Source organism: Alteromonas confluentis (assembly GCF_001757105.1).
Lineage (GTDB): Bacteria > Pseudomonadota > Gammaproteobacteria > Enterobacterales > Alteromonadaceae > Alteromonas > Alteromonas confluentis.
Genome location: NZ_MDHN01000010.1, coordinates 115,343 through 170,712, shown reverse-complemented (window position 1 = coordinate 170,712; position 55,370 = coordinate 115,343). Strand labels below are relative to the sequence as shown.

At 50.3% G+C, this 55,370-nt stretch carries 66 protein-coding genes (2 of these 66 running past the window's edge); 13 read left to right on the top strand and 53 right to left on the bottom strand.

The genetic code is table 11. The annotated features are described in order from the left end of the window. The 47 genes from BFC18_RS05320 to BFC18_RS05095 form a co-directional block, all read right to left on the bottom strand. Positions 1–3,736, bottom strand: the 5' portion of a protein-coding gene (locus BFC18_RS05320) for a phage tail protein (RefSeq protein WP_070124163.1). It extends 1,907 nt beyond the left edge of the window; the window shows 3,736 of its 5,643 coding nt (coding positions 1–3,736); its start codon is at positions 3,734–3,736; the stop codon falls past the left edge of the window. Further along, positions 3,727–4,140: a DUF6950 family protein gene (locus BFC18_RS05315; RefSeq protein WP_070124162.1), complete on the bottom strand. Its 414-nt coding sequence runs from the start codon at positions 4,138–4,140 to the stop codon at positions 3,727–3,729. Before BFC18_RS05315 ends, BFC18_RS05320 begins: the two co-directional genes overlap by 10 nt. Next, complete coding sequence (locus BFC18_RS05310; RefSeq protein WP_070124161.1) at positions 4,130–4,771, bottom strand: hypothetical protein; 642 nt, start codon at positions 4,769–4,771, stop codon at positions 4,130–4,132. The genes BFC18_RS05315 and BFC18_RS05310 overlap by 11 nt, the downstream gene beginning before the upstream one ends. Next, positions 4,768–5,385, bottom strand: coding sequence for a hypothetical protein (locus BFC18_RS05305; RefSeq protein ID WP_070124160.1), 618 nt, complete (start codon positions 5,383–5,385; stop codon positions 4,768–4,770). The genes BFC18_RS05310 and BFC18_RS05305 overlap by 4 nt, the downstream gene beginning before the upstream one ends. Beyond that, positions 5,382–7,886, bottom strand: a complete 2,505-nt coding sequence (locus tag BFC18_RS05300; protein WP_070124159.1) for a tape measure protein — start codon at positions 7,884–7,886, stop codon at positions 5,382–5,384. The genes BFC18_RS05305 and BFC18_RS05300 overlap by 4 nt, the downstream gene beginning before the upstream one ends. After that, entirely contained in the window at positions 7,862–8,173 is a 312-nt protein-coding gene (locus BFC18_RS05295; RefSeq protein WP_070124158.1) for a hypothetical protein, read from the bottom strand. The genes BFC18_RS05300 and BFC18_RS05295 overlap by 25 nt, the downstream gene beginning before the upstream one ends. Before the next feature lie 8 nt (positions 8,174–8,181). Continuing rightward, positions 8,182–8,571, bottom strand: a complete 390-nt coding sequence (locus tag BFC18_RS05290; protein ID WP_070124157.1) for a hypothetical protein — start codon at positions 8,569–8,571, stop codon at positions 8,182–8,184. A 137-nt stretch (positions 8,572–8,708) separates the two neighbouring features. Beyond that, positions 8,709–9,656 (bottom strand): hypothetical protein, encoded by a 948-nt coding sequence (locus tag BFC18_RS05285; protein WP_070124156.1) that lies wholly within the window; start codon positions 9,654–9,656, stop codon positions 8,709–8,711. Continuing rightward, on the bottom strand, positions 9,653–9,859 hold the full coding sequence (locus tag BFC18_RS05280) for a hypothetical protein (RefSeq protein WP_070124155.1): 207 nt from the start codon (positions 9,857–9,859) through the stop codon (positions 9,653–9,655). Before BFC18_RS05280 ends, BFC18_RS05285 begins: the two co-directional genes overlap by 4 nt. After that, a complete protein-coding gene (locus BFC18_RS05275) occupies positions 9,856–10,281 on the bottom strand; it encodes a phage tail terminator protein (RefSeq protein ID WP_070124154.1) in 426 nt (141 codons plus the stop codon). Before BFC18_RS05275 ends, BFC18_RS05280 begins: the two co-directional genes overlap by 4 nt. Then, positions 10,281–10,700, bottom strand: a complete 420-nt coding sequence (locus BFC18_RS05270; protein WP_070124153.1) for a gp436 family protein — start codon at positions 10,698–10,700, stop codon at positions 10,281–10,283. The genes BFC18_RS05275 and BFC18_RS05270 overlap by 1 nt, the downstream gene beginning before the upstream one ends. Positions 10,701–10,703: 3 nt before the next feature. Next, positions 10,704–11,012, bottom strand: a complete 309-nt coding sequence (locus BFC18_RS05265; RefSeq protein WP_070124152.1) for an HI1506-related protein — start codon at positions 11,010–11,012, stop codon at positions 10,704–10,706. A 75-nt stretch (positions 11,013–11,087) separates the two neighbouring features. Continuing rightward, entirely contained in the window at positions 11,088–12,017 is a 930-nt protein-coding gene (locus BFC18_RS05260) for a Mu-like prophage major head subunit gpT family protein (protein ID WP_070124151.1), read from the bottom strand. A gap of 36 nt (positions 12,018–12,053) precedes the next feature. Further along, positions 12,054–13,235 carry a phage protease gene (locus tag BFC18_RS05255; RefSeq protein ID WP_083272928.1) on the bottom strand — a complete coding sequence of 394 codons (1,182 nt, stop codon included), beginning with the start codon at positions 13,233–13,235 and terminating at the stop codon, positions 12,054–12,056. Positions 13,236–13,416: 181 nt separating this feature from the next. Further along, the gene (locus BFC18_RS05250; RefSeq protein ID WP_070124150.1) at positions 13,417–13,857 is read right to left on the bottom strand and encodes a phage virion morphogenesis protein; all 441 of its coding nucleotides are present in this window, start codon (positions 13,855–13,857) and stop codon (positions 13,417–13,419) included. Positions 13,858–13,860: 3 nt separating this feature from the next. Continuing rightward, positions 13,861–14,067, bottom strand: a complete 207-nt coding sequence (locus BFC18_RS05245) for a hypothetical protein (protein ID WP_070124149.1) — start codon at positions 14,065–14,067, stop codon at positions 13,861–13,863. Then, positions 14,054–15,481, bottom strand: coding sequence for a phage minor head protein (locus BFC18_RS05240; RefSeq protein WP_070124148.1), 1,428 nt, complete (start codon positions 15,479–15,481; stop codon positions 14,054–14,056). The genes BFC18_RS05245 and BFC18_RS05240 overlap by 14 nt, the downstream gene beginning before the upstream one ends. Further along, complete coding sequence (locus tag BFC18_RS05235) at positions 15,481–17,085, bottom strand: DUF935 domain-containing protein (RefSeq protein WP_070124147.1); 1,605 nt, start codon at positions 17,083–17,085, stop codon at positions 15,481–15,483. The genes BFC18_RS05240 and BFC18_RS05235 overlap by 1 nt, the downstream gene beginning before the upstream one ends. Then, complete coding sequence (locus BFC18_RS05230; RefSeq protein WP_070124146.1) at positions 17,086–18,738, bottom strand: hypothetical protein; 1,653 nt, start codon at positions 18,736–18,738, stop codon at positions 17,086–17,088. Continuing rightward, positions 18,738–19,310, bottom strand: a complete 573-nt coding sequence (locus BFC18_RS05225) for a DUF3486 family protein (RefSeq protein ID WP_070124145.1) — start codon at positions 19,308–19,310, stop codon at positions 18,738–18,740. Before BFC18_RS05225 ends, BFC18_RS05230 begins: the two co-directional genes overlap by 1 nt. After that, a complete protein-coding gene (locus tag BFC18_RS05220) occupies positions 19,300–19,545 on the bottom strand; it encodes a hypothetical protein (RefSeq protein WP_070124144.1) in 246 nt (81 codons plus the stop codon). The genes BFC18_RS05225 and BFC18_RS05220 overlap by 11 nt, the downstream gene beginning before the upstream one ends. Next, positions 19,542–19,676, bottom strand: coding sequence for a hypothetical protein (locus BFC18_RS22000; RefSeq protein ID WP_281182370.1), 135 nt, complete (start codon positions 19,674–19,676; stop codon positions 19,542–19,544). The genes BFC18_RS05220 and BFC18_RS22000 overlap by 4 nt, the downstream gene beginning before the upstream one ends. Positions 19,677–19,793: 117 nt before the next feature. Then, positions 19,794–20,087, bottom strand: coding sequence for a VpaChn25_0724 family phage protein (locus BFC18_RS05215; protein WP_070124143.1), 294 nt, complete (start codon positions 20,085–20,087; stop codon positions 19,794–19,796). Continuing rightward, positions 20,087–20,461 carry a DUF2730 family protein gene (locus tag BFC18_RS05210; protein WP_070124142.1) on the bottom strand — a complete coding sequence of 125 codons (375 nt, stop codon included), beginning with the start codon at positions 20,459–20,461 and terminating at the stop codon, positions 20,087–20,089. The genes BFC18_RS05215 and BFC18_RS05210 overlap by 1 nt, the downstream gene beginning before the upstream one ends. Next, positions 20,461–20,685: a TraR/DksA C4-type zinc finger protein gene (locus BFC18_RS05205; RefSeq protein ID WP_070124141.1), complete on the bottom strand. Its 225-nt coding sequence runs from the start codon at positions 20,683–20,685 to the stop codon at positions 20,461–20,463. Before BFC18_RS05205 ends, BFC18_RS05210 begins: the two co-directional genes overlap by 1 nt. Beyond that, complete coding sequence (locus tag BFC18_RS05200) at positions 20,686–21,195, bottom strand: hypothetical protein (RefSeq protein WP_070124140.1); 510 nt, start codon at positions 21,193–21,195, stop codon at positions 20,686–20,688. Continuing rightward, positions 21,196–21,462 carry a hypothetical protein gene (locus BFC18_RS05195; RefSeq protein WP_070124139.1) on the bottom strand — a complete coding sequence of 89 codons (267 nt, stop codon included), beginning with the start codon at positions 21,460–21,462 and terminating at the stop codon, positions 21,196–21,198. Further along, the gene (locus BFC18_RS05190) at positions 21,459–21,992 is read right to left on the bottom strand and encodes a hypothetical protein (RefSeq protein WP_070124138.1); all 534 of its coding nucleotides are present in this window, start codon (positions 21,990–21,992) and stop codon (positions 21,459–21,461) included. Before BFC18_RS05190 ends, BFC18_RS05195 begins: the two co-directional genes overlap by 4 nt. A 55-nt stretch (positions 21,993–22,047) precedes the next feature. Further along, positions 22,048–22,557: a hypothetical protein gene (locus BFC18_RS05185; RefSeq protein WP_070124137.1), complete on the bottom strand. Its 510-nt coding sequence runs from the start codon at positions 22,555–22,557 to the stop codon at positions 22,048–22,050. A gap of 89 nt (positions 22,558–22,646) precedes the next feature. Then, positions 22,647–22,844 carry a hypothetical protein gene (locus tag BFC18_RS05180; protein WP_070124136.1) on the bottom strand — a complete coding sequence of 66 codons (198 nt, stop codon included), beginning with the start codon at positions 22,842–22,844 and terminating at the stop codon, positions 22,647–22,649. After that, positions 22,841–23,545 carry a Rha family transcriptional regulator gene (locus BFC18_RS05175; RefSeq protein ID WP_070124135.1) on the bottom strand — a complete coding sequence of 235 codons (705 nt, stop codon included), beginning with the start codon at positions 23,543–23,545 and terminating at the stop codon, positions 22,841–22,843. The genes BFC18_RS05180 and BFC18_RS05175 overlap by 4 nt, the downstream gene beginning before the upstream one ends. A 331-nt stretch (positions 23,546–23,876) precedes the next feature. Next, a complete protein-coding gene (locus BFC18_RS05170; RefSeq protein ID WP_070124134.1) occupies positions 23,877–24,767 on the bottom strand; it encodes an AAA family ATPase in 891 nt (296 codons plus the stop codon). A gap of 11 nt (positions 24,768–24,778) precedes the next feature. Then, complete coding sequence (locus tag BFC18_RS05165) at positions 24,779–24,967, bottom strand: hypothetical protein (protein ID WP_070124133.1); 189 nt, start codon at positions 24,965–24,967, stop codon at positions 24,779–24,781. 4 nt (positions 24,968–24,971) lie between these two features. Further along, positions 24,972–25,184: a hypothetical protein gene (locus BFC18_RS05160; protein ID WP_070124132.1), complete on the bottom strand. Its 213-nt coding sequence runs from the start codon at positions 25,182–25,184 to the stop codon at positions 24,972–24,974. A 3-nt stretch (positions 25,185–25,187) separates the two neighbouring features. Continuing rightward, positions 25,188–25,439: a hypothetical protein gene (locus tag BFC18_RS05155; RefSeq protein WP_070124131.1), complete on the bottom strand. Its 252-nt coding sequence runs from the start codon at positions 25,437–25,439 to the stop codon at positions 25,188–25,190. Continuing rightward, on the bottom strand, positions 25,436–25,675 hold the full coding sequence (locus tag BFC18_RS05150) for a hypothetical protein (RefSeq protein ID WP_070124130.1): 240 nt from the start codon (positions 25,673–25,675) through the stop codon (positions 25,436–25,438). Before BFC18_RS05150 ends, BFC18_RS05155 begins: the two co-directional genes overlap by 4 nt. 15 nt (positions 25,676–25,690) lie before the next feature. Further along, positions 25,691–26,125: a Mor transcription activator family protein gene (locus tag BFC18_RS05145; protein ID WP_070124129.1), complete on the bottom strand. Its 435-nt coding sequence runs from the start codon at positions 26,123–26,125 to the stop codon at positions 25,691–25,693. Beyond that, on the bottom strand, positions 26,118–26,810 hold the full coding sequence (locus BFC18_RS05140; RefSeq protein ID WP_139138956.1) for a replication protein P: 693 nt from the start codon (positions 26,808–26,810) through the stop codon (positions 26,118–26,120). The genes BFC18_RS05145 and BFC18_RS05140 overlap by 8 nt, the downstream gene beginning before the upstream one ends. Next, positions 26,719–27,186, bottom strand: a complete 468-nt coding sequence (locus BFC18_RS05135) for a hypothetical protein (protein ID WP_070124127.1) — start codon at positions 27,184–27,186, stop codon at positions 26,719–26,721. Before BFC18_RS05135 ends, BFC18_RS05140 begins: the two co-directional genes overlap by 92 nt. Further along, positions 27,183–27,734, bottom strand: a complete 552-nt coding sequence (locus BFC18_RS05130; RefSeq protein ID WP_070124126.1) for a gp16 family protein — start codon at positions 27,732–27,734, stop codon at positions 27,183–27,185. Before BFC18_RS05130 ends, BFC18_RS05135 begins: the two co-directional genes overlap by 4 nt. An 80-nt stretch (positions 27,735–27,814) precedes the next feature. Beyond that, complete coding sequence (locus BFC18_RS05125) at positions 27,815–28,513, bottom strand: DUF3164 family protein (RefSeq protein WP_070124125.1); 699 nt, start codon at positions 28,511–28,513, stop codon at positions 27,815–27,817. Beyond that, positions 28,510–28,782, bottom strand: a complete 273-nt coding sequence (locus BFC18_RS05120; RefSeq protein WP_070124124.1) for a hypothetical protein — start codon at positions 28,780–28,782, stop codon at positions 28,510–28,512. The genes BFC18_RS05125 and BFC18_RS05120 overlap by 4 nt, the downstream gene beginning before the upstream one ends. Position 28,783: 1 nt before the next feature. Continuing rightward, positions 28,784–29,089 (bottom strand): hypothetical protein, encoded by a 306-nt coding sequence (locus BFC18_RS05115; protein WP_070124123.1) that lies wholly within the window; start codon positions 29,087–29,089, stop codon positions 28,784–28,786. Further along, complete coding sequence (locus tag BFC18_RS05110; RefSeq protein ID WP_070124122.1) at positions 29,089–29,640, bottom strand: helix-turn-helix domain-containing protein; 552 nt, start codon at positions 29,638–29,640, stop codon at positions 29,089–29,091. Before BFC18_RS05110 ends, BFC18_RS05115 begins: the two co-directional genes overlap by 1 nt. A 14-nt stretch (positions 29,641–29,654) precedes the next feature. Further along, positions 29,655–30,365 carry an AAA family ATPase gene (locus BFC18_RS05105; RefSeq protein ID WP_070124121.1) on the bottom strand — a complete coding sequence of 237 codons (711 nt, stop codon included), beginning with the start codon at positions 30,363–30,365 and terminating at the stop codon, positions 29,655–29,657. Beyond that, complete coding sequence (locus BFC18_RS05100) at positions 30,362–32,533, bottom strand: Mu transposase C-terminal domain-containing protein (protein ID WP_070124120.1); 2,172 nt, start codon at positions 32,531–32,533, stop codon at positions 30,362–30,364. The genes BFC18_RS05105 and BFC18_RS05100 overlap by 4 nt, the downstream gene beginning before the upstream one ends. Positions 32,534–32,537: 4 nt before the next feature. After that, on the bottom strand, positions 32,538–32,870 hold the full coding sequence (locus BFC18_RS05095; protein WP_070124119.1) for a helix-turn-helix domain-containing protein: 333 nt from the start codon (positions 32,868–32,870) through the stop codon (positions 32,538–32,540). A 137-nt stretch (positions 32,871–33,007) separates the two neighbouring features. On the opposite strand from BFC18_RS05095, the gene BFC18_RS05090 reads away from it, so the two are divergent. Continuing rightward, a complete protein-coding gene (locus BFC18_RS05090) occupies positions 33,008–33,568 on the top strand; it encodes a S24 family peptidase (RefSeq protein ID WP_070124118.1) in 561 nt (186 codons plus the stop codon). Between the two features lie 432 nt (positions 33,569–34,000). Next, positions 34,001–34,159, top strand: coding sequence for a YqaE/Pmp3 family membrane protein (locus tag BFC18_RS05085; protein ID WP_070124117.1), 159 nt, complete (start codon positions 34,001–34,003; stop codon positions 34,157–34,159). Positions 34,160–34,169: 10 nt separating this feature from the next. Here BFC18_RS05085 and BFC18_RS05080 read toward each other — a convergent pair whose 3' ends face one another. Further along, positions 34,170–35,477 (bottom strand): DUF2254 domain-containing protein, encoded by a 1,308-nt coding sequence (locus BFC18_RS05080; protein WP_070124116.1) that lies wholly within the window; start codon positions 35,475–35,477, stop codon positions 34,170–34,172. 4 nt (positions 35,478–35,481) lie between these two features. Next, positions 35,482–37,104 (bottom strand): diacylglycerol kinase family protein, encoded by a 1,623-nt coding sequence (locus tag BFC18_RS05075; RefSeq protein WP_070124115.1) that lies wholly within the window; start codon positions 37,102–37,104, stop codon positions 35,482–35,484. 134 nt (positions 37,105–37,238) lie between these two features. Between BFC18_RS05075 and BFC18_RS05070 the strand changes: the two genes are divergently transcribed. After that, positions 37,239–37,775, top strand: coding sequence for a DUF2878 domain-containing protein (locus tag BFC18_RS05070; RefSeq protein ID WP_070124114.1), 537 nt, complete (start codon positions 37,239–37,241; stop codon positions 37,773–37,775). Between the two features lie 4 nt (positions 37,776–37,779). Here BFC18_RS05070 and BFC18_RS05065 read toward each other — a convergent pair whose 3' ends face one another. Further along, entirely contained in the window at positions 37,780–38,328 is a 549-nt protein-coding gene (locus BFC18_RS05065; protein ID WP_070124113.1) for a hypothetical protein, read from the bottom strand. Between the two features lie 449 nt (positions 38,329–38,777). Between BFC18_RS05065 and BFC18_RS05060 the strand changes: the two genes are divergently transcribed. The 4 genes from BFC18_RS05060 to BFC18_RS05045 all read left to right on the top strand — a co-directional run bounded on the left by BFC18_RS05060 (position 38,778) and on the right by BFC18_RS05045 (position 43,635). After that, positions 38,778–39,776: a DNA topoisomerase IB gene (locus BFC18_RS05060; protein ID WP_070124112.1), complete on the top strand. Its 999-nt coding sequence runs from the start codon at positions 38,778–38,780 to the stop codon at positions 39,774–39,776. A gap of 511 nt (positions 39,777–40,287) precedes the next feature. Then, positions 40,288–41,397, top strand: coding sequence for a glutamate 5-kinase (gene proB, locus BFC18_RS05055; protein ID WP_070124111.1), 1,110 nt, complete (start codon positions 40,288–40,290; stop codon positions 41,395–41,397). Next, complete coding sequence (locus BFC18_RS05050) at positions 41,394–42,641, top strand: glutamate-5-semialdehyde dehydrogenase (protein WP_070124110.1); 1,248 nt, start codon at positions 41,394–41,396, stop codon at positions 42,639–42,641. The genes proB and BFC18_RS05050 overlap by 4 nt, the downstream gene beginning before the upstream one ends. A gap of 103 nt (positions 42,642–42,744) precedes the next feature. After that, positions 42,745–43,635, top strand: coding sequence for a mechanosensitive ion channel family protein (locus BFC18_RS05045; RefSeq protein ID WP_070124109.1), 891 nt, complete (start codon positions 42,745–42,747; stop codon positions 43,633–43,635). A 15-nt stretch (positions 43,636–43,650) separates the two neighbouring features. Here BFC18_RS05045 and BFC18_RS05040 read toward each other — a convergent pair whose 3' ends face one another. Further along, on the bottom strand, positions 43,651–44,196 hold the full coding sequence (locus BFC18_RS05040; RefSeq protein WP_070124108.1) for an HNH endonuclease: 546 nt from the start codon (positions 44,194–44,196) through the stop codon (positions 43,651–43,653). A gap of 251 nt (positions 44,197–44,447) precedes the next feature. On the opposite strand from BFC18_RS05040, the gene pnp reads away from it, so the two are divergent. Beyond that, positions 44,448–46,568, top strand: a complete 2,121-nt coding sequence (pnp, locus tag BFC18_RS05035) for a polyribonucleotide nucleotidyltransferase (RefSeq protein WP_070124107.1) — start codon at positions 44,448–44,450, stop codon at positions 46,566–46,568. A 75-nt stretch (positions 46,569–46,643) separates the two neighbouring features. Further along, positions 46,644–46,934: a DUF1244 domain-containing protein gene (locus BFC18_RS05030; protein WP_070124106.1), complete on the top strand. Its 291-nt coding sequence runs from the start codon at positions 46,644–46,646 to the stop codon at positions 46,932–46,934. A gap of 53 nt (positions 46,935–46,987) precedes the next feature. On the opposite strand, the gene cdd is transcribed toward BFC18_RS05030, so the two are convergent. Then, entirely contained in the window at positions 46,988–47,431 is a 444-nt protein-coding gene (gene cdd, locus BFC18_RS05025) for a cytidine deaminase (RefSeq protein WP_483757029.1), read from the bottom strand. Between the two features lie 106 nt (positions 47,432–47,537). Between cdd and nlpI the strand changes: the two genes are divergently transcribed. Then, entirely contained in the window at positions 47,538–48,428 is an 891-nt protein-coding gene (gene nlpI, locus BFC18_RS05020; RefSeq protein WP_070124104.1) for a lipoprotein NlpI, read from the top strand. 12 nt (positions 48,429–48,440) lie between these two features. Continuing rightward, positions 48,441–49,928, top strand: coding sequence for a tetratricopeptide repeat protein (locus tag BFC18_RS05015; RefSeq protein WP_070124103.1), 1,488 nt, complete (start codon positions 48,441–48,443; stop codon positions 49,926–49,928). A 16-nt stretch (positions 49,929–49,944) separates the two neighbouring features. Here BFC18_RS05015 and cysZ read toward each other — a convergent pair whose 3' ends face one another. Continuing rightward, complete coding sequence (gene cysZ, locus BFC18_RS05010) at positions 49,945–50,688, bottom strand: sulfate transporter CysZ (RefSeq protein ID WP_070124102.1); 744 nt, start codon at positions 50,686–50,688, stop codon at positions 49,945–49,947. A 274-nt stretch (positions 50,689–50,962) separates the two neighbouring features. On the opposite strand from cysZ, the gene smc reads away from it, so the two are divergent. Both smc and zipA read left to right on the top strand, forming a co-directional pair. Continuing rightward, positions 50,963–54,433 carry a chromosome segregation protein SMC gene (smc, locus tag BFC18_RS05005; protein WP_070124101.1) on the top strand — a complete coding sequence of 1,157 codons (3,471 nt, stop codon included), beginning with the start codon at positions 50,963–50,965 and terminating at the stop codon, positions 54,431–54,433. Positions 54,434–54,453: 20 nt separating this feature from the next. Further along, positions 54,454–55,370: the 5' portion of a cell division protein ZipA gene (gene zipA / locus BFC18_RS05000; RefSeq protein ID WP_070124100.1), read on the top strand. It continues 280 nt past the right edge of the window; the window shows 917 of its 1,197 coding nt (coding positions 1–917); its start codon is at positions 54,454–54,456; its stop codon lies off the right edge, out of view.

The following is a 55,370-nucleotide window of genomic DNA, read 5'->3' as shown; positions in this document are numbered from 1 at the left end:
CTGTTTGAACATGCTCACTGCTTAGCCACAGTCGCAAGCGATAAACGGTGTCTGAATTCACGGCGACGGCTTTATATGCAAAAGCTACATTGGTATACGATTGCGAGCCACAGCGCAGTGCTTTCTTGCCCGCGTAGTAACGAATTTTGTCGTAATCAAATCCGCCCTCGCAAGGCTTCCATCCTTGCGCCCTACCGTGTCTATCTGCAATTGCGCCTTTCGGGTTGCCAATCAAATTTGTTGGTGCGGGTGTTGCGTCATCGTCGTCTACCGGCGGGAGCACAGAACCAAAATACCCAACCACGATATGGTCTATTTCATACGATTTCCCATTTGCATTTTCATTAGCGAGATCGATGCGAATGCCAGTTATTACGCTATTCATCCAATCATCACGCGCAGTAGTGGTGTTGGCATCACGAATATCAAAAATCAAATAAGTCCATTCATCCTGTTGGTATCGAATCGATTTTGTGCAGCGATAGTTATCGTGATGGCCATGCGATGAATTCGTCCAGTAAAGCTGCGCAGTGGTATTGTGAGTTGCACTGCTCGTGCGTAATCGCACTTTAATGCCGTAATTGTCAGCGCCAACGATGGCGAGATCGTTTATCGCTATATAAGGATCATTGTTCGTAGCCGTAGCATGTAGCGAACCCCGTACAACGCTCGCATTGTTTAAGTTTGTCAGGTTCCAGTCGAGATAGTTATCATCCTCAGTAAAACCCCACACTTGGCCCGCGACACCCACGATGTCCGAAGGTGTTAAGCCGTCAGCGCCAGCTGCACCGTCGTCGCCCTTATCACCACGCTCGAAATCTTCACTAAAGGCAGACCAAGCAGAACGGCGTGACCAGGTACCATCACCGTCATCTTTATAGCGAACGGTGGACACCCAGCGTTTTTGCCCAGCGGGCGGTGTGCTTCTAGTGTCCGTGGTGCCCGAGGGGAAAGTCTCGCTACTACCATCGAAACTACCACCGGTTGGCGTAGCGGGTTTGCTGGCCGCGTTCTTAAAGACGAAGGACACATAATCGCCGTTTACGCCGTCGAAGTAGTCGACGCCTTTTTGCGGTGAGAAACCATCATCGCCATCGCGTACAGTAATGGTCTCGCCAAGGGCGTTTGTGATGGTATAGGTGCCGTCACCGTTATCCGTGAACGTCGGAATATCACCCGCTGCACCATCTAAAATAGTGATTGAATCCTCACCGCTAGTAATTGTGTAAGAACCATTGCCGTTATCGGTGACAGTTGGTGCTGGTCCGGGGTCGCCTTTCTCGAAATCCGGGGCGGCTTCGGACCAAGCAGTGCGCTTCATCCAGGTGCCATCACCATTATCACTATAACGAACAGTCGATACCCATCGGCGATAGCCTTCAGCTGGCGCTGTACGGGTGTCTGTCCAACCGTTGGGGAAGTTTTCTGTGCTGCCGTCGAATGAACCACCTGATGGGGTTGCTGGTTTATTAATACTGTTGCGATAGATGTACGATACAAAGTCACCGTTCAAGCCATCGAAGTAATCAACACCTTTGGTCGGTGAATAGCCGGGCTCACCATCCGAAACTGTTACTGTCTGGCCGTTCGCCCCCTCGATTGTGTAGGTACCATCGCCGTTATCGGTTACGGTTGGGATATCACCGTCGTTACCATCACGGATGATAATCGACATGGTATCTGTGCTGATGGTATACGTGCCGTTCCCGTTGTTTGTCATCTGAATGAGACCAATCAACGGACCTACAACAAAACTTGTCCAGTTCGCATCGGCTCGTTCACCGTCAATCAACCGGTACCAGATCGTCACACTGCCATTTTGAGGCGTATCGTGAATGGTTAAAGCAACATCGCGGCCGCCGTCATACGAACTGGCGAACACACCATCGTAGGCGTAGCGCCAATCGTACGTCGCTGCATCGTGAGGCAAGGGCGGGCCAGTGACAATCAACTTGCCGGTTAGCACTTGCGTGGTCACCCCCTCTGGCGTGGGGGTGCTCGATATTGTGATGTCTAGTGGCGATGAAAAAGCCTGCTTGCCGTAACGATTTATTGCACCGACTTCGAGCGTGTAATCACCCAGCGGGATGTTCGACAGGCTCTGCTCCAGTTCCACCGGTGCAAAAGTGCGGCTGAATCCTTCTTCGTTACTGACTTTAACAATAAAGTTGATTACCGAGTTGGGACTGGGGTGCGTCCAGGTGAGGCGGCCTTGTCGCCACGAATCGGCCGGGGTTTGCGTGAATACCACGTTTTCTGGCGCAATGGGCGCGGTGGCATCTGGCAATGACGTGTTTGGGGTTAACTCGCCTTCGGCCGGTTCAAATGAATCTGGGTATAGTGCCGGACCGTCTTCAACAAGCGTGAGCAGGGTGCGGCGCTTTGCCGTGTCGTAATCGGTGCTGGCGATCAGAAATTCTTTATTGATGCCGCTTTGTGGGTCGACAAACCGGATGTCGTTGCCGGCAGCAATATCCAGGCGCAGGCCATCTAACGGATACGAAGTAACGAAACCGGCGCGGTTTCGCTCCAGCTGCAGTTTTGCCAGGCGCTGTATTTGATGCGACTTGGTGACAAGGTTCGCACGAATAGTGCTTTCAAGGTGTGCTTTGTCGGCGGCGCGATAAGCTTCGCTGGTTACAACGGGTGCACTGGTTACTTGCCATTTCAGCTCGGGCTCGACGTACTCTGGTCTAATAAAGTTTGTCAGTTCGCTGTATTTACGGTGTGGCGTATAGCGGGGCAGTTCCCGCAAATCGTTAACGTGTATCGTGGTTGTGGCAGGCCCGGCATACATGGCAGGCTTAATAAATACGCGGCCGCCCACTCGATATAGCTTCGCACCCATGGTGAGCATAATTTGGTTCAGCAACTCATTGGGGCGCATTCCATTATTCAACACGCCATTACAGCCAAATCGCTGGCCTTGCTGTTCATTGCCGTCTTTATCACGGTATGTGGCCAACTCGTCAGTGTAGTTTGCGCACACGGCAACAAAATCCCAGGGTATTCGACGCTGTGGTACGGCCTTACCGCCATAGGTCATTAACGCATGATACGCACACAATTCCGGGTTATCTGACCATTCCCACGTTGCACTGTCGTTAACCCGGTGGGCACCGCTGCCGCCTGCCGTGTCGTCTTTACGAGGGTCGTAAACGCGATGGCCACGCACAACAAACTTCATTTCATTGATGGTGCCCGCAACCAGGTTCGGGTCGTTTTCAATTTCAACGACCACATAAGTTTGGTTGGTACCGATATGATCGTCTGTCCAGCCAGGTATGTGCGTTTTTGCCGTATTGTCTACGGATGTTTGGTCGCCTAGGTACGTTCTCACACGGGCCTTGCTGCCAAACTCACTGAGCTTCTTACCTTCAATTTCGTACACCTCTACGCTTTCGCATGGGTGCCCGACCAGGTGCAGCACCATCACGTGCCACTCGGTACCGGCAATCGTGGGCTTGGCATAACCGACAATTTGCCCACCGACTAACGCCTCACCGTAGACGATTTTGCGAGACTGGTTTCCCTGGGTTGTCAATGCCTGGTCTGCGGCAGGGTTAGTATCGAGCGTTCCCAATTCCGGCGTCATAGCATCGGTAAGTAACTGCGTACCGATAGCGGTACCTACACCGATTGCCACGGCACTGGCGAACACGGTTGCACCGGCGATTGTAATACCTGCTGCGGCACTCGCCATGCCTGCAGCAACACCAACGGCAACTACTGGCATGACACACTCCAACAACAAATGGCCCGACGCATGGGCAGAGGTTGCAAACCGTTTTCAGCGGCGCACCAAATCTGACCGCCAAAGCAAACACCCAGTGCATCCCCAATATCGGTATGCACTAACACCACGTCGCCGCGCCCAGTATTTAACCGGGGTTTAAACGGGCCAAAAATATGGTTTAACGTGTCTTTAATGGTGCCTTGGCCATAGCGCCGTAACGCCATGGCCGCGCCGCGTTTCGAGGCATAATGGCCGCGAAATGATTCTGCAAAGTCGTGGCCTGTCATGGCGCGCAATGCGTCAGCAACAGCCAGGCAGCAATCAAATTTTCCCCATTCAAAGGGCGTGGATGTATTCGCTGAAATGTATTCAGCCAGCGCGACAAAGTCTTTTTTAACGTTCACTGTTAAACCCTTTATTTGTTCGTGTGCCACCGCGTGGGCCTGAGTAGTTAGATTTGGTGGGTAGGGCAGAAAGGGGCGAACCGGCAATGATTTCTACCAGGTCAAAAAAGCGGTCACCGGGATACATGGCCTGCTGCGCGTTATCTGTGGTTTTAGCGGCTTCTGTTGGCTGTGCCCAGCGCTCCATCCAGTCGCTCACGGCCAGCTTTGCTACTGCAGGAATCGATTTGGCTTCATCGCCACGTACCGCTTCGTAATCGACAACGTAGCCATCGATAACGTAGTCGGTACCGTCAATAATGCGCCGGTTCTCGTCGTACGCTACCAGGTGCATGTAAAAGTCATGACCGATAGGGCGAAAATTCAGTAACTCAGTAAAAAGGGAAAGATCCAGCAGCTTAAGCGAAAAATTTGCCCGGCTGCGGGTGTTTTTATCGTTTTCCGATACCTTGCCGACACCGGCAAATTCACCGACGCCCAGGTACGTTTGTCCGTTGTATTCACGCTCGCCATGGCCGGTATGTAGACGAATCCACCCGTTCTCGTATTCGATTTCGGCAAACGCCAACAGGCGGGACGGAGAGGCTTTCGCAGCCTCTGCCATTTGCGGTGTGATTAGGCGCTCTATCATGTGAACGACTCCATAAAATCTAGGGTGACATCGCGATAGATGCGCTTGTTACCGGCCAGCGCTTCAACCTGTTTGGGGTTTGTCCAGCGGCATGTTGACGAAAGGCCGTTCACATCGGAGATAAGCGTTGTACCGTTGGCGGGAATGTTTCGCAGCTCGTTGTTGAGATAGATGCGCGCTTTGCCACTGGCGTTGCTGGTGACATCATCGCGTACTTCTAACAGTTGACCGCCAATCATGAAACGATCGAGTGCGGCGGCGACCATTTGCGATGGACCAAAATTACGCACATCGACATACAGACCATATTGCCCACCACCGTCGACAACGGGCGAACCTGCCCAAGTACCTTTCTGCGCGGTGAATTTGGGGTCTTTCATGCGGACTTTGTTCACCGGGCCGCGCAGACGGGCCAGCAGCTTGTACAGTTCGTCGCGTTCCTCTGCGAACAACACCGGCCAGTGACGGCGAACCATCCAGCGTTCACCGGCATTGTCTACCACGAATTCGTGGCCGGAATAGTCGTTAGTATCGAGCTGGCTATTAAAGCGCAGCACAAAAAGGCCGGTACCGGTTGGTACAGCGTCGGGGAAATCGTAAGTGGTTACGGTCATGCTACGTTACTCAGTGTCTGGCGAAGTTCACCCTGACCGGCGAAATCTTCGCGAATACGTTCGTACAGTTCGGCCATACCGGCCTGCACTGAATCTGCAATTTTTGTTTCCATGCCTGGGGTGGCGTTCGGGGCGTGAATAGTCACTTTCGGGGAGAACGTAAACGCGCGATTGTTACCCCCCATGCGACCGCCGACGTTATCGTTCGCGGCCACCATGTTTTCGAAGCTGCGACGCTGGCGGGGATTCAATACCATTTCATCGTTTCGTAGCCACCAGGTACCCTCACGCACGTTTTTATCGAGACCGCCGTGGGCTTGCCCCTGCAGCGTTGCGCCTTTGATGTTAGCGAGCAAGCTGGCACCGCTTGCAGCGGCCTGCGCAATAGCAACCGGGGCCATATACCAAGGCTGTGCGGCAGAGGCGTTACTGATGGCGGTAGCTAAATTTAGAATGCCCTGACTGATGGCGAAGCCTTTGGAAATCGCAAACAGCGTTTTGTATGCCTTCGACTGTTCACCGCCAAAGGTTTTGGCCATGCTGGCTAGCCCGCCGAATGTTTGTTGGGCACCGCTCATGATCATATTGGCGCGCTGAACTTCTAATGCTTGAAGCTCCGAAAGGTGCTTTTCACGGGCAGCGAGCATTAAATCGAGGCTTTGTTGCTGGGTGATTTGTTTCGCCTGTGCAGCCTCGGCAATGATCTGCATTTCATTCTGCGCGTTCATGCGCAGCAGTTCTTCTTGGGTAGCAAAGCGGGCGCGAAGTTGGTCGAACATGGTTTCGCCATTCGCGTTCACGCCATTCTCACTGGCGCGCTGCTGTTCCAGTTCGCGCACCTGCTCTTCATGCTTGCGTTTTGCAGCAAGCATCAAATCAAGCCCCTGCTGCTGGGTAACCTGGTTGGTTGCCATCTTCTGGGCGATGGTGGCCATTTCAGCCTGTGCATGCTGAATAAGCAGCTGCTCTTCCGACAGGTACGCTTGCTTCAGCGCATCATAATTGGCTTGTTGCTGCTCGGGCGTGATGGCCGGTGTATTACCGCCTGAGTTGGTAAAGTCGTTATCGTTGGCAGCGGGCGGATTTTGGCGCGCGGTGGCCAGGGCTTTCGCTGCAGCGAGCTGAGCGTTCATAGACGAGATGGAAGCGTCACGTTCAGCGCGGATGTTGTTCAATGCTTCTTCGCGGGCGTTCCAGGAGCCCTGGATACGGCTGTCGAAAAAGGCGTTGGATTCCGCTTTTTGTTGTGTATAGAACGTTTTTATCTGCGCCAGCTCACCGGAGAGGTCATAGGTGTCGCCATCAAACGGGTTGAGCTTATCGGCTAAGTCACGAGCATACGCCCCTGCCACGGCGACTAATTCTTTCAGTCCGTTCTGAACCGATGCACCGAACTGCAGAATATACAAGCGGCCCACTTGTTCCAGCGTCGACAGTTCTACTGCGATGGTTTTCACCATGGCAAGCACGTTCTGCGGGAAGGTGAGGAAGGCATTACCCATTGTCGAGAGAATAAAGGAAATGGCATCTGACGCCATTTGTACTTCTTCCGGGAACTGGGCGAAGAGATTGGTTACGAGGTCGATACTGTCAGAAATCAAGTCCCCCCAACCCGACCAGGCACCGGCATAGGCGGAAAGCGCGGCCATTAGTTCGCCACTGGATATGCGGGCGGTAATGGCATCTAAACCGTTGGATACCGTTCTGAGGCTGGTTTTCATGATGTCAGAAACCCCAGTCTCGGCAATCGAGAACATCAGGTTATCCCAACTATCGCCCAGATTGGATATGGCACCATCCAGGGTAGCAGCACGGCGCTCTATACCACCGGCAAAATCAATATTGCCGAGTCGCAAAAGGTAATTTTCGATAGCAGAAGCTTCGTTAGCTACTGTCGTTCTTACCCCTTTAAAGGTGAATGTAACTGTATCGCCCTGATTCTTCGCCCGAATACCAAACTCTTTTAATCGCTCAAATTCTGCCACACTCGCATCAGCAACGGCCTCAATAAACTGGTCAAGGCTTTTACCCATGGCGGAAGCCGTATTGCCGTAACTCATGATGGCCGCTTTGCTCGGGTCTAGACCTAAGTTTTTAAGCTTGATGAATGCCGTGGTGAGTTGTTCTACGGAGAATGGCGTTTCTGCAGCGGTTTGCTGGATGGATTTAAATACGCTGACGGCTGCAGTGGCAGAGCCGGTAGCGGTAACAAGGGCAGATTGAAGGATTTCAAAGCGACGGGTAGTGTCAGCTAGATTTCTGACAAGTTCAGTTCCAGCGTAAGCAACCAGCAAGGCGGCACCGGCTGCTTTAACGTGGCGAAGCATGCCGCCACTGGCTACGCCAAGGCGGTCTACTTCCTGGCTGGTTACTTTGGCTTGCTGCCCAGCTCTGTCTGTTGCCGTTCTGAAACGGTCCAACTCATTACGGGCACGTTTGGTTTCGCCTACGAGGCCGCTGGCGTCGCCTTTTAATTTTATACCCGTAACGATGTCGGACATGAAGAGTTCGCCTTTTTGGTCAGTTCATCTGCAAAGATGTGACTGACAAAGCGAAGGTCTTCAAATTGCTCTGGTGTGTACTGTCTACCGGTTAGGGTGGCTTCCGCCTGCAGTTGCACCAAATCAAGACCCAAACAAAAACCGTTATGCCATCGGTAGAGATCGTCTGTGGCAACAAACCACTGGATCACGTTCCAGAGCGGTGGCCAAACTTCGAAGGTATCGTCGGGGTCGAGGTGTGCGGTGTGCTGGGCGATAGTTTTACTGTCTGCGCCCAGCTCCTTCATTTGCTCGACTAGTTCGTCGATTTCCGATTGCGGGGCTTGCGGCCCTTGCGCCCAGAAGCGGGCTGCCCCTGCAAGTTTTTTGCTTTAATACCAGTCACTGCCTCATGGTACGCGCTGAGGAATCCAAGCCGGATGTAGCCCCGGCTTTTGAACAGCTTGAGCTTGTTTTCTTTGGTGCAGGGCAGTGGCTGGTCGTTGTGGTCGGTAACGTCTTTCCAGTCTTTGACGACGCGCACGAGGAATACGATATCGTCGTCTACCAGTTCGTTGTATTCGTCCTGGTCGAGCAAATCGTATTGCGCCTCTAACTGGTGCGTTTCAGTATTGCCGCCGTCGACTGGCACTTCAATGGCCGTGGGCCACCATACATAATCGTTTTCAGCGAGTTTAAACGACATATAAACCTCGTTTGTTCAGGATTAAAAAAAGCTGGCCATCCATTGCCAGCAAAGCACACACACTTGAGTTGGGTCCGTCCCTGGGCGCTGCCGGGTGCAATCCATTGCACCCGTTCTTACTTTGGTTCTATGCCGCTTTAGCGGGTTTTCAGCACTGCATCGTGGCCTTTAATCACACGGGCGGTGATTTCCCAGCACTTTTTGCCTTTCTCTGCTGTCGGCTTCACGGTAAGGAACTGTGCGCCAGTGCTGGATTCTTCCCACACTTCACCGGCAGCAATACCGTGAGTGAATCCAAATGGTACTTCTACGTTCGACAGCAAAATGGCGAACGGGTCGAAGGTTCCCAGTTCTGGCGCTTCGATAACCCACTTGGCCTCTTCTGACCAGTTATCAATAAAGATGCGTTTCTGCTCGGTACCTTCGTCGTACTCGATGGTGGCATTGTCAGCCACTTCATATTGGTACAGGTTGAGTGCCTGACCATCGATGTTGAAACTGGTGTTCAGTTCGCCCATGGGCAGCGGCTTCTGGAAATTGCCGAAATCGGGGGTGGGTGGTGTACCGGCTAGGGTGCCACCATACACGCCAGTCACTTCCGCTGAACACATCAGGCGATCGCCGGTGGTACCAGAGCGGGTAAGTGTGGCTTTACAGGCAAAGGCTTTGTGATACATGCCTTCCCAGTAGAAATACACGCAGCCGTCGATTTCCTGTGACGCGGTGGTAATACGGTTATGGCTAACTTCACCCGCCACATCGGTGTTGATATCGCGGCCCGCCAGCTGCAGCATCTTCGCGAAGGCGGTAGGCGCGGCGGCATCGCCTGACCCGGTGAGTTCAAACGGGGCGGTGATTTTAATCATTTCGTTGATGTGAATAACCGGCTCACCACCGTCTGCACCGTTGTCCAGTTCGCGGTTAATTTGTTCGGTCACCAATGGCTCTACGCTTAAGCCGCTGGTCTGAATGGCTACAGGTGACGCACCGTTGGCGATATAGTCAGTGCTGGGGGTGTCTTCAGGGCGGCGAGTGGCCACCATAATGAATTTTTTCTTCTCTTTATAACCTGGGGTGATGCTCATGATTTGGCCTCTTTGGTTTTCTCTGCAGGGCGGTCATCTACCGGGCGGTCTTCCACTTTTACCCATTTCAAAAGTGGGTGATGACTGATTTGGGCCAGCTTGCCGGTTGAGAGCTGGGCATCCCTAAACCGGTTTTCACCCGGTTCAAATTGCATGGCCGCACTGGTAACAGGCAAAGCCGAAGTGTTAGTAACAATAATCATGAAGCGGTTCCTTCATACCAAGTTGTGGTTGTAAAACGGTCGAGCCACCACATGCCGTTGGCAGCAAAACCCACTAAATCTGAATTACTCAGGTTGACCGGTTCGTGTTCGGGTGAGGGGGACCAGCCAAACAATTCGGCTCTCAGGCTCGTCCGTAATTGCTCCAGCGCAGCCAGGCCCTTTTCACCGGTGTTGTCGTTCAGGCTCTGAATGCCAATTACCACACCAAATGTGATAATGGTTTCCTGCAGCGGCTTACCCACAGACGCATCGCGGCCAGAGGGCGCGGGGCGTTCATTCACCGGCACCACATAGGCGCAGTTGCGCTGATTGATGGGCTGCTTAATGGCGTTTTGCACATTTACCGCTGTACCCACTGATATGAACAGGGGCTGGATGCGGGCTTTTACCAGGTTCAGCATCAGATGAACCCTTTGCTGTTATCGCGAGAAAACACACTGCCCGATGAACGCATTTCAATGTGCTCACTGGTTGCAGATGCCTGGTCGTCTGCAGAGAGACCCAGGCGCACATCACCTTTACCTACCGCTTTCACAAAATCCATGGCGGCTTTGAATTGCTTTTCCACCACATCGGGGATCACATTGTCGTACAGGTTATAACGGGCAATGTCCGCGGAAATTTTGATTAACACGGCTGGCGGGTTGGCCAGTGGCAAGGGATAGCGCCCCCCAATGTAGCCATCGATAGTATTGCTGGCGTCTTCGATGGCCGCACTGACAACATCCGGCTGGACAATCTGACCGGCATCTTTATCTGTCAGCTGCGCCAGTTCCGATGCGCCGAACCGTTCAATGAGGTCGTCAGTGCTGCAATACATTATTTATGCCTTCGCCGTCGTGTTGGCAGATTTGGTTTTCGTAACAGGCGGCGTTTTTTCTTTTTCTTCCGTTTGGGACTGGGCGGCAAGAAACGTGTCGAACGGTGTGCGATCAACGCCTTCGGGGATGGCATCGGCTGACACTTCTTTAACGGACAGTTTCGGCTCGGCGTCGATAGCAGCACGTTGCTCATCAGTGAGGCTATCGATATGGAGGGCGGTGCCTTTATTGGTAAAACCGAGGCCTGCGCGTCGAAACGAGGCAAGTGAGGCGGTGACCAACAGCACCACTGCAGTAGTTAATTGAGTCATAATTGCTTCCTTTTAGCTGATGGCTACCGGCCTTTTTCGGGCCGGTAGTTGTCAAAGTTGTAAACGTTGTAGGGCCTACACCAGATAATCTGGTGAAACGACGGTAAAGCGGTTACGTAACTCGTTGCTAACCGTGGTGCCGCCATCGTCGATGAACTCACGATTATTGATTTGCTCCGCTGCTTTCTGCAGTGATGCAGGCACTACCAGCGTTAAACCGCGCTTACCTAGACCTAACGGACGGCCACCGTCTGCTTTAAAGCTGCGCATTTGGTTAATGGCTTCCCAAATGGTGGTGTAGTTCAGTTCCTTCTTCACGCCAATGGCCATTTGCCAGAAGCCGTAACCCACGTTGCAGCGGCAGTCTACGCCGTAGCGGAATGTTTTATTGAGGAACACTTGCTCGTCGGTTGGGGAATCCATGGCAACGAACTGCATGCCTTTGCGTTCCTGGAAGATGAGCGGCTTTAAGCTGCGAGAGGTATCCAGCAGGTACCAGGCATCGCCGGTGTACGCGCCATCAATGATCGCATTAGAGAAAGAATCTTCGGAGCCGGAGCCATCCACTTCGGTGTTTACCGGATGGTCTGTATCGAAGAAGTACTGGCCGTCATAACAGGGCGTGGTAAAGCCTGCCCCCAGCATTGGGAACACCAGTTCGTCAGGAAAGACCGATGCGGCATAGCCCATTTCGTTCATCATCGGACCGTATACGCCCAGGTTGTCATCTTCGATGTCGTTACGGTCGACGGCGACAGAACTTTCAAAATCGTTGTTGGTGATGGCGTAAGCATGCTCTTTAATTGACTTAAGCACACGATCGCCAATCCACTCTCGGAAACCCGGCCACTGACCCAGCCAGCCATAGGTGTTCGATTTGGTGGTAGATGGAATGGTGGTGGCAACCGTGTTAAACATCGGTTCGCCTTTTACCTTGCCGTCTTCAAAATTCTTTTTAAAACCCGTGCGCAATGCGGTGAGGGTTGCTGCATTTACAATAGCCATTGGGGCGTTTCTCCTGGCAGTTAGTTTTTAACGGGTTTATTCCGCTGCGTGTAGTTCAGCGAATTCGGTGTGGGAAATACCGAGCTGGTCGGCAATCGACTTCTGGTCGGCGGTGAGCGCTGCCGTTTCCACCTTGTCTTTTGCCGGGTTGTCCTGCTTCGGGGTTTGTTTACCGGTGAGGGCAGCAAGCACCGGGCGACCATCCAGCAAAGAATTCAGCGCGGCCATGTCGGCATTACCCAGTTCTTTTAAGTAAGACAGTTCAGCGGTGGCAATGAACTTGCCCGCTTTCTGGGCCTGTTCGATAACCTGGTCAACCGTTACCGCATCGTGATTGGCTTTCAGTGCGGCCAGTTCTGCAACTACCGCGTTATAGGTGGCAACCGGAATACCTGGCTGGCGTGCAGACAATGTCGCAATGGTGGTCTGGGCGGTTTCAAACCCTTCTGACTGCGCAGCTAATGCCGCGATGCCGGTGGCAGCTTCCGGGGTACTTAAGGCTGCATGCAGGGCAGCGGCGTCCATTTCCTGGGTGGTGTCGACAGTGACACCCAGCAGGGAAAACAGTAAGGCGTGGGCTTCGTTCATGGCTTTTGGCTCCGGTTGGTGTTGAACGTGTAGCGCAGCTGCCTCGGCCATGCCCTTAATAGCGGGGTCGTTGGTTAAGGCAGCACTGTGTAAATCTAAAACCGCACCGGTGATTTTGTCGTACATGACAACCGGCGAGTAATACAGGTATTCGTTGGCTTTAACATGGGTGCGGGCGGTATCGGTGAACGACAGCTGGGCGAACAAGCCCTGGCCCGAACGCCACTCGAACTTTTCACCCCAGGCAGAGGCCGGGGCTTTACCGCCATTCTCTTTGGCAAACAGGGTCTGGTGGTCGTAATCGAACAGCAGCCGCTGACCGGTGGCAGCACGGTCGTTGAGTTTCTGGGCGAGGGCCGCACCGGTAACATCGTTAATGCGCCATTTATTGCCCGGCACTTCGAATGGGCGGCCATCATAGGCGGCAAAGTCACCACCCGGCAGAATTTGCTGCCAGGGTTCATCGATATTGATTTCGAATGAGCAGGCAGCAATACCCAGGGGCTGTTCGGCATCGCCGGAAAGTACAGCAACGGCGAAACCTGCCGAATTCAAAGCAGCAGAAAGTGAAGCGGCTACATGGCGGTCACCTTGTTGGTTGGGGTGCGGTATTACGTGTACGTTTTTCATAGGCCCTCAGTATGGGCCGGTGGGGTAACGCTGTGGGATTAGTCTGAATTAGGGAGAGTCAGACATTCAGATATTCTTAGAGCCTGTTTAAATTCGCTCAGAAGCGTTTAAATGAATCGAAGGCGAACAGGTGTGGCCTTGGGTGGGTAAAATCGCTTACAGGAGCATACAGGGCGTTTTTCTAACTCTGCAAGTGGTCTTTCAAAATCGCGACAATTTCATCTTCGTCATTCCAGGGCGATGTGGCGATGCCAAGGTAAGGCCGCGCCGGTATGCCGTCTTCTTCACGACCAAACTGGTGAGTTGCGCCGTAAATCAGGTTGGTCCCAAATAGCAGCTCTGCGCCGGTCACCTGATAACTGAGGGTATCACGCAGGGTTCCTTCTTCCTGCAAAATGCGGTCGTCGGCCTTGTTGGCCAGCGTGCTGGGGGCTAATGGTTCCCAGGGCGTGCCATCTGGGGCCACTTCCAGTGAGAAGCGTTCGGCGTGGCTCTCCAGCAGGTATTCACCGATTTCGGCAAACGCGGGTTCCAGGTTCTGACCGGCAGTGATGATGCGCTGCAGATAACGCTCGGCACGGGCCAGGCTTTGAGCTTCTACTTCAATGAATACTCCGGCCATGGGTTAGTCCTGCGATGCGATAACAGCAGACATCAAATCGCCTAACGCTTCCTGTTCGTCGGGTGATGCGTCTGGCACCATCGCTTCAAGCTGCGCCAGCTTTTCTTCGGCAGGCGCACTGCTTGCGAACAGCTGCTGCGCTTCGGCAATCACTGTTGAGGGTTTCGAATTCGCAGCGCGGATTGATGCCAGTATTTTATTGGTTTTCATTCAGCAGTTTCTCCATGAGTTCATCAAAGTAGGTGGCGATTTCCGGGTAGTGCTGCTGCAGTACTTCGCGGTTTAATGCCCAGGCGGCAAAGTGTTCGGCGTGCCACTCCATCCAGTTCGTCAGGCTGTAGCGGGTGATGCCGGTGCTTTCGCCGGGTTGGTCGTAGCCACGGCGCATGGCGGCATAGTGTACCTGGTGACCCAGTTCGTGTACCCACGTTACAAAGGTGCCACCGTGATCCCCACTGTCGGTGTGGTGGCGCACAATGTGCGACAGCGACCACTGTTTGCTGCCTTCCTTCGCTGCCAGTATAGCGGCTTCCACGGCAGATGTGAGATCGGAAATGTCTGTCACCTTATTGAGTGATACGCCGGTTTTGGCTTTTACCACCACATGGTTCCACTGCTTGGATGTGTAGCCGTTAGAATTGCGGGCGGTACTGGACGGCACGGGCCAGTAGCGATAGGCGCGTTCTTCATCCACGCCCAGGTAGTCCGCAATGGGCTGGCGCAGCGGGGCAAGCTTACGGGTACCGCGCACCATGTCGGAGGGGCGCAGGAATAGCGTTTTAATATCGTACTTCTGAATGAAGGTGGCAAGCTGGTTCATTTGCGGCTGCACGGTGGCTACCTCGTTGAAAATGGTATTCAGGCCATGCACGTTCACCTGCTTGTTGGTTGAAAACGCTGTCGGTACCTGACGTTCTGGCAGGCGCTCACGCAGCGGGGGCTTCTCGGCCTGTTGCTGTTTGAGCAGCGTTTCCTGACTAACTTGTCCCGGTGAATAGTCGAAGCCCGGATCAATGCCCTGGGGCACATAGTGCACTTCGCCGGTGGCTTTGTCGGTCCATTCCACCGTATCGATTACCGGCTCGTCACTCACCGAATGGCCACGGCGTTTCAGGCTGCGCTCGGTTTCACCGTACACTTTGCACTTACAGCCCCAGCCATTCTGGGGAAACCATTTCTGCCAGAACGGGCTGTCCTTGGGCAACACCAGACCGTGTTTGCTGGCATGGTGGGGGCGCGGGTACCGGCTATCGCCGTGGGCATAGCGCCAGTACGGGAAGTTCTGCAGCTGGGCGTGACGGCCTGCGTTGTACGCCTGACGCATGTTGGTGCTGTAAATGATGTTGGCGCGCCAGGCGGCATTACCGGTGTGGTCCCAACCGTGCTTTTTAACCAGCTGTTTAAACTGCTTTTGAAAGGCGGTTAACGCGGTACCTTCGGCAATGGCATCATCGACCATTTTGCGCAGGTCGGCGAGCAGCTCGGTTTTGGTTGCGCCTGCCACCATGAAAGCGCTGTTATGCTGACTGCGCCACACATCTGCCCAGCGCTCACTGGGCATGTTGGTTTTCTCACGAAAGAACGTGATAGCTTCCTGAAAGGGCAGTGAACCGTATTGGGCCATTAATTCCCCTCATTCACATCGTAACGGCCAGACATTTCGGCGCTGGCCATGGCGAGCGCCAGCACTTCCTGATAGTCGGTGGTGTCCATGGTGTTCTCCAGTTCCAGCAGTTGCTCCAGCAGCTGCTCCATGGATTCGGCTTGTGCCACCATTTCTTCAATGGGCTGCATGATGGCCGCAAACGGTTCTGCCGCCGCTTTCTGCAGTTTGTCGGTAAAGATGTCTGCGCCGTCCGGGCCGGACTTGGCAGCACGCAGGGCCGCAAGGGCAAGCTTTAGCGGTGCTGCTGGATTAGGCTGTTCGGGCTGGGGTGTGATGTCCGTGATAGGCGCGGGCGCTGCTTTGGCCAGCACGGGTTCATCGCCATCCGGTTCCGGGATACGCAGCTTGTCCTGCGCCCAGCTAACAGGAATGCGCATGCCCACTTCAACCAGCTTCGGCAGGCTTTCAGAATAGAGCTTGAGGTCTTCCGGTTCCTGGGTGTCGAACACCAGGCGCGGTTTGCGCCGTGGGTCGCCGCTGTAGCTATTGCCATTCAGCATGTACATGGGCCAAATGAGGTCGCGGTTTAATGTAGTGGCTAACTGGCGTAAGTCATGATCACGAATGTCCATACGCACTTCGTTGTGCACATTCCCCAGGGCCTGACTACCGGTGCTGTCTACCTGCGCGGTGAGGGTTTGGCCTACCAGCACTTTGGACTGGGTGCGTTCGCACCAGGTCATCATGGTCATGAACGGATCGCTACCGCCACCCTTGGCCGCTTCGTGAAATTCGATTTCCATGCCCTTGGGGATAACACCACCGGCATTGTGACCAATGCCCATTACTGCCGCCAGTAACCGGGCTTTCTCCTCTTCGGTGGAGCCACTGGGGTATTTACCCAGCTTCACCGGAATACCGTAGATTTCAAGGAATTCAGCTAAATCGCGAGCGGAATAGTTCTTGAACACGAATGGCCAGGCAAGCTGACGGACCAGACCCTGCCGGGCCGGATAGCCGGATTTTGCAGCGTGACGGTGCTGCAGCCAGTTTAACGGGCGCAGCGGTTCGCCAAAGCCGGTCTGGTCTCTGAGGCGAATTTCGTTCTGGTTGTCCTGGGCAAGCTGGAACCAGGTGGCGGGAATATGCTCGAAGTTCTGCGGCACCCGGAAGCGGCGATACATGCCCCAGTCGAACTCGATATTGGAAAAGCCTTTCAAGATACCGTCTGACATGCCGAAAATGATGTTGTGCCAGTCGTCCACATCTTTCAGCATTTGTTCTATTTCAGCGGCGTCGGCCTGTTCACTGGCGCTGGCGTTGGCCGGTGGCTCAATGCTCCAGTCAATATCCGTAAGGGCCATCTTGCGTTTAAATAGTTCAGCCTGGATGTGGCCGTCTTTCTCTTCAATGTCTTCGGCCAGATAGCTTTGCTCCAGCAGATTGCCTTGCTCGGCGTTCTGCAGAATAAGCGCCAGTGATGCCGGGGTGAGACCACTAGATGGGTGTTCGGCAAACTCCCTGCGTAACTGGACTACGCGGGGGCTGTCGTCGGTTTGCTTGGCTTGCAGTTCTTTATCACGCACCCGGTAGCGGATGCCGTTTACTTCATAGGTTTCCATTTAAAAACACCCCTGTGGTTTAACGCCGTAATCGGCGGCATTGCGCATGCTGCTATGGGCGCGATCGGATTTGCCGGGCAGCGCGATGTAGTCAATTTCCCCGCCTTCCATTTTGCTGGCCATCACCAACATACAGCAGGCAATGGCGCTATCCCCGTGACGCTCTTTCTTGTCGTCGGTTTTGGCATCGGGTATGCGCGGCACGCCCCGGTTATTGATTTGTATTGAACGCAGGTCATCGAGAATGTCGGCGTCTTTTGGAATGACGATATCGAAGTCTTCATAGTACGACTTCATGACCGGCATGCTTTCGCGGTACCAGGTTTCGCTGATTTTTACCGACTCAACCAGACTGGAGCCGTATTTGTCGACGGCCTGTTCAGCTAAATATTCACCGTTGCCGGTGGCATCGAGCTGAGCACCGATAAAGCGGGGCGAACGGTCGATAAGGAAGAACAGGATTTGCTCTTGCTGCTTGTAGGGAATGTTGCGCAGCTCTACGACCAGCGGCACATGCAGGCTGAGGTCTTGCTGAATCGCCCCAATCCATAAACAGGTTAAGTCACCTTTACGGGCGAAATCTTCGCCCAGGCAGTGGCGATGGTCGGGGCTGAGTTTCATCAACTCCGGCAGCAGTACTTCATTACACCAGTCTTTAATGTCGGCGGCGCGCAGGTCTGGGCGCATGGCATTCCACTCTGGCGTTTGCTTGTACCGGATCACAATGGGCTGGCCGTTATCGCCGGGTTTCTGCATGGCCTTGTCAATCAGGGCGCGGCTGATGTAAGCGCCACCGCCGTGTTTAGGCACACAAAAGTATTCTTCCAGAGCATCTTCCTGGCTGGCGGTATCGCTAAGCAGGTCGTTCTTCCACTGTTCCTCGGCTTCCTGGCTCCATGGCGTGCCCAGGCGCTGACAGATACGCTGATACAGCCCTTCGGCGCAGGCATCGTCGAGGGTAATGCGGTGTACGCTGTAGCGTTTACGCCCGGCGCGGCTGTCTTCAATAAGTTGGTTAAACTGATTTTCAGAGCCGTTATGGGTGCTGATAAGGCGCACTTTTGCGCCCCACATGGTGAGTGCCAGGGCGGCTTTAAGCACCTCAGCCAGCAGCAGGTGAAAGGCGGCTTCGTCGATGGTGACGTTACCCTGCATACCACGCAGGTTGCTGGGTTTGGAGCTAAGCGCCTGAATTTTGAAACCGCTGGCAAAGTGAATAACGAACGTCAGGATCTCTTTGCCATCCTGGCCGTCATCGAAAAACATTTCTTCTTCGATGTCGCCTGCCGCTTTATTGAATGCCTTTGCCCACATGGCTGCAGCATCAATAAACTCGCGGGCCATTTCCTTGTTACTGCCCACATAGAAATGATTGGTACCGAGGGCGGCTTTGCTCTTACTGGCGGTTAATACGGCATCGGCAGCCTCTGCCCAGGTGATACCGGTACGACGTGACTTCTCGGCGATTTTCAGCGGTGAGTCATCGGCTATCCAACGTTTCTGGTACCCGAGCAACAGTTCGTTCTCATCAAAGGGAATGAACGTGGGCAGACCAAAGCGGGTCTCCAGCCAGTCGCATTGCTCAATGGCCTTCTGATACTGAGAAGGGCTGGGCTGAATTTCTTTAGGCGTGGTCTTTGGTGGCAGTTTCATCAGGCAATACCTAATATCTCTTTGCGGATAAGGGCTGCGCCCTCACTGGTGAGGCCAGCGGCTTTGGCGGCAGACTCGGCCCGTTCTGCCGCTTCTTCGGCCATGGCTTTACGGATTTCGCGTTCACGCTTGGTGGATTCACTGGCGGCTTTCTCCAGCTTTTCCACGCCTACGGCCAGTTCCTTAATGAACTTGGGCGGTACGGTTTCACCGGATTCAGACAGTTTCAGCACCTGGTCGAAGGCCAGCGTGCGCACCATCTCAATGAGCACTTTGGAGACTTCGCCGGTAGGTTTGCCGCCCAGCTGGTCGACCCACTGTTTAGACACTTCGCGGGCTTCCTGAATGCGACTGCCCACGGTGGCCATGCGCGTGGCGTAGCGATTCAGGCCAGAACGGCTGAGCTGTTCGTCATCGGGCAGTCCGGCATCCTGGATAAGGCCGTTTACCTTCTCCAGTACTTCGGTTTGCGTGACTGACTTGTCGCGCAGCAGCTCGATCAGAACGGCTTTGATGCTCTCCGGCAGCTGGTCGATTTTGCTGGGTTTGCCACGGGTGCGTTTATCTGTCATCGGTGGCCTCGTTGGGGGTTTCTTTCTCGCACTTTTCAAATTGCGAATCGCAGATATCCAAGAGCAAATCACGCAATTCAGCTTTGCTTTTGACAAGGTAGTCAATCTGCCCTTCATAGCTTTCCAACGTTTCGAGCATGACGCGTATGTTCGCTAAGCGGCATTCGTAAAGAACGATAATTACCGCGCTGACAATCAGGGTGATAAACAACGTCATCATTAATGCGAAACTCATGAGTTAGCCCCTTTTTTTGTTTTCAGGTACTGACCCAACTTGTAAAAACTCAGGCCGATGATCAGACCTGCAATGTTGCCGATGGCACCGGCGATAGTCATGCCGATGACGAACTGAACAAACTCATTCATGGTGCTTTCTTCCTCGCTTGCGGGGTTTTAACAGAAAGTAAAGCGCCCCGAACTGCAGGACGAATACCGATAATACGATGTATAGGCGCAGCCACTGCTGCGCGGTATCGAGGCACACTAGCGTGGCCCTGGGCGTTTCACGCCGGGCTGAGTGGCACGGCCTTGTTCGACATCCATACCGCGCTGAGTAAGGTAAGCAAGTGTGTAGCTCTCGTGATTGTCGAGTTTGAGCAGCCCTTGCTCTTCTAACCAATGCAGGTGACTGCCTATTTTATCCATGGTCATGTTGTTGCCGAACTGGGCGCACACAGACTGAATGATGCTGTTATTGGTTCCGTAGTCATTCATCGCAGCCAGGCAATGCAGGATGCTCAGGCGTTCGTGCTCGTTCATTATAGTGGTGATAGCCATTACTTTTTCTCTCCGCGCAGCTCGTTTTCCAGCAGCATGTTGTACTGGTTTAAAATCTGTTTAAACATGGGTTCAACGCTTTCTAAACGGCCTTCAAGCCGGGCCATGGTTTCCCGCAGTGCCTGCGAATCCTGCGAGGTGGGCAGGTTCTGCACGTGATGGTCAATCTTGTTCACCATCTCGCTCAGGCGATAGTGATCAGCTTTATGTTTTTTAAAATCCTGTTTGTGCTGCTCTAAATTCTGCGCATGGGCATCCAACTCTTTTTTGGTGGCGAAGTACTTCGACAGCCACCACAGCAGGGCAAAGCCAGTGATGGCAATCAGCAGCGAGTAGAAGCGCCAGAACTTGTTTACATGGTCGATGAGGTCCATCAGCGGTTCCTTTTGTCGTGGTCTTGTTGGCAATCCACACAACGAATTGCAAAAGGTGCTGCCTCGCGGCGTGCGGTTATGTCGGCATCACAGGTTAAACACAGCGGTTCGCCGCTTGGGCCGGTTTTACGGGCTGGGGCGGGAGACAAATCGAACCGGCGGTTTTCCATCGCCATGTCGTGAAACTGGGCTGAAACAATCTGAGCCTGATCAGCGATATCCATTCAGCTGGCTCCCTGCTTTGAAAACTTGTCGAAGGTACGGAAGCCGAACCAGGCGAGGGTTGGCGCTGCCAGCATCATGGCAATTTCCATGGATGCCCCGAAGGATGTCAGACCGGTCGCGTGGGCCAGCTCCATGCCAATGACATACACGGCAGTAAACCAGCTGTGGCGGTTGGCGATTTCAGGGCGCACGCCTTTCACATCTTTACTGGCCCGGATGGTTTCCTGCTGTTGGGTGTGCATGGCCACATCGTAATTCAGCGTGTTCTTTTCCCGTTCTGCAGCAATGCGGCCAAGTTCAACAGAGAGTTTGCTGATGTCTTCTGAGGGCTGTTGATTAACCACGCTTTCAAGTTGCTTCACCTGGCTGGCTGTAGGGTTCGGCCCAATGGCCTGCACCACGTCGGCTACGGTTTGGGCCACGCGCTCGGTGGTGCCGCCTTTGCTTTCGCCGAACATGCGAATAAGCGACGGGCCTGCGCTGATGAGGGCGGCGAGTAATGGGGCCATTTATCTACTTCCTAATCGTTGTTTAATTGCGGTGAGAGGATGGTCCTGCGACACAGGGGCTGGCTTTCTTCCCAGCTGGGTATCGAGGTATTCACGCATTTCAGCGAGTGAAATACTGTTCCAGCCCTGACGCCAGAAACTGTGCGCGGTGGCGTTGTAGCTGGACTCAGGCAGTATTACCGCCGTGTGGTTTCTGGCGGCTTCCAGGGTGGCTTTGAACCGCGCCTTTCTGCCGCTTTCGAACCACTCCTGATTGCGTTTGCTCATCGTGGCCATCGGTGAATACTCATCTTTAACGGAGACGCCGGGCCATAGAGCCAGCGGCGGGCTGAGTGGATGTAATGCTCCTGGGTGCCGCTACCGGCCACGGTGTTGTAAAAGGTTTTCCAGTAGCGGGCGCGTTCCCAGGCAGAGACAGGGATTGGCTCAGGGCGCAGCTTGTAAAACAGGCGGGTAAAGACCAGGGCTTTTAACGGGTCTTCGCGCAGGTCTTCTGGCTGTAGGCTGTACACATCGAATTCAAAGGCCTGACGGACAAGCTCTGCATCGTTGCCACGGGTACGCTGGCGCACGTCCTTAACGGCAATTGGGTCGCCCTGCGTCAGGCCGCTACCCGCGCCGTTGGGTGTGGGGTCGGCAAAGGTGCCCAGCTGCGTTTCAGCCGCAGCCGTTTCCAGCAGCAGGTGAACAGCCGTTCTGTTTGCGCCGTGCCCGAGCAAATCGCAGACGTTTACCGCAAGCTGAAAGGCTTGCTGAAAACTGGTCAGGCCGTAGTGGAGTGAATTTTCTTGGTTCATACCGCCATCTTAGCGATGGCGGTGCGGGGAGGGTGGTTAGCTTGGACTTAGGGGATTAGCCGACTTTGGCGAGGAAACGCTTTAACGCATAATAAGACTTGCTATCGGTGTCGCCGTCAATGATGGCGTCTTCCAATGTGCCATCCGGCGTTTCAACGCGCATCCATACTTTCTTCGCTTTGGTAATACGCTGCAGATTTTCCATGCTAATGATAAACGCCTTGGAACTGTTTTTGATAAACCCGTCCTGGCTGATATCAGAACTGGTCGTGATCTGATTCTCTTTGAGCGTGATAATGTCGCCGTCTATATTCAGCTTGGCACCGAATATAGCAGAAAGCTGATTAAAAAGCTGAACGGTAATTAGAGCGGAATCTGGATACTTACTTGACCATTGCAACCCAAACCCAGTACAGCTAATGCTTTTACATGCATTGGCGTGTGGGGCGATATTGACTATGCGTGCATCGTCGAAGCCGGAATGGTGTTCTGTTGGCACTAAGCCTGTTTTGGTGGAACACCCGGTTAAGGCTAAGAGACCAGCGACAAGTAATAGTTTTCTCATTTTAATATCCTTATAAACGTGTAGCTAAGAAATGAAACCCCAGTAAAACCGGGGTTGTTGTCAATGTTGTTGTGTTTACCCTGTTTTTATCAGGATACCGAACTTAACCTGCTTTGGTTACCCAATTGAGTGCTGAGTTTTCTTTGTTGGTCACTCAAATACCCCATCAATATAGCAAGTTTTTTCGTTTGGCAAACCCCTTCAGGGATTTCACCCACCAATTCCGCCAACACTTCCTGGCAGGTAACCAGCGTGTCAAGTTCATCCAATATGTGAATATTTTTCATTTGCGATACTCCTTGCAAAAATAGGCGTAGGCTGTGCCCATGGCTACACAGTCCCAGTGAATGCCCTCATATTCAACCAGCCAGTTGCGGGCTGTCTTATCATCCTTCCTGACTCCGGCTGCATCAAGTACTTTTGTCTTAGTTGAGCCGGGGTTCTCATGCAAAAATTGTATAACAGCATGAATAAATGTGTGTTTTTTGTGCTCAGTATACGGATTATTTTTTAGTGATGCAGGTACAGGACGTTGTTTTTGTGTGAGTTCCTGCTGTAAATACGTCGCTTTTTCGCGATAAAGCTGTAGCAGTTCTTGTTGCAGTTCGGCGTTGGCCTGCTGCAGTTCGGTTGACATGTCGGCAGGGGGAAGCTGCTGTAGCTGCTCGGCCATGGCATTGAATGCGTTGATGTACGCCTCTTTAATGACTGCTGCCTGCTTACCGGTGAAGCCCATAACCAGAAACACAAAGCCGTCTTTGGTGATGTTATACATTTCACGCATTTCGCCTTTGGCATCTTTATATTTAACGGGCGCAAAATTGCGCTCGTTGAAATAATCGGAGCAATCTATGTTTCTAATGGCTCTTAAAATGTCTTTGTGTTGCTTTCCGAATACTTCGGCTATGCGGGTTGACGGGGTGTAAAGCTGGTTGCCTTTTACATCGATATAGTGGCGCAAGTCCACGTCGGGGAGTTGATTGACCATAATGGCCTCCTTATGGTTTTTAGTTAACGCCTACCAGTTAGTAGCTGGTAGCCGGGTGTCAACTAGAGCACCATAAGTTGCTCCGGGCCTATTCCCCTTGCGGGTGTTTTATTAACGCCTCTCCACCCGGCCATTGAAAAATGGACGGATCACACCTGTATTACAGGCGTAAAAAAGCCGCAAGGCTATCGGGTGCGGAAGGCCGCTTATGGTGTTCTAGTGCGGCCACCTTAATCCCGAGCGTGCGGTGTGTCAATAATTCCTTATGCATATTAGTGATTGAGTGGGCAGCGCAGAAACCCGCGCTACAACGTTTACAACTTTGACAACTTTAGATTGACTGGTAGATGATGCGGGTGTGTTTCTTGTGGCTTGTCCAATACACACCGTCGTATTTTTCTAACCGAGCGCGGGCGGTTTTATCGTCTTTCGCGAAGCCTGCTTTATTGAGCAAATCAGTTTTGTTCATCTGCCCGTGCTGCATCAGGGCATCTTTAATACTGCTCACGAACGATACATCGGCTTCTGTTGCCATGGCTTCCACCAGATTCACCGGTGTGAGCGCGAGGGTTTGTGGGCAGATGTCGAATGCCTGGTCGCTAATGGCTGCACGTTCTTTCTTCACTTCCAGATGTACACCCACTTGCTGAGACAGTTCCCGTTTCTGCAGGCGGTACATGTTATCTACACTGTTGCGAATATTATTGCTGCCCTGGTAGTTGCGACCATCCTTGTTCGAGTGGTGCAAAATCAGGATGGTGCCGCCCGCTTCACGGATGTCTTTCAGGTGTGACAGGGTAACCGCCACGCGGGGGTCGTTGTTCACGTCTGTGAAGTCCCGCAGGCTGTCGATAACAAAAAAGATGTTGTCATAGCGGTTGGCTACAGCATCTTCGGCCAGCTGGCGCAGCAGTTCGCCAGGCGGCAGGGGGCTTTTACTGCGCTGCACATAATGCAGATTGGTGCACGATTGAATGAGCATTTCATTTACATTGCGTTCTTTCAGTACGCCCAGTGGGTTGTCGAAATCGAGATAGAACACATGGAACATGGTGCGGGCACAGTAGCGGGCAAGGGCCAGCGCCAGCCAGCTTTTGCCGTTCCCGCCGTCTGCGTACACCATGGTAATCATCCGCTTGGCAATAAAGCCATCAATGATAAATTCCACTTTTTCATTGAAGTCTTTTTCAGACAGGCTGGCGTTGGTCAATAGTTCAAACATTCATTTATTCCTTAAGTAAAATCGCTGACATCAATGCCCAGTTCACGGGCCAGCAAGATATCTTCCCTTTTGCGGCGGTTAGCGCGGGCGGCTTTTTGTTCTTCGGTCATGCGTCGATTATTGAGATCGCGGATGGCATCACTTTTCTTCTCTTTCCTTGCTGTAGGCGGACGGAACGGGTGATAGTCGAGTTCAAGCATGTGTTTAATCCTCTAAAAATTCGTGTAGCCCCATTCGGCGGGCGCGGACGGTTGCTTTCTTCAAAGCGCGGATTTCAATTTCTCTTATTGCCTGGTCACTGCAGTTACAAACATCGGCAATTTCCTGGCGGGTGAGGGTGACGTCCGGTTGGGCATGAAGGCAGAGTGCCGTCAGGCCGATTTCGATTTCCGGGTTGATTTTCGCCGGGTTCGCCATGGGTTAGTTCTCATCAATTAATTCATCGGAAGTCACAACCAGTTGCACCTGGCAATCTTTGCCGTTTATTCGCAACGTACCTATCCACGCTTTCATGGTGACAGTGAATGGACAGTTCATATCTTCAGCAAGGGAATTAACCAGTGATTCAAACACCGGTGACTCGTTCGCACAGTCACTTAACAGCAGCTCTTCTGAGTCATAATCCGGGTGCTTGTGTTTATAAATGGAAGCTGATGGTTTGTTTGAAGTCATTTTGAAGCCCTCTTTGGCGTGCCGTTGTACTTGAATTCGTTTTCAACGCGTTCGGCTTCCTGGATGAGGAACTTGCCGATTTCCTTCACTTGCTTGGGTGTTGCCACAAAACTCTCGTCCCAACTCATGACAATGAATTGCCACGGCTGCAGTTTCTGTTCGAAGGACTTCTGGTTCACGATTGCAAGGTCAATCGGGTAAAGACTGTGCGTAACTTCCTGACGATGAAATGCCATGTGTGTGCTCCTTAGTTAAAGCAGTGTGGGTTGAATTTTTGCTAAGTACTCTTTGCGTTTAATGCGCAGAATTTTGTAAACCTGGATGGTGTTCAGCTCCGGGCAGTACTCTTTGTGTATCCGATCAACTGGCCAGCTCTTCTCGTGCCATAGCCGGAACATCTGAATATCTCGAAGTTCTTGTTTCAGTTTGTCGCCCCGTGGCAGGTACCGGCATTCACCGCCCTGGTAGTGAGCGATTTCAGCAATTAACCGGCAGGCCAACTGATAAGCCTGCTTGCCTTTCATGCCTTCCTCATTCAGACGACGTTCGGTGATCAGCACCAGTGCCCACAAATGTTCTTTGAATCGCGACATGGCTAGGGCGCGGTCATCGGTCACATCAGACAGGTTGTTCAGCAGCTGGTCGAAATCCTCTTCGAAGGCGAAGTTGTTCTGGTCTTCACTCACTGTGTTTACTCCTTGCGGCTTTACGAAGCTGCGCCATGCGTTTCTGAATGGGGCAGTTCGGGTTGATGGTTTGCTGCTCGATAATGGGCGGCAGTTCTGGCGCAGGCAGGGCCTGACGCTTAGGGGGCAATTTGTTCATGCGATGCAGGTACACCGCTTGGCGGTACGCTTTCTTGAATCGTGCGTTAAATGGCTTTTCCGCTTCCTTGTGCAGGTAGTGGCCAACTTGCTCGTTGGTGTATTCAACAACACGATGGCTGAACACAAAGTCGTCGTTAAAGCGCTCGGCACCACGGCGACAAATGATTTCTTTTAGTGCCGCTTCTGGTGCAGGCAGGCCAGCGGCCAGCGATTCATCACACAATGCGAGAAAGTCTGGCAGTTCTGGTGGCCATTCAATTTGCTGCATGATGATGCGGTTGATCGCATGGTCGACCGCAGCGGCATTGACATGGGACAAGGTAAAACCTTGCGCCCACATGCGTTTGGTTAACGCCACATCGTCGGCATTGCCGAAACGGGAGCTGTAGCGACGCCCGAAGATCAGCTGAAACTTGCCGAACGTGTGGTTAACCATTCTGACTACCTCGTCTTTAATCGTCTGACCAGCCGGTGTCGTTGATGTTGAGCAATGACTGGCTGACGTTCTGGGCAGGTTGTTGGCTAACTGGCTGACTGATTTCATGGTATTGGTTCTCGCTCAAGTCCCAACCTGGCAGGCTGCAGAGGACTTTTTTCAGATAGTTATGGTTGCTTAACGGCTTGGTATCGCCGCCTTCTCGGCGGTTCTGGCTGATATTGCTCACGGTTTGCTCTAACGCCTGACACAGCGCTTTGGCGTTTGGTGTGAGTGACAGGGTTTCTGTCAGTAATTTCAGCGCGCGACCGTTGTTTAAATCGGATTTAACCGGGCGAAACAGGCCCAGATAGCCCAGCAGCACTGTTGCTGTTTGAGTATCGAGGCGGGCCACGGTGGCAATCAGTTCTCGGCCTGCCTGGTCCTGCACCAGGGCATCAAGGTGCAGGGTGCTGTGGCAAACCGGACAGCGGCATAATTTCATAGACGCTGCCCCTCATAGGCTGCCGACACGTAGTCATAAGGTGCTTTGGCGATAGGCCAGCTTTTACGATGGCCACTCAGTGAGTAAATGCCGTTCTTTTTCAGCACTGCGGCCATTTCACGGCGGTGCCAGTACTTCAACGATTCGAGTACCTTGTTGCACGTCTCACCCTGTAACCAGGCAGCAGCGGCAATACCTTCACCATTGTTTTCAGATTTGGTTTGGCGGCGCACGTAGGCATCCAGCGCGGCTTCGCTGCCGTCTTCAACAAAGCCGTGCTGATGCATGGTGATCCAAATGGCACGCAGTTTATCCACTGTGGCACCGCGACTGGGGGGGGACTGGCGGCGAGTACTGGTTTTCTTGTACTTAAAGCCTTTGGACTTCATTGCTTCGAGTACTTTGCGCAGTTCCCACAGAGACATTTTCAACGTGCTGGTTTTACCGGTGACCTGGTTCAGCAGGCTACGGTAGGTGTCGTCGTCCATGGCGAGTTGGTTTTTACCCACGTGAACGGCGCTGATTAAGCGTTTTTTTTCGTCTTTCATTGTTTTCTCTTTGCTGCTTACGGATAACAGAAGCCCACTTGTAATGGACTTGTGTTATGCCCCTCAACGAGGGGCAGGGTCTACGCAGGTTCCGCTTCTGGTGTAAGGGCTTTGCCTTTTACCTCTGGCTGGTCTGCCGTGATGTTGGCAAGGTCGAGCGGCAGTTGGTGATAGTTGCCGTTGTCGTCGCGGTAATACACGCGGAAGTATTCGGCGCTGGAGTCCACTTCAATGGCATCCGCCAGAGCATTCATGCCTTCTTTCCATTGCGGGTCGTCGATATCGAGGCTGCGAAGGCTTAGCACTTTGGCGGCACTGAAGCGGCCGTTCTTATCGGTTTTAAACGCACTTTGAACAACGGCCTGCAGGTTCTTGTTGCTGCCTTTCGACCAGCGTTTAATGCACTCGTCGAGGATGCGGCGGGCGGCAATCGCGTTCTCGTTGAAGCACACGCGGTCTTGTCGGCTGCGCTCAATTTTGATGCGGCGGTCAATGCTGTACAGGGTGACGTTGCCTTTTTGCCCGCCCAGATGCTTGTCGTATTTGGCCATAGCCATCTTCACGAACTGGGCAACTTGGAAGCGCAGCTGGTGTGCCAGGTTAAGCATTTCTTCGTGGACCAGGATTGCTTGGCTAAACAGATCGCGTGTCAGGGCATCACGTTCCAGGTCGAGGGGTTTAATCCGATCGATGCGGCGTAAGTTGCCTTCGTGGTCTTCACGGTAGCCTTTCGGGCAATCGACGGTGGTTAGCGCGTAAAGTGAATCGATGTAGCTCATGCTGATACCTCAAAATAGTTGTTGTTTTTCCAGCGGACGGTGCAGCCATGTATGCGGCGTACCATCACGTGTTCGCGGCCCGTTGCAGTGCCAATGGTGCTGATTTGGGTGCCGGTGAACTGAGGGTTCAGCGGCGGTAGGATTTCGATCACGGTGGCTGATTGCTCAATGTTCAACGACACGATGGCGCAGCCCTGTTTGATAACTTCCTGCATTGCCAGCGCGGCGTTATCAATGCGTTGTTTAAAAAGCCGGTTTTGCTTGTTCATTTCATCCGTTCCTGTGTGGACATGTTTTGCACGCCCGGAATAACCGGACGCGCTGGGGATTGCTGTGGCTAAAGGGCTTTTGCTGTTCAGATGCACAACGCTGAGAAGCAATGTCGCCCAGCACCGGACAGTTGACAGTGGTGCGGATGTACGCCGCTGCCACACGCTTGCCAACGTTATCCAGGCTGCCGTTGTATTTTTTGTTAAGAACCATGGACAGGGTGGTTTTTGACAATCCGGTGTCAGCCTCTACCTGTCTGCGGCCCAGTTCCGTTACCTTCTGCAGTAACAACTCAAACCAATCCATCAGTTGCCCTCCTTTTTGGGCGGCGCAATCGCCTTGCCTGTGTTCTGGTCACGGAGCCCGCGTTTACCAACGACGGGGTACTTTCGGCCTGTGTTTTCAACCAGGTGGTAAATGCAGGGGCGCGGTGCACTTTGTTTCTTCGCCCCCCATTGCCCACGGGTTAACGCTACATAGCCGTATTTGCGTAAGTCGCTGATGAACCGAGTGGCATCGCCACGCTTTACGTCTGCAGCTGCCTGTACCTCTTCCACCGTAAATTTAGGTCCGAGATAACGCATAGCCTGCCAAATACGTTGACGTTTACACGCCTGTGGATGCGGGTTTGGGCGCTTGCGCGAAAAGCTTGGCGTTGCAGTTGGTACCGCGCGGTACACATAGGGTTTTGCCGCTTTGTTTACCGCTTCTACACACCCTCGGCGGATCAGCTCGTCCATGACCGACTTGATTTTTGGCATCGGCTGACCCACATAACGGGCCAACTCGGTGCTGTGAAAGTCGGGTTGATCCTCTATCCATTCCCAGCAAACTTGGGTTAATGACTTCTCACCCATGATTTCCTCCCGACTTAAAAGTCTGCGACGGGGAAGAACGTACGGCCTGCCCATTGGTGGGCTGTCACCGTCTCTAAAGAGTTTGACTTAGCGAATTTTTCGATACTGGAAAGGCCCGTTGTGATTAAACGACAGTTGCCCTTTGCTGCAGTTAGCAGGCTTTGCAGCAGGTCGTCTTCAATGTGGCCATGTTCAACCAGGTCGTTGGCCATGATGCGAATGTCTTCCATGTCAGCTTCCTGAAATTCAACATGCTGACTGATGCGGGAAAACAGTTGCGGTAGGCGTTTGACCTTCTTTGGCAAGTATTCGTAACCAATCAGGATCACAGGTACCTGTGCCAGGTCGTAAATGTCGCGAATGGTTTCGAGCACTTCGGTTTTGTCGGCGAGGTAATCAGCCTCATCGATAAACAGGGGCTTGCCGGTGAGGGCCAACTCTTTCACGATGTAGTCGATCATGTCGGCTTTGCGCTGGCGTTTTTCCAGACCAAGGTCACGGGCCAGACGCTCAAGCAGGGTGCCCATGGTGTCGGAGCGCAAACAACGCACCAGCACACCATCAGCATGAACAAACAGGAACGCACCTGCAGTAGATTTCCCCAGGCCAGCTCGGCCAGAAAACATACCCATAGCGGGGGCATTTTCCATAGACGCCTCTTGTACCGTTTGGTATGCGTCGAAGGCGGCCATGACATTTTTTGTTTTAGCTGTTATGGATCTCATTTTGTCTTCCTCTGTGTTTGAGATTGGTAAAGGCTGTCTAACATCGCAGCGGCGCGCGGATTGTTAGCGCGATACTGATGCAGCCAGTTTTTTTCAACGGGATCTAATGCCCCTTTTTGATTCTGCTCCGTGTAGAAACGGGCTTTGTGATGGTCATCACGGAAAGTCGGTTCTGCGCTCGCATGCTCCATGGCTTCTAGCTCTTGGCGGCGGCGCTCAAAATCTGATTTCTGCTGGTCAGAAAAGCCGGACTTTTCTGCAGCTGCAGTGACCTGACGAGCACTATCAATTGCAGTGGTACTCACAGATTCTTGCGGTTTAGGGAAGCTGGACAACGCACCGGTTTGAGACTGGCGGAATTCCAGGTACTTGTGCGCGGCATCACTCACATCATGCTTTTTAGCCGCTCGCTTAATGCTGTCACGCTGTTCACGAAGACGCGCACGCTGCAAGCGTTTAGCTTCCTGGGCATGGGCCATGGTGATGTCGTTCCCGGCGATTTCGGGGTTGACGGCTTCGCATATAAAGTGATTGTGCAGGGCATGAAATACATAGACTTTGCCCACATCATCGGGGTTGTAGCGACAGAACACCCGGTCACCGATGTAAGCACCTAATTCAGCGTGTATATAAGTCATGCCCTCAATGCTTAAGCCCTCTTTAAGCACTGTTCTAAAGCCGTTCTGAGACGGTACCGGGGCCAACAGCACATCGAGCATGCGTTCGTCATTGATGGTGCGGATGGCCTGGCGGTGAGCGTTAAATTTCTCGAACGGGCTACAACCGAGTTTGTCGTGGCGGCGATGATGGTAGTGAGATTCGATCCAGTTATTTAGGAACGATTCGAACTGTTCAGCCGACAGGTTAACGTCCAGCGCTACTCTGTCTTTGCCTTTTTCACGTTTTTCAATAAGACGCTGAGCAAAGGTTAAACGCGCACTGATACGCTCTCGTTCTGCTACGTTGTGGCCAATGTAGCCTTGTAGTAACTCGGCAAAGTCGTGGCTGAATGTTCTAAAAAAGCGTTCAATAAACGGCTTTTCCCAGCCTGAATATGGATTAGTAATATCGTTGTGAATGTCCAGGGCATCCCACACACTACGGATATGTGCAGACAGATAATCTGAACCGTTATCTGTTCTAGCCACTTCTGGCACGCCCCAGTCAAGGATGGCGTTGCGCAGTAACAGCGCGATAGCTTCTGAATTGGAAGTAGGCTTTAAAACGACTTTTACACGGCGTGTGAACACATCAATAACGCCGACAATGGAGTATCTGCCATCCGTCAACATCACATCAGCTGGCGTTGAGTCGAATTCCCACAGCTGGTTAATGCGCTCAACACTGGCGCTGAGGCTACCGAACGCGGCCATATGTTTATTCTGCCAGCCTGATGGATCAACCAGCGATAAAAAGGTGGTGCGATTTTCTTCTTTCCAGATTTGCAGCCAACGGCGGCAGGTTGGTTCCGAAGGCAGGGTGTATTCTTCGCCGAACTCCATGCTCAGCAGATCTGCGAGGCGAGCACCTTTTATATGGGGGTACTCATGAATGAGTGCTACGCAGTAATCGCGCATGCCTGGTGTTTTATCAATAACACCACAGCCCTTGTTTTTGCCGAATTTAGGCAGCAGACCGTTAATGCCCTCTTTCTGATATTGCTTTTGCCAGCGGGCCAACGTTGAGAAACTGATTGAAGGCTTAACGTCGTAAAGCTTCGGATCAATATCGAGCTCTTTGTTGTTATAGGCCTGAATAAAACTGTTCCACCCGCCTGTTTTACAATCACTCTGTGTAGCAGACTGATTTGCTAAGGTAAGAATGTATAAAGCAGATTCCGCTCTCTCTTTTGCAGTACCGTGTACACCTGCAAATGAGGCAACGGCCTGCTGACGTTTCTTGGCAGCGATTTCCTTGTGCTGCTCTTCGTTTTGACGTTCAAAAGCAGCCAGAGCTTTTGCTTTCGACGCTACATCAACCGATTCAGACATATCTGCTAATGCACTTTTCACATCGTCCGGAAGTGACTGGACTTCGTAGTGTGGGATCAACCCTCCGCGCGCTTTCACGCTGGTAAATTTCCAGCCTTCTTTTTTGGCTCGCAGATTAATAGTCCGCTTCGACTGGCCGAGTGCATTGGCAATTTCCATTGCTGTAACAGTGCCCATTTACTCAGCCCTCATTCGCAGTTAGACACTTTTGTGTCTCGCCGATCGCGGGGGTAGGGGAACTTTTTATGTCCCTCTGTTTTTTCTCTGCTACGATCTTGCTGTGAAGAAATCTTTTACGCTCTCCATTAGCATGGTAGCGAGAGGGCCAGATTTCCTTCGGATGACAACCAAGCGCGTTGGCTATAACAGTTTCTGGGCGGGTGTAGGCTCTGTGCAGTGCCACCTGACAAGCTCTTTCGGGCAAACCATTTTGAATGGATAGGTCCTTTAAAGTGATTCCTAGTTTCCTTACGGCGGCGACAATATCTGCCGGGTGCCAGTCTTGGTTAGACATTTATGTATCCTCTTTTGGTGTGTTGGATACATAATATGAACAAAAAATTGTCCCTGTAAACACGAAAAGACACAAAAATGTCTCTTTGTGTTGCAGGTTATTGATATAAAAAGAATTATATTTTCACGGAATTGAGCATGAACACAGAGGCGTTTTGCACTTGGCTGCGTGCAATTAGAGACAAGCATATTTCCAGGAGAGAATTTTCGAAGATATATCCCTGGCACGAAAACACGATAAAAGGCTACGACAAAGACAGATTGCCCGACGTAGATTATCTCTACGCCGTTCACCAGGTATCCGGTTATCCGTTCTGGGACATCATTGAGAAGCGGTTATCTGCAGGAATTCTGGACCTAAAACCAGGCGATTTAAAATTAAGTTTTCAGCCAACATCGGCGGCAAAGCTCGCCAGTAAAAGCAACTTATACAAGATGGCTGATGACTCAATGGAGCCTACTGTACGAATTTACGCACTTTACGAATTCGATGAGAACGAAAAGGAATTTTCCGAGGGAAAACTTTACGCTTTTAGAATTCGCCAGAACATCACTATCCGTCGAGTGCAGTTCGATTTAACTGGCAATATTCTTCTAACCGCTGATAACAAGAAATACGAAACGCTGACAGTGAAGAAGGAAGAAGTTAAGCAGCTGGACATCCTGGGCAAAGTTGTAATGGTAAATAATCCTATGTAATAAAGTGGGATCTACCACGAAATAAAGTGGGATCTCATTTCCCACTTTATTTTCAGTGTTTAGATGCTTTTATTCATAGCTGACTGTCAGCAGGCTCCATATTTAAACGGGTGTTGAAGGGGGGTTAATGGTTCCGGGAAGATATTTCCCACTTTACGTTCAATCTTTCTCACTTTTTCCAGAGAAGCGCCTGACCTGCTCAAACTGCCTTGCAATTTCCCACTTTCTGTTTAGACCCCCAATTTGCTCGCAATCCCTTTACCAATAAGCTTTCCCACATTTTCCCGCCAAATTTTGTTTATTCCCACTTTATGGTCAATCTATTTAATCAGTTACACTAAAATTCGAGGGCTGGTAAATAACTGACAATGTGGCATTAATCTCGCTTAACCTTGCTGAAAGACGTTAATTTACTAACAGAAAGGGAAAATTATGGATATTCTTCGCATTTTATTGTCAATTTTACTTCCTCCAGTAGGCGTATTCCTTCAGGTAGGTATTGGTGTGCAGTTCTGGATTAATATTCTGCTTACCTTATTGGGTTATATTCCAGGTATTGTGCATGCGGTGTATATCATCGCTACGCGCTAATTCTACTCGATTAGGCGGTTTGAGCGGCAGCTACAGCTGCCGCTATATTCGTCTTATCTTTTTCACTTCTTAATTCCGGTGAGATGAGCGAATTTATTGCATCCACTTGAGTCTCTATCATCTCTGAGCATGACGCTGGTAACTGTTTTCGTAATGTTCGAAGGCACGTTAACAAATGAAGCATCACATCTACATGGGAACTTCCCGCCTGCCGAATTTGATCAAAACACGTATTGAACACCGACGAGAATGTATAGGTTCTTCTCTTCATCCAAATATCGTTATCCGTATTTACAATCGCTTCATTGGGAAATTGTTGCTCAGCCAACAAAATGAGCGCAGACGTCAGTCGGTCTGAACAGGACATTGCGGTTATCGGGTCGTTAATGCCAGGGGAGAGCGCTCTTAATGCTATTTCGACAAGTTGTTTGATCGAAAATTCAGGATCTTGTAGCGAGGTTCTTCGGCTTCCTGTGACAATACAGGAACGATAGAAACTGATTTGTTCGTCCGATAATGTCTTGTTGCTGTGCACGAGAATAACGGTTTGGCCCGGGACCACAAAGTCACCACCACGCACTTTAACTTCCACGCCGATGACATGGTCGTTCGTGACCAATAAATTGTTGTAATCGATAGTTTGCACATAGCCACATTCATCAAAGCTAATGGCATGTTGCTCATCGCCATTTACCAGCATTCCTGGAGCTACATTGTGTATGTTGTTTTGACTCTCGGTCATTTTGAACAGACTATTCAGATTACTAGTAAACTCGCAATAGCAGCGGCTTATGATCTCGTCTACCTGAATGAACCTGGTAATATGGTGAATATAAAAAATCAGTATCAGGGTATCGAGCACGCCAATTGCTAACACGATGAGTGATAACGTCGACGACACCAGCATCTGTGTTTCTGCCACACTGATACGATGCAGCGCACTCAAGCAGAATATGAAGGTCGAAGTGAGGGCACCAAGTACTATCTGGGTAGCGCGGTCATCCATAAAGGTTTGTAACAGACGAGGGCCAAATTGAGACGAGGCCATGGTAAGTGCCACCAGCGTCATGGAAAAGGCAATACTGGTGGCTGTGATGATGGCAGAGGCAATCGCTGAAATGAGATCGCTTGCGTCTTCTGCTGCAATATGAGGAATGTAATTTTGGTATAAGGTGTCTGGGATGTAAGCAGGTACATAGCTGATGCACAGGTAGCCCACCAGAAAAGCTACGGTAATCATCCAACTGGGGATAAACCAATAACTGGCTCTTATCCCTTCCCATCGTGCCTTGGCAAAACTCGCAATCGGTTTAATCATATGGCTAGCTTTCCTGACTTGTCAGCACAGTGAGATTGCCGGCGCATACGCTTATTTCCAGCTTATTGGCTTCACGGATTTCGCCATCAATGGCGTACTTAGCTTTGTCTGGCAAGTTAACGACCAATTTCTTCACTTGCTTGTGCTGAATACGTTGGGATTGCTTTTTGTTTTCCGCATTGCTGAAGACCAACTCAGCGAGAGATAAAAATTGTGTTTCACTGTCTTGCTGTGGCGTTAGCCAGGTGATATCCAATTTACCATCTGTGACGTCAGGTTCGTCTCCGCCTTGTGCTAATGCGGTAGTAATAGGAGCGGCGTTAGCGACCACGAAGCTCGGTGTCTCAATGATGTTCTTCGTTTCGTCATCAAAGCATACTTCCAGCGACATGGTTTCGTTTGTCGAAATGGCATCCCACAGTCCGCGCAGGTAGGCCATTTGGCCACCTTGATTTTTCTCTTCCCTGTCAGCTGAAGCTATCATTTCTTGTTCAAAACCGACGGCAGCGACCAGGAGCATGAGTTCGTCGTTGCACAGGGCCGTGTCGATGTTTTGCGTATACCCTTCGATGATGACATCACAGGCCCGCTGAATAGGAATGATCTTGCTAATGTAACCATGGAAAACCTGACTTAAGGCATTGGCTGTGCCCAGTGGGATAACGCCCAATGTCGCCCGGTTATCAGCACACACGCTGGCAACCTCCGTCACTGTACCGTCGCCACCACAGGCGACAATAATAGCTGTACCTTGTTTCACTGCCTGTTCAGCCAGTTCCCGGGCTGAGATGTCTGGCGTGGTTTCTTTTACACTCACAATAAAATGGGGATTTAGCTGGGAAAGAATATACTGCTTTTCTTGCCCCCATTTGCCACCACCGGAAACCGGATTGGCAATAAGACACAGGGTTTTTGTGAGCTTTAGACGTCCACCTTCTTTGATTTGCTTCAGTGCTGACAATTGACGCTTATTTAGTCTTGCGGTCTGACGAATCGACTGGATTTGATTCATTGCGTCAAGCACAGAGAGCGTGTTGTCCCGGGCAAGCAAGTAAGCCGCTACAGTCATTACTGAGCGGCCTCGCCCTAACGCGCAATGCACGACCACTTTTCCACCTTCTGCGACATGTTGCTGTATCCAGTTGATGGCAGTATTAAGCTGCTCAGGCGTGGGGCTGGTATGATCGAGTACCGGTAAGTTGAGGTACTTGCAGTCATATTGATAGGCCGACCAGTCCAGGCCATCGAACTCTGCGGTCACATCAAGAATGGCGGTTACACCTTCTTGTTGCAGCGATTCAATGTCTTTACCAAATAATCGGCAGGCGAGGTAGAGATTTTCGTCAATCTTTTGAACCGCAGGGACTTTGTCGTATTTTCGTGCCCAGGCATTGTAAGCACCGGTCCCAAGCAAAAATGGAATGAATATCCAACGTACATAAAATGGTATAGAACCATCTTCACGTTTACGAAACAGACCAGGGTAGTTAAATAAATAGGCAAATGAGACAGCGGTGAGTGAAAACGCTCCCCACCAAAGTAATAATGACACGACTATAATGGGTGACCATATCGCCAATGCGATACAAAGCAATGCACCCAGTATGTAATACTTCACCATTTTCACTCACAATCTCCTTATATTATGATGTCGAGACGACGCCTGAACTTGTGCGGTTTTAATTCGTAGATAGTAAGAATACGCAATAGGCCGAATTCGGATTGATACCGGTCAGTAAAGTCATCAATGGTGGGCAATCTATGGGGCATTCAACCCTTACGAAGATAATTAACTTTATTTGGTTTCAAACGATTTGGTTCTTAGCCATCCTGTTCGAGGATGCGTATTTGTTGATTATTTTGGCGCTGTTGGCATTACATATCTTATTCAGCAAACACAAACTGGAAGATACCCTGTTAGGTCTGGGGATCGGAATATATGGCTCACTGGTCGATGGTGTACTATTGCAAAGTGGACTGTTTGCGTTCTCAAACCAGTTCGCCTGGTTTATTCCATACTGGCTGGTAACCTTATGGATTGCTTTTGGCATGATGTTGCGTACTAGCCTTGACTATCTTCAAGGGCGCTACGTGCTTTCAGCTATCTTGGGGGCGATTTCAGGCCCGCTAAGTTACATAGCCGGTGAGCGACTAAACGCCGTCACGTTTCCTCAGTCATCATTACTCACAGTTACCGTTTTATCAGTTATCTGGGCGATGACAGTGCCTCTGTGGCTATGGATAAACGCAAAAATTACCCTGGCGTTTGCGCCAAAAGAGCAAGATAGCCAGGGTTAACCAGCTATTGTGCTGCTTTCACTACGATATTGCTGTGACTACCGAGTAATTTACGAATCTGATGAGAAGACTGGCTTTTCTTCAAATCTATAATTAAAGCGAACTTTTTTCTTCTCACCGCTGAACGCACTGTTTGAATAATTTCATCACGATCAGGACGTAAACCAAGCAGACCTGCAATGAATAGACCGATAAACAAGCCAGGGCTGATTAGTGCAATAAACGTGAACATGGGATTATTTTGGGTTAGTTCCGGGCCGAACATAACCAGTAGCATCGCAGCGATTAACCCTGCGACTACGCCACCAGTGCCTAGCAATAGGTGAGAACGCCATAAACTCTTACCAATTTTTTCACTTTCCTGTTCTAGTTTTTCATTAAAGTGAGGGTCGAGGGGGTGAATAAGGGTAATTTGATCTGCGCTAATACCGGCATCTTTTACGGTCTCCACCGAGCTATCTACTTCGCTTTGACTATCGAATACCGCTGCCAACTGATCGTGCTTTGAATTCATAACTGCCTGTACTTCACTCCAGGTTGCATTATTACTCATCGCTAACTTACCTCGCTTTCTTTTTCTCGTTACATCTTAATTTGGAACTGTCTTGCTTCGACCGAACTTGTTTCAACCGAACGCGTCTCGGTGATTTACTGTCTGCTAGACGATTTCTCCAATCTAGCGCGACTCGTGTCGATTAATTGCGACACATTATAGTGTAAACGCACTGATATCTTTCAATCTTCATTCCATTAATTTAACTCTATGTTTTATATATAAAAAGTGTTGATCAACTCCATGCTTACGTAAAGATTCACTAATATGCATGAATAATTTTCGTCTTTGATGAAAAAACTTCATAGTTAGACTGGGTTCTGGCTTAACGACGATGTGAGCAATTTAAGGAAAGTCTTTGAAAATCCGGGCAAGGGCTGGGCGAGGGGTTTTGGTGTTTTATTTGCTTGAACGTATAAGGACAAATCAATTTGTAAAATGCTGAACGAATGGTTGACGACTCATTAAGAATTCGAAGAACGAAACAGGGTAAGGGGTTTAGCTACTTCTACGTGAGTGGTAGAAAGCTGGCTAATCAGCGTGCCTTAAAGCGAATTAATAAACTTGCGATTCCACCGAATTGGCAAGATGTGCGTATTGCCCATGAAGCGACTGCGGATCTGCAAGCTACGGGTTACGACATAAAAGGTCGCAAACAATACATCTATCACCAAAACTGGCAAAAAACTCGTCAGGAAGAAAAGTTCAATAAGCTCATTCAGTTTGCCGATGTGCTTCCTGATTTCCGTAAAGCCTGCTGGTCTCTGGTAGATGTGCCGGGTTGGAAAAAGGAAAAGAGCCTGGCGCTGGTTTGCCTGATGCTCGATCACACCGGGCTTCGAGCTGGCAACAAATATTATACCCAGCAGAATCAAACTTTTGGTTTAACCACGTTGCGGCGCCAACATTTAGATAAAGAAGGCCAAAGTGTATCGTTTAGTTTTACCGGTAAGCACGGTAAAGACCGTCATGTGAATATATCCGATCCCAGATTAGCAGAACTGGTTTGCGACAGCGCGCAGGCCCAGGGTTACGCTATTTTTCGCTACAAAGATACTGATGGACGTTGGCAGGATGTGGATAGCGGAGACGTGAATCAATTTATTCATTCACACGCAGGCGAAGAATTTACCTGCAAAGATTTTCGCACATGGGGCGCATCCAGATACGGTGTAGCATCGTTACCCGACATTGAGCAGGTTTATCTTGGTAACAAGCGTCGTCGATGGGATACCACATTTGTGAAACATATTGCCAGTATGCTTGGAAATACACCTGCTATTTGTCGTCAATATTACATTCACCCGAAGTTAATTAGCACCTTTGAAGATGAGAAACAGCGGCAAGAAGCACTCATTGAACTCGATGGGCTTAAGTCGAAAAATTCAGCGGCGCATGCGTCGTTAAATCAGCTTGAAAGGTATCTTACTCAAATTATTTCTGGCTAATGCTGTTGAATGAAATTGTGAGATGAAAGGTCGGCATGAAACAGTTAGACCGTTATGTAGTTGAACTTTTATTGCAAAGTAAGCGTAATTAAAGTAAATCGATGAATTATTATTAGCCTATTTATCAAGCTGTTGCCTACGGTGTTTCACAATTATTGTAATTCACACGTTTTGGCTGAATTTAAATAGAAAAGTAAGTAAAAGCTAATCTAATAAATAATTCGACTTGAAGTTATTGTGGAATCTTTGTTATAGTTAGAGCTCAAATTAATTGGTTAGCAATACAGGCGCTTTGAAGCGCCTTTTGTTTTGTCTTTGAAAAATGGCGCTGCGAAGCGCTGAGATGAAACAGGTTATCCGCAACGAATTTACGATTTACGACTATAATTTGTCGGGCTCTAATTCATTTATTACGTGTGCAGTAATCAATTAACGAATTTAGCGAGTAGACGTGATGTTTTCAGAGCACTACGGCTACTAACGCACCAACAAACTTAAGGTAAAATTTTTTATGGTACGCAAAAATTGGAATCGCATTGTGATTAAGGTAGGCAGTGCGTTAATTTCTCCGAATCGTAAAGGCTGTAGCAGTCATTACCTGCTGAGCATTGCCCAGTTTATTGTTAAATGCCGTGCAATGGGAACGCAGGTGGTACTGGTATCTTCAGGTTCCGTTGCGGCGGGTGCTCATCAGTTCCCAGATGGCGAGCGTTCAGACATTACCATCAAGAAAGCGATGGCGGCCGCGGGTCAGACAGAAATGATGGCGACCTGGGATCGACTGTTTGATTTTCCGTCTGCGCAAATGTTACTCACACATGCCGATTTACGAGACAGAGAACGTTATATCAGTATTCGTGAGACGATCTTTAGCTTACTGGAGCATAACATTCTGCCTATCGTGAACGAGAATGACACGGTGACCACGGATAAACTGAAAGTGGGCGATAATGACAACTTATCAGCAATGGTCGCGGCCGCTGCCGATGCCGACGCGCTGATCATTTGTTCTGACGTTGATGGTCTTTACGACAAGAACCCGCACGCTCACGACGATGCAAAAATGTTGTCGACGGTGAAGCATATCAACGAAGACATCTATAAGATGGCGGGTGGTGCTGTGGAAGGCGGTGTAGGTACCGGCGGCATGCGAACTAAAATTGAAGCCGCTGAGAAAGCCGTTTCACATGGCATAGATACATTTATTATTAACGGGTTTACTGAGTTGACCTTTAATATGTTGTTGCAGGGTGAAAATCCCGGTACGCATTTTATTGCTCATGAGAAGCCGATGGCTGAAAATGTGCACTGGATGCGTCATACAACGCGAGCTCAGGGTGAAGTTATTGTCGATAGTGAGTTTGCGCCAGTATTGTCTGAAAACGCAGAGTCATTGACGAGTAAAGAAATTGTCGACGTTAAAGGTGAGTTCTCAGTAGGAGACACCATCATCGTCAGAAAAGACGATGGGACGAAATTGGTGAAAGCACGCTCTAATTATAGTAGCACCTTGCTCAACTTTATCGCCAATCAAGAAAATGATGAATTCTCGTTAAAGTTTGAACAGAAAACGGGTCCCATCATTTCGAAAAAGAATTTAGCAAATCTGGAGAAAAAATGAGTTTAATTACGACATTAGCAAAGAACGCCAAGCAAGCCGCTCAGAAACTGGCTGTGCTTGATGTAAACGCCAAAAATGCGGTACTTGAAGACATGGCCGCGGCAATTCGTGCTAACAAAGAGTCGATTAAACAGGTAAATACAAAGGAAGTTGCACGGGCTAAAGAAAATGGCCTGGATGACGCAATGATCGACCGCCTGACTCTGAACGATGAACGCATCGAAGGCATGGCTGAAGGCATTGAAGTGATTATTTCCCTTGATGATCCGGTTGGTCAGGAGCGCGTGGTAGGCACTCGTCCGAACGGTATAGAGATTAAGAAAATGCGTATACCGCTGGGAGTTGTGTGCATGATTTACGAAGCACGGCCCAATGTGACTGCCGATGCTGGCGCCCTGTGTTTCAAATCGGGAAATGGCGTTATTCTTCGCGGTGGTAAAGAAGCGTTAGATACCAGTCTGGCTATTTCGGAATTACTTCAGGATGTGCTGGAAAAGCATAATTTGCCACGTGAACTGATCAGTGTTGTACCTGATCCCGACCGTGCTTTAATGCAAGAGCTCATGGAGCAGCGCGACTACATCGACGTGATTATCCCTCGCGGTGGTGAAGGGCTGATCAACTACGTAACCGATAATTCTAAAGTACCGGTTATTCAGCACTTTAAAGGTGTTTGTCATTTATATGTCGACAAAGACGCCGATCTTGAGAAAGCGATGAACCTGCTGCTCAATGGTAAAACCCAGCGTACCGGTGTATGTAATGCATTGGAAGGACTGGTAGTACACGAAGCAGTCGCGGGCGATTTTCTGCCGCAAGTAGCGAAAGCGTTTGCAGAACACGGCGTGAAGGTGCATGTGAACGAGAAGGGTGCACAGTATTTCGAAAACGCGGATGTTATTGCCGAGGACGCCTATGGTGAAGAATATCTGGGGCTCGAAATTGCAATCCGTGTGGTAGATGATTTCGACGCCGCGATTCAGCATATTGCTGATTTTGGCAGTAACCACACCGAAGTGATTTGTACCGAGAACAATATTGCGGCTAATTTCTTCCAGCGCGCAGTAGATGCATCGGTCGTGATGGTTAATGCTTCATCGCGCTTCTCAGATGGTAGTCAATTGGGTCTTGGTGCTGAGATTGGTATTGCAACAACCAAATTACACGCCTATGGTCCAATGGGAATGGAGTCGTTAACCGCGGAAAAATTCCTGGTGAACGGTACGGGTCAGATCAGGGAATAATTTCACTGGTCTGCATTGTACAAGCAGCAGCGAGTTGTAATAATGAGAAACACCGGCTTTGGCCGGTGTTTTTTTTTGTTAATCCTTAGGTTACCCAGACTTTATGATAGATATCAGCACCGAATATCAGGTGTGGTGGCAAACGGTTGTCGACTTCACTGAATCCCAAAAACTCCTTAGCTCCGCATTGCTGGTATTTGTTTATATGCTGGTGAAGCGGGGTGTTTTATGGTTGCTGAAAAAGCGAAGCCGCACTACGGGCGAAGATAAACGCCATTCAATAAATATTATTGAACAGTTGGGTAACGCCGGATTGCTGGTGCTCGTTGTGATGATATGGGCCACTGAAATTCAGAGTCTGGCGATCTCCATTGCGGCTTTCATGGTTGCGATTGTGCTGGCAACACGAGAATTCATTCAGTGTTTCATGGGGTTTATTTACTATCTCGGTGCAAGACCGTTTCGCGTAGGCGACTGGATCGAAATGAATAATATTCGCGGCGAAGTGGTAGAGATAGACTGGGCAAAAACCACATTGCTGGAAGTCGATCCTGAATCCCATGTTTACACAGGTAAGCATTTGTACGTGCCAAATAGTCAGCTTGTCACGCAGTCTGTGCGAAACTTGAATTTCTTGCGTCGATATACCTTACATAGCTTTACCCTAGTAATGGAACCTGAGTCCAACCCTTATGCGCTGATGCCCGAATTTAAGGCCAGAACGTTGAAGCATTGTGAACATTTTCGAGAGGTTGCTGGTCGTTATAAAAGCCTTATCGAGCGTCATATGGAAGCCGAGTTTATTGATATCGACCCGGATATTGCCATTGAAACCAATCAGTTTGCTAAGTTACGTATCACCGTGTCGTTGTTTTGTCCCATCGAGGAAGCGCATAAATTGCAGCAACAGATTTCAGAGGATTGGATGAGTCTGTGGCATGTGGCGGTTGGTCACAACAGCAAGCCTGCGCTGAAAGCAGGCTTTGATGAGTAAACTCGCAAGCGTTGGCTAATCCCACTCCCTTTGGTGAGTAAAATAATTGCTTAGGAATGCCATCTGGTCGGCAAGTATCCGACGGTTCATTAAGTAAAAACGCTCGTAGAGGTTTGGCCTAAAAGGCACGGCCAACAGCGGCATATTTGCTTCTTCTGGTGTGAGCGCGCCTTTAGCATGGTTGCAACGCTGGCAAGCAGTAGCCACATTTGTCCACTTGTCCTCGCCGCCACGGGAGCGGGGAATGATGTGGTCGCGGGTGAGTTGGCTCGGACTAAAATGCTGTCCGCAATAGAGGCATAAATGATTGTCACGTCTAAAAAGGTAGCGGTTGTTTAATGCTACTTTACCGTTCACATCGGTAACTTTACCGTCGCAGGCGATAATGCTGGACAGGCTAAGAGTGCTTTGCAAACCGGCATTGTTCCAACCACCGTGGAGTGTACAGGCAGCGGCTCCCAATTCGAATAAGACTTTATTTTGGCAATACAGCCTGGCTGCTTCTTCGGGCTGAACCCATTCCTGAGGCATACCGGCTTTATTCAGTCGAAGTACCAGCATTAAGACATCTCCTAATCTGTAACACTATTCAAGCTTACGGATTTATATGTCAATATGATGAAAAAACGAACAAAAGCCAAGGTTTTTCGTAGAAAACCCCGTTAGATTCGATGTGATAACCAATTAATCTCATTAAATTCGTTGTGACAACAGTTTGCGCATTTGATAATGGCATTAGGTAATTATCGCGGCTATACTATGCGCCGCGTTCAAAAGCGAATATATATATTAAAGAAAATAAAGGACAAATAGTGACTCCTATTACTCATTCTTTTCAGTATGGTCAGCATACTGTAACTCTGGAAACTGGCGTTATCGCACGTCAGGCAACTGCAGCCGTCATCGCCAGCATGGACGATACCTCTGTGATGGTAACTGTGGTTGGTAAAAAAGAAGCGAAAGCCGATCAGGATTTCTTCCCGTTAACGGTTAACTATCAGGAAAAAGCTTACGCTGCCGGTAAAATTCCGGGTGGCTTTTTCAAACGTGAAGGCCGTCCTTCAGAAGGCGAAACACTGACAGCCCGTCTGATTGACCGTCCAATCCGTCCACTGTTCCCGGAAGGTTTTTTCAATGAAGTACAGGTTGTTGTTACCGTACTTTCTGCGAACCCTGAAATCCCGACTGACATCATTTCACTGATCGGTACGTCTGCGGCACTGGCTATCTCCGGTATTCCTTTCAATGGTCCTGTTGGTGCAGCCCGTGTAGGTTACAAAGATGGCGAGTACATCCTGAATACACGTTTCTCTGAGCAACCTGAAAGCCAGCTTGACCTGGTTGTTGCCGGTACTGAAAGTGCGGTTCTGATGGTTGAATCTGAAGCCAGCGTACTGTCTGAAGACGTCATGCTGGGTGCGGTAATGTTCGGTCACGAACAGTCGCAAGCGGTTGTTGAAGCGGTTAAAGCGTTTGCAGCTGAAGTAAATACGCCGGCATGGGACTGGGCGCCTAAAGCTGAAAACACCGAACTGAAAGCGAAAGTAAAAGAACTGGCTGAAAGCGGCATGACTGCGGCTTACCAGATCTCTGACAAGCTTGAGCGTAAAGATGCGGTAACTAGGGTTACTGAAGAAGCGCTGGCTCAAATTCTTGAAGCGAATCCTGAACAGGACGCGAAAGAGGCGTCTGATCTGCTGCACGATCTGGAAAGTGACGTGGTTCGTTCACGCATCCTGGCCGGTGAGCCGCGTATTGACGGTCGTGATCCTGCTATGGTTCGTGCCCTTGACGTTGCGACTGGCGTACTGCCACGTACTCACGGTTCTGCTGTGTTCACCCGTGGTGAAACCCAGGCACTGGTTGTTGCCACTTTAGGTACAGAGCGTGACGCACAGATGATTGACGAACTGCAGGGCAAGCGTGACAGCAAGTTCATGCTGCACTACAACTTCCCTCCTTACTGTGTAGGTGAGACCGGCATGATCGGTTCTCCTAAGCGTCGTGAAATCGGCCACGGTCGTCTGGCAAAGCGTGGTATTCAGGCGGTTATGCCTTCTGAAGAAGAATTCCCGTATGTAGTACGTGTGGTTTCTGAAATCACTGAATCTAACGGTTCATCTTCAATGGCATCTGTATGTGGTACGTCTCTGGCCCTGATGGATGCCGGTGTACCGATTAAAGCGTCTGTTGCGGGTATCGCAATGGGTCTGGTTAAGAGCGACGAAAACTTTGTGGTTCTGTCTGACATTCTGGGTGACGAAGATCACCTGGGTGACATGGACTTTAAAGTAGCTGGTACTACCAACGGTATCACTGCGCTGCAGATGGATATCAAGATCGAAGGTATCACCAAAGAAATTATGCAGATTGCACTTAAGCAGGCAAAAGAAGCCCGTTTACACATTCTGACCGTAATGGATAAGGCGATTACCGGTCACCGTGAAGAGCTGAGCGAATTTGCTCCGCGCATCTACACCATGAAGATTGACCAGGACAAAATCCGTGACGTAATCGGTAAAGGTGGTGCGATGATTCGTTCTATCACTGAAGCGTCTGATACCAACATCGAAATCGAAGATGACGGTACTATCAAGATCTTCGCCACTGAGCGTGCTAAAGCAGATATCGCTATCGGCATGATTGAAGGCGTAACGGCTGATATCGAAGTAGGAAAAACCTACAACGGTAAGATTACCCGTATCGTTGACTTCGGTGCATTCGTAGAAGTTCTGCCTGGTAAGGAAGGTCTGGTTCACATTTCACAAATCGCTCACGAGCGTGTGAACAAAGTAACCGACTATCTGCAAGAAGGCGAAATGGTTGACGTGAAAGTAATGGAAATCGACCGTCAGAATCGCGTACGTCTAAGCATCAAAGAGCTGCTTGAAAAGCCAGCTCCACAGGCTAAAGAAGAAGACAAAGGCGAGTAATATCGTCAGTCTTCTTGTTGAAAGTATCATGATGTAAGGGCGCTGTTATAGCGCCCTTTTTTATTGGAGAAGAATATGACCAACGAGCAACAAACCCGCATTGAAGCGGCTGCATTTCGTCGTTTACTGGAACATTTAGACGACAACAAGCAGGTACAGAATATTGATCTGATGATTCTGGCGGATTTTTGTCGAAACTGTCTGGCGAAATGGTACGCAAAGGCGGCAGCTGATGAAGGGATTGAGATGGACTACGATGCCGCCCGCGAGGTGATTTATAAAATGCCTTACAGCGAGTGGAAAGAAAACCATCAACTGCCTGCCACTGACGAGCAACTTGCGGCACTGAATGCGAAAAGCAAATAGCCGGTATTATTCAACTACCACAAGTCGATTATCAAAAGCCTGACAATGCACTGTCAGGCTTTTTCTTTGTTAGCACTTAAGTGACTAAATCGAAAGGCGTGAGGAAGTAATTCGCCCACAGTATAGGTTTCTTGTTTGCCGCAATCAGTGACTAAAATAACCGGTGTGTCATCGTCAGCAAATTCGGCTATCTTTTGCCTGCAACCGCCGCAGGGGAAGCATAAATCATCGTTCGGACTGGATATCACAATGGCTTCAATCTTGGTTGCGCCGCTAGCTACCATGGCGCCAATGGCCGTGGCTTCTGCACATTGACCCAGCGGATAGGCGGCATTTTCTACATTACATCCCGCAAAGATGCTCTCTTCAGTGGTCAGTACGGCGGCACCTACATGAAAACCCGAGTAGGGGGCGTGGGCGTTTTTTCTCGCAGTTTGAGCAGATTCCGTGAGTTGTGTTATTCTTTTATTTTCCATGACATTTCTCTTGTGGCGCAGGCTTTACTTTTGAATGTAAATCGGCGATGGTGTCAGCCATCCGTTGCTGTCGCGATGACAGTCTCCCGCACCCTTGTTTTTTATAGTGAGTAGACCCATTTTTAACATGCGTAAAGTCATTAGTCTCATCTTTTTTTCCTCGCTGACTGTTATGTTCTCAGGTTGTGCCAGTCAACAGGCGCCTCAGCAAAAAACAGAAATGGGTAATCTATTACTGGCGGAGCCAGCGCCGGTTAATCCGCGTTCACAAATGGCCATTGCCCGTTATAACCAAATTCTTGCTAATGCCTCAATTCCTGAAGAAGACAGAGCCGAGTTGCTGTATCAACGCGGCATGCTTTACGACAGTGTGGGGTTAGGCGGTTTAGCGCAGTACGATTATTCTCAGGCGCTGCAGCTGAAACCCGATATGGCAGAAGCCTACAATTCCATGGGGATTCACTTCGTTCAGCAACTGGACTTCATTCAGGCTTATGAAGCGTTCGACTCTACGTTAGATATCGATCCGGAATACGATTTTGCTTTTTTGAATCGTGGCATTGCGCTTTATTATGGCGGTCGCGCCGATTTAGCGGTCGATGATTTGGCAAAGTTTCAGGTTAAGGACCAAAGCGATCCGTTCCGCGTATTGTGGACCTATTTTGCCAAGCATGATGTGAATGCTGAAGAAGCGCAGGCGTATTTACTCAAGGCGAGCAATGAACTGAATCAAAATCACTGGGCGGTGAAGCTGGTCGAATTGTTCCTCGGTTCGGCCTCAGAAAACGACCTGCTCAACTCTCTCATTGAAGGTATTTCGAGTCAAAAAGAATTGACCGACCGCTTATGTGAAGCCTATTTCTATTTAGGGAAGTATCACTCTGCACTGGGAAATAAAGGCATTGCTTCCAACTACTTCAAACTGGCACTTAGCACTAACGTATACGATTATGTAGAACATCGGTACGCCAGAATTGAACTCAACCGTCTTCGCCAGTCTACCGACGCTGCGGAATAATAACGTTCTTTTATGCGTGGATTCATTGTTGCCCTGCTGGCAATTTTGTTAGTAGCGGCTGACACCAGTCACGACAGTAAACAGCTCCTGCTTAATGCTGAATATGCCGAGAAGCCTGCGCCCATTTTGTGGGAAGCCGCGCGAAACGGTAGTGAGGTTGCTGAGACTCGTCTGGTTGCCTGGGCGTCGCTGAATAATTCTGAATATTGGTTGAACAAGCTCGTTGCATTGGATAATGCCGACGCGGCGTGGGCGTTGTATCAGTTGATTGGTGATGATGAGAAAAGCGACCGCTTAATGGGACTCGCTGCCATCGGCAATGTGCCCGAAGCGCAGTTAGCCTACGGCATGGCCACCGAAGATCCGAAAAAGCGGGAAACATGGCTTAAACGGGCAGCGAAGCAGGGCTATCTGCCTGCCCAGGCCGCATTAGCTGATTGGTATATGCTCAACGAGCAGCCGGAAGAGGCTCGAGCCTGGCTCAGGATCACAGCCAATGATTATCCGCAAAGTGCGTTTCAGTATGGTCGTTTGTTGTGGGACGATGGAAATCGTGATGCAGCCCGAAACTGGATTGAGCAGGCTGCCGATGGTGGCCACGTTATGGCGGAAAAAGTAAAACGGGTGCTGGCAGACTATGCGCCGTTTAAAGCCGGAAATGTCCGGGCCCGTAACTGGCAGAATGCAGACTGTGCGCAGCGAGTGGGGGTGTTCGCCACCTCGCTTTCCACCATTGTTAAAGCCGATGAGCTGGTAGGGGCATTTCGTAAAGATCGGCGTTTTAATAATTTAGCGGTGTGCTTAGACAATCCCGTTTGGCTCGAAAAAGGCACTCTGGATTGCCAGGCTGAATATAAAGGTCAGCCCCGCCTTGGCTGCGATGTACGGCCTTTGGCAAATGCCGTTGAAAAACGTCAGCTCACCCATGCAATCGTGGTGTCTGAACAAGGCAAAGCCAATGTGAATAATGGCGTAATGTTCCTTGATCTTATCGATTCATACGCGGTATTAGTGCACGAGTTGGCGCACTTTGCCGGTTTCGTTGACGAGTATGCACTGGGGAAAAACGCGGCTGAGCGCTACTGTGGCAGCGGCGATGCACCTAATTTAATATTTGATGGCAAGCTCACCTACGCGCCGTTGTCTACCCTCGATAATTGGCAAAACCTGCAACCGGGAGTAGGAATTTGGCCAGCACAAAGTTGTGCTCGCAGCGACATACGAGCTTATAAGCCCTCAGGCCATATCACGTTTCTCGAGCATCACGATAGCGGCGATATCCCCCCCATTTACATGGCCTTGTGGCGGCAACAGCTCACACGACCAACGGCCCAGCGCCCGATATTCATGAATTTATTTCAGGCATTTCAAAAGGCAGGACAGACGCCTCAGGCTAGTAAATGGCTTAACCGATATAATGGGTTTCTTGGGGCGTCGAACGATGAAGAAAGCAGCCGAAAAACAGACATTGAGCGGGAAGATCTTCCGGCTCAATTCTGATACCAAACCTAATATATTAGCGTTGGTCGAAGTCTGGTTTTAGGTGGTCAACCCACATGGCCGTGGCACCACAGATGGCAACCGGCATAACAACAAAATTAAGCAGCGGTACCAGAGAAAACAGACTCACGCCTACGCCAAACGAAAAACACTTGGTCTTGTGTTGCCCGAGATGATATCGCATCACGCGAAAAGGCACTTTGTGGTTATCGTAAGGGTAATCACAATATTGAATTGCCATCATCCAGGCATTAAAAGCAAACCACAACAATTGTCCGATGACTGGCAGTAACAGAAACAAAAACAGAAATACGATGGCGCGGGGCAGGTACCAAACCAGTTTAGCGAGCTCTCTTCCTAACATGCGAGGCACGTCTTTAATCAACGACCAAACGCCTTCGTCGCCAATTGATTTTCCAGACAAATGCCGTTCTACTTTTTCTGAAAGAATGCCATTGAATGGGGCGGCTATCCAATTCGCTAATGTGCCGAAAATGAGTGCGAAAATCAGCAATACCGAGACCACTGCAATAGGCCAGAGAATAAAAGTAATAAAGCTTTTTAGCCAGCCAAGCCACTCAGGGATAAGGCTCATTAGCCAGGTGATCCCTTCACCAATTTGCCCATAAAGAAAGTAAAACGCCACTGAAAAAAGCAGCAAATTCACAATCAGCGGAATAAACACAAATCGCTTGAGGCCTTTGGTTGTGATTAGGCTGAAGCCGGAAAGAAAGTAACTGAAACCACTTTTACTCTGCATCTTAACTCCTGTAGAGGTTTAGGGGGTATTAAACGGGCACCACCGAACAAGTGATAACTAAGCCAACATATTATACCTGCCTGATTTTACAAAGCTAAAACCCAATTGTTACAGCGTGTTAGTTTTGGTAGAGTCAGGGCATAATAATAATGTGAGCTTTCTCATACCGTGAGTTTTCACGATAATTGGGTGAAAAAACGTCGATGCTGATTTTTCCGGCATGTTCCTATCGCAATGATGTTTCTCTTGGGTGTCATCTAACCCGGGAGCATGTATGCGTCTGAAGAAAATCAAACTCGCTGGTTTTAAATCTTTCGTCGATCCTACCACTATTCCTTTTCCCGGCGACATGACCGCCATTGTTGGCCCGAATGGCTGCGGAAAATCAAACGTTATCGATGCAGTACGTTGGGTTCTCGGAGAAAGTTCTGCGAAAAATCTCCGTGGCGACGCCATGACCGATGTTATTTTTAATGGCTCATCGGCGCGAAAGCCGGTAGGGCAATGCTCTGTGGAGCTGGTGTTCGATAACAGTTCTGGTCGGATAGGCGGCGAATATGCTCAGTATAACGAACTGGCGGTACGCAGGCTGGTTACCCGGGAAGCACAGTCACATTATTTTCTTAACGGGACGAAGTGCCGTCGTCGTGATATTACCGATTTGTTCTTAGGTACCGGACTCGGGCCCCGTAGTTACGCCATTATCGAGCAAGGGATGATTTCCCGTTTAATCGAGTCTAAACCACAGGAATTGCGCGTCTTTATTGAAGAAGCAGCAGGGATCTCAAAATACAAAGAACGCCGTCGGGAGACTGAAAACCGTATTCGTCACACCCAGGACAACCTGGAGCGCCTTGAAGATGTGCGTGGTGAACTGGGCAGGCAACTGGAGAAACTGCAACGACAGGCTGCCGCAGCTCAACGATATAAGGCACTTAAAGCGTCGGAGCGTAAATTAAAAAGTGAGCTTTCTGCACTTCGCTGGTTAAAGCACAGTGATCATATTGAAAAAGTGGAAGGTGAAAAGGCCCAACTACAAAATGAACTCGACGCCCTGATTGCGCAGCAGCGTGGCGACGAAGCCGGAATCGAAACCTATCGCACCCAGGCCGAAGAGATAAAGGCGACGCTGGATGATTTACAGCAAAATTTGTTCACCGTATCTACACAAATCACCCGTATTGAACAAAACGCGCTGCACAGTCAGCAGCGTGAAACGCAAATTAATGCGGAACTTGAAGGACTGCAAGAACGCCGGGCGCTGTTAGCCGTTTCCTTACAAGAGGCCAGAGACGCCCTCGCTATGGCCACGCAAACACTGGAAGCATCAGAGCCTGAACTATTGATGCTGGAAGAAACCATCGATCAGGCTGCGGAGCAGGAGTCGCTTGCTGAATCAGCGCTTCGGGAGTTTAATCAAAAACGCCGCGAGCAAGAAAATCTCTATCACGGTTTAAAGCAGAAAGTGCAGGGGCTACACAGCCAAATTCAGTCTACTACTACCATGCAGCTTCGCACCACTCAACGTATTGGTGAGTTAAACGAAGAGCTATCAGCCTTGCAGGACGACACTCTGGATGCAAAACAGGAAGAGGCCCAACGTGGTTTGGCTGTTTATGAAGAGCGGGTTGCCATTGCCGAAGATGAAATCACGCTGGCTCAGGAAGCGCATCAAACTGCTAGAGATACGCACCAACAAGCGCAGGCACAGTTCACCGATGCTCAGCGATATTTACATCAACTTGAATCGCGGTTTGCTGCTTTGGAAAGTTTACAAGAGTTGGCGGCGTCAGAAGCGGCTGCATTGCCCGCTGGTGTGGCTAAGCTTTGGCAGTCTGTTAAGGTAAAACCCGGCTATGAGTCTTTGATGGAGCAAGTTTCCGTATGGCTCAACGATCCACTGGTTGCAGAAGAATACTCTCTGGAAACGATCATTGCTTCGGTGGATTACTTTCCCACTGGCCATCGTTTGTTTGCACTTTCCCAACAGAATACAACCCGCACTGGTACGCTGGCTGAAATTATCGACGGGGACTATGTGCCTGCCTGTTTTTATCGCATTCGGCTGGTTGAAACGCTTTCCCAAGGCCGCGATCTGTTACCATCTCTTGAACCACACGACTCGATAATATGCGCAGACGGCAGTTGGTTGGGGAAAGACTGGCTTATTCATAAAACGGCGCAAGAAGAAACCGCCGGTGCGATACAGCGATTGGCACAAATGCGAACGCTGGAAAACGATATTGCGTTGTCTACGGAGAAAGTCACCGCATGTAAACAGGCGCTTGAGGTTGCTGAGGAAAGGTTAACGACCCAGGCGCGACAAGTCGATGAGAACCGTCAACAACACGTACAACTGCAACAACAATTACAGCAGCAACGTCACCAACTCGATTTACTTGTTCAACAAGCTGAGCAACTGGCCTACCGGCAGTCAAAAACGAACGAAGAACTCGCCCGTCAGCAGTTTAACCTAGCGCGGGATGATGAACAGCTTGAAACGTTCACAGAACAACTTGAAGATCTCGAAATGCAGTTGATGGAAGCCGAAGAAGAAGAGCAGTCGGCACGATATAACCGGGAGTCTTTGGAGCAACGTTTACGGGATAGCCGTCAAAGTGCTGAGCAGCAGAAATCCCGTAAACATCAGCTCGAGCTCACCGTTCAGCAACAGCGAAATCAGCAGGAAATGTACCGCCAACAGGTTACGCGTAACGACGCTCAGCTGGTTGAGTATCAGCAGCGAGAAGTGGAGTTGGATAAGGAAAAACAATCACTTAGTCAACCTTTGGCGTTGCAGGAAGAACAACTACAACAACTGCTTATTCAGCGTGAAGATATTGAAGCTGCGCGGATTGAAAAACAAGAATTGTTAACTGAGATGGAAGGCCTGCTGCGAGAGGCACAGCAAGGTCACCAAGGGCTGGCAACAAAAATTCAACAGCGTCAGTCCGTCATCGATAGTTTGAATATTGAAATTGAAGGTGCCCGGGTAAGGGCGATGTCTGTGCTGGAGCAACTGCAGGAAACGGGGCAGTCGTTAAAAGAAATACTGCCAGAATTAAGCGACGATGCCGATGAGCAAAGCTGGCAGCAGGAGCTCGATAAAACGTCTGCTGCAATTAGCCGTTTAGGGGCTGTGAACCTTGCCGCGGTGGAAGAGTATGAAACGCAGGCTGAACGTAAACAACACCTCGATACGCAATTTGATGATTTGGTCTCGGCGCTGGATACATTACAAACGGCAATCCGCAAGATAGATAAAGAAACCAAAACCCGTTTCTCTGCAACCTTTGAGCAGGTTAATGACGACCTGAAACAACTGTTCCCGAAGGTATTCGGCGGTGGTTCTGCGTATTTGGCACTAACCGATGACGATTTGCTTGAAACGGGCGTCACTATCATGGCCCGTCCACCGGGCAAGAAAAATAGTACAATTCACCTGTTAAGCGGTGGAGAAAAAGCCTTAACCGCTTTATCATTGGTGTTTGCAATTTTCCGGCTTAATCCGGCGCCCTTCTGTTTACTCGACGAAGTGGATGCGCCGCTGGATGACGCCAACGTGGGGCGTTTCTGTAAACTGGTATCAGAAATGTCGAAATCGGTGCAATTTATCTATATCACCCACAATAAGATTGCGATGGAAATGGCAACCCACTTGACCGGTGTCACCATGGCTGAGCCAGGTGTGTCACGAATGGTAGCAGTGGATGTTGATGAAGCCATGGCCTTCGTCGAAGCATAAAAAAAGGGCGAACGAATTAAATGGATGAACTACGTTTATCACTCCTTATCTTTGGTACTTGCTTTATCATTGCTGTGCTTGCGCACGGTATTTGGAAAATTCGCAAGAATAAGACTCAAACTCGTAAAGAGCGAATTGAGCCCGGTCAATGGCATGATGATTCTCATCAGCGTTCTCGCGATGTTCAGGAAGAGTGGTCGGAACAAGACGACACCGATGAAGAGCAAAAAAATTACGATGACTTAGGTCTTGGTGAGGTGCGAGTGGTATCCTCTACAAAACCCGCGCCAACGGATTCAGACATCACTGCAGATGAGGATTTTCTCGACATCAATCCGCAGGATACGTCAGAAGATGCTTCCCCGGAACCCGTAAAGCTTTACGGTTCGGTGGTGACAAATCCTAAGCCGCACATGAAGTCTGGTCGCCCGGTTAATGCTGAAGATTTGACTGATGAAGGGATACCTGAGCCGCCAGGGTTTCTCATTCGCAAAGATGCTTCGGTAGAGAATCATACCGGTACAACGACTGCGGAAACTGAGCAGCAAAATCCGCTGCCCGCTGACGATTTCCAGCTCGATCCTCAGTCAGTGCCAGACGATGGCACTGATGCCGACGACCATTACGACAGCGATGCAAAGCGTTCATTACGTAAACGTGGCACAGTTCGTCGTCGCCAGGAGCCGAATTTTGGCGATGATCAGATGAACATCGATTTTGATGAAAGCCAGGTCGCCGGCGCGGCGTCACAGCCTGCCGCTGATGAAGCGCCGCTGAGTGAATCTGAGCAGGAAGTACTTGTGCTCAATGTACGGGCGCCTGAAGAGTCCACGATTTCCGGTGCTACACTGTTGCCATTGTTGCTCACGCTGGGCTTTAAATTTGGTGATCAGGACATTTTTCATCGCCACGTGAATTCTAATGGTAAGGGCCCTGT

Bases quoted from the DNA above. Each gene is read 5' to 3' on its own strand.
- BFC18_RS05160 (WP_070124132.1), bottom strand. From the start codon at position 25,184: ATGGCGAACCCGGCGAAAATCAACCCGGAAATCGAAATCGGCCTGACG.
- BFC18_RS05175 (WP_070124135.1), bottom strand. From the start codon at position 23,545: ATGGTCAATCAACTCCCCGACGTGGACTTGCGCCACTATATCGATGTA.
- BFC18_RS05125 (WP_070124125.1), bottom strand. From the start codon at position 28,513: ATGAGCTACATCGATTCACTTTACGCGCTAACCACCGTCGATTGCCCG.
- BFC18_RS05030 (WP_070124106.1), top strand. From the start codon at position 46,644: ATGACCAACGAGCAACAAACCCGCATTGAAGCGGCTGCATTTCGTCGT.
- BFC18_RS05225 (WP_070124145.1), bottom strand. From the start codon at position 19,310: ATGACAGATAAACGCACCCGTGGCAAACCCAGCAAAATCGACCAGCTG.
- BFC18_RS05040 (WP_070124108.1), bottom strand. From the start codon at position 44,196: ATGCTGGTACTTCGACTGAATAAAGCCGGTATGCCTCAGGAATGGGTT.
- BFC18_RS05105 (WP_070124121.1), bottom strand. From the start codon at position 30,365: ATGAGATCCATAACAGCTAAAACAAAAAATGTCATGGCCGCCTTCGAC.
- BFC18_RS05220 (WP_070124144.1), bottom strand. From the start codon at position 19,545: ATGAGTTTCGCATTAATGATGACGTTGTTTATCACCCTGATTGTCAGC.
- BFC18_RS05155 (WP_070124131.1), bottom strand. From the start codon at position 25,439: ATGACTTCAAACAAACCATCAGCTTCCATTTATAAACACAAGCACCCG.
- BFC18_RS05200 (WP_070124140.1), bottom strand. From the start codon at position 21,195: ATGGCCCCATTACTCGCCGCCCTCATCAGCGCAGGCCCGTCGCTTATT.
- BFC18_RS05280 (WP_070124155.1), bottom strand. From the start codon at position 9,859: ATGATTATTGTTACTAACACTTCGGCTTTGCCTGTTACCAGTGCGGCC.
- proB (WP_070124111.1), top strand. From the start codon at position 40,288: ATGGTACGCAAAAATTGGAATCGCATTGTGATTAAGGTAGGCAGTGCG.
- smc (WP_070124101.1), top strand. From the start codon at position 50,963: ATGCGTCTGAAGAAAATCAAACTCGCTGGTTTTAAATCTTTCGTCGAT.
- BFC18_RS05275 (WP_070124154.1), bottom strand. From the start codon at position 10,281: ATGCTGAACCTGGTAAAAGCCCGCATCCAGCCCCTGTTCATATCAGTG.
- BFC18_RS05285 (WP_070124156.1), bottom strand. From the start codon at position 9,656: ATGAGCATCACCCCAGGTTATAAAGAGAAGAAAAAATTCATTATGGTG.
- BFC18_RS05085 (WP_070124117.1), top strand. From the start codon at position 34,001: ATGGATATTCTTCGCATTTTATTGTCAATTTTACTTCCTCCAGTAGGC.
- BFC18_RS05290 (WP_070124157.1), bottom strand. From the start codon at position 8,571: ATGTCGTTTAAACTCGCTGAAAACGATTATGTATGGTGGCCCACGGCC.
- BFC18_RS05215 (WP_070124143.1), bottom strand. From the start codon at position 20,087: ATGGCTATCACCACTATAATGAACGAGCACGAACGCCTGAGCATCCTG.
- BFC18_RS05060 (WP_070124112.1), top strand. From the start codon at position 38,778: ATGGTTGACGACTCATTAAGAATTCGAAGAACGAAACAGGGTAAGGGG.
- BFC18_RS05165 (WP_070124133.1), bottom strand. From the start codon at position 24,967: ATGCTTGAACTCGACTATCACCCGTTCCGTCCGCCTACAGCAAGGAAA.
- BFC18_RS05140 (WP_139138956.1), bottom strand. From the start codon at position 26,810: ATGAAATCAGTCAGCCAGTTAGCCAACAACCTGCCCAGAACGTCAGCC.
- BFC18_RS05070 (WP_070124114.1), top strand. From the start codon at position 37,239: ATGGGGCATTCAACCCTTACGAAGATAATTAACTTTATTTGGTTTCAA.
- BFC18_RS05115 (WP_070124123.1), bottom strand. From the start codon at position 29,089: ATGGATTGGTTTGAGTTGTTACTGCAGAAGGTAACGGAACTGGGCCGC.
- BFC18_RS05095 (WP_070124119.1), bottom strand. From the start codon at position 32,870: ATGTCTAACCAAGACTGGCACCCGGCAGATATTGTCGCCGCCGTAAGG.
- cysZ (WP_070124102.1), bottom strand. From the start codon at position 50,688: ATGCAGAGTAAAAGTGGTTTCAGTTACTTTCTTTCCGGCTTCAGCCTA.
- BFC18_RS05050 (WP_070124110.1), top strand. From the start codon at position 41,394: ATGAGTTTAATTACGACATTAGCAAAGAACGCCAAGCAAGCCGCTCAG.
- nlpI (WP_070124104.1), top strand. From the start codon at position 47,538: ATGCGTAAAGTCATTAGTCTCATCTTTTTTTCCTCGCTGACTGTTATG.
- BFC18_RS05190 (WP_070124138.1), bottom strand. From the start codon at position 21,992: ATGAACCAAGAAAATTCACTCCACTACGGCCTGACCAGTTTTCAGCAA.
- BFC18_RS05240 (WP_070124148.1), bottom strand. From the start codon at position 15,481: ATGGCCCAATACGGTTCACTGCCCTTTCAGGAAGCTATCACGTTCTTT.
- BFC18_RS05170 (WP_070124134.1), bottom strand. From the start codon at position 24,767: ATGTTTGAACTATTGACCAACGCCAGCCTGTCTGAAAAAGACTTCAAT.
- BFC18_RS05230 (WP_070124146.1), bottom strand. From the start codon at position 18,738: ATGAAACTGCCACCAAAGACCACGCCTAAAGAAATTCAGCCCAGCCCT.
- BFC18_RS05180 (WP_070124136.1), bottom strand. From the start codon at position 22,844: ATGAAAAATATTCACATATTGGATGAACTTGACACGCTGGTTACCTGC.
- BFC18_RS05135 (WP_070124127.1), bottom strand. From the start codon at position 27,186: ATGAAATTATGCCGCTGTCCGGTTTGCCACAGCACCCTGCACCTTGAT.
- BFC18_RS22000 (WP_281182370.1), bottom strand. From the start codon at position 19,676: ATGAATGAGTTTGTTCAGTTCGTCATCGGCATGACTATCGCCGGTGCC.
- BFC18_RS05310 (WP_070124161.1), bottom strand. From the start codon at position 4,771: ATGATAGAGCGCCTAATCACACCGCAAATGGCAGAGGCTGCGAAAGCC.
- BFC18_RS05065 (WP_070124113.1), bottom strand. From the start codon at position 38,328: ATGAGTAATAATGCAACCTGGAGTGAAGTACAGGCAGTTATGAATTCA.
- BFC18_RS05130 (WP_070124126.1), bottom strand. From the start codon at position 27,734: ATGAAAGACGAAAAAAAACGCTTAATCAGCGCCGTTCACGTGGGTAAA.
- BFC18_RS05235 (WP_070124147.1), bottom strand. From the start codon at position 17,085: ATGGAAACCTATGAAGTAAACGGCATCCGCTACCGGGTGCGTGATAAA.
- BFC18_RS05090 (WP_070124118.1), top strand. From the start codon at position 33,008: ATGAACACAGAGGCGTTTTGCACTTGGCTGCGTGCAATTAGAGACAAG.
- BFC18_RS05205 (WP_070124141.1), bottom strand. From the start codon at position 20,685: ATGGATATCGCTGATCAGGCTCAGATTGTTTCAGCCCAGTTTCACGAC.
- BFC18_RS05250 (WP_070124150.1), bottom strand. From the start codon at position 13,857: ATGGCCGGAGTATTCATTGAAGTAGAAGCTCAAAGCCTGGCCCGTGCC.
- BFC18_RS05245 (WP_070124149.1), bottom strand. From the start codon at position 14,067: ATGAAAACCAATAAAATACTGGCATCAATCCGCGCTGCGAATTCGAAA.
- BFC18_RS05080 (WP_070124116.1), bottom strand. From the start codon at position 35,477: ATGATTAAACCGATTGCGAGTTTTGCCAAGGCACGATGGGAAGGGATA.
- BFC18_RS05300 (WP_070124159.1), bottom strand. From the start codon at position 7,886: ATGTCCGACATCGTTACGGGTATAAAATTAAAAGGCGACGCCAGCGGC.
- BFC18_RS05015 (WP_070124103.1), top strand. From the start codon at position 48,441: ATGCGTGGATTCATTGTTGCCCTGCTGGCAATTTTGTTAGTAGCGGCT.
- BFC18_RS05110 (WP_070124122.1), bottom strand. From the start codon at position 29,640: ATGGGTGAGAAGTCATTAACCCAAGTTTGCTGGGAATGGATAGAGGAT.
- BFC18_RS05260 (WP_070124151.1), bottom strand. From the start codon at position 12,017: ATGGCTATTGTAAATGCAGCAACCCTCACCGCATTGCGCACGGGTTTT.
- BFC18_RS05255 (WP_083272928.1), bottom strand. From the start codon at position 13,235: ATGAAAAACGTACACGTAATACCGCACCCCAACCAACAAGGTGACCGC.
- BFC18_RS05100 (WP_070124120.1), bottom strand. From the start codon at position 32,533: ATGGGCACTGTTACAGCAATGGAAATTGCCAATGCACTCGGCCAGTCG.
- BFC18_RS05185 (WP_070124137.1), bottom strand. From the start codon at position 22,557: ATGAGAAAACTATTACTTGTCGCTGGTCTCTTAGCCTTAACCGGGTGT.
- BFC18_RS05265 (WP_070124152.1), bottom strand. From the start codon at position 11,012: ATGACTCAATTAACTACTGCAGTGGTGCTGTTGGTCACCGCCTCACTT.
- BFC18_RS05120 (WP_070124124.1), bottom strand. From the start codon at position 28,782: ATGAACAAGCAAAACCGGCTTTTTAAACAACGCATTGATAACGCCGCG.
- BFC18_RS05150 (WP_070124130.1), bottom strand. From the start codon at position 25,675: ATGGCATTTCATCGTCAGGAAGTTACGCACAGTCTTTACCCGATTGAC.
- BFC18_RS05305 (WP_070124160.1), bottom strand. From the start codon at position 5,385: ATGACCGTAACCACTTACGATTTCCCCGACGCTGTACCAACCGGTACC.
- BFC18_RS05270 (WP_070124153.1), bottom strand. From the start codon at position 10,700: ATGTATTGCAGCACTGACGACCTCATTGAACGGTTCGGCGCATCGGAA.
- BFC18_RS05295 (WP_070124158.1), bottom strand. From the start codon at position 8,173: ATGAAGGAGCTGGGCGCAGACAGTAAAACTATCGCCCAGCACACCGCA.
- BFC18_RS05045 (WP_070124109.1), top strand. From the start codon at position 42,745: ATGATAGATATCAGCACCGAATATCAGGTGTGGTGGCAAACGGTTGTC.
- BFC18_RS05210 (WP_070124142.1), bottom strand. From the start codon at position 20,461: ATGGACCTCATCGACCATGTAAACAAGTTCTGGCGCTTCTACTCGCTG.
- BFC18_RS05195 (WP_070124139.1), bottom strand. From the start codon at position 21,462: ATGAGCAAACGCAATCAGGAGTGGTTCGAAAGCGGCAGAAAGGCGCGG.